Annotated in this window: 37 protein-coding genes and 1 pseudogene; 15 read left to right on the plus strand and 23 right to left on the minus strand. The window is 74.4% G+C overall.

The genetic code is table 11. The annotated features are described in order from the left end of the window. From ACFWA9_RS17365 to ACFWA9_RS17380, 4 genes and pseudogenes are all read right to left on the minus strand, one after another. Nucleotides 1-552 (minus strand): annotated as a pseudogene (locus tag ACFWA9_RS17365) (hypothetical protein); the annotation flags it as partial. Further along, nucleotides 549-4,769 carry a glycoside hydrolase family 38 C-terminal domain-containing protein gene (locus ACFWA9_RS17370; protein ID WP_380388018.1) on the minus strand — a complete coding sequence of 1,407 codons (4,221 nt, stop codon included), beginning with the start codon at nucleotides 4,767-4,769 and terminating at the stop codon, nucleotides 549-551. The pseudogene ACFWA9_RS17365 and the gene ACFWA9_RS17370, both read right to left, overlap by 4 nt. Before the next feature lie 103 nt (nucleotides 4,770-4,872). Beyond that, entirely contained in the window at nucleotides 4,873-7,320 is a 2,448-nt protein-coding gene (locus tag ACFWA9_RS17375; protein WP_380388020.1) for a discoidin domain-containing protein, read from the minus strand. Nucleotides 7,321-7,705: 385 nt separating this feature from the next. Further along, nucleotides 7,706-8,782 (minus strand): LacI family DNA-binding transcriptional regulator, encoded by a 1,077-nt coding sequence (locus ACFWA9_RS17380; protein ID WP_352295522.1) that lies wholly within the window; start codon nucleotides 8,780-8,782, stop codon nucleotides 7,706-7,708. Between the two features lie 132 nt (nucleotides 8,783-8,914). Here ACFWA9_RS17380 and ACFWA9_RS17385 point away from each other — a divergent pair, with 132 nt between their 5' ends. The 7 genes from ACFWA9_RS17385 to manA all read left to right on the plus strand — a co-directional run bounded on the left by ACFWA9_RS17385 (nucleotide 8,915) and on the right by manA (nucleotide 19,289). Continuing rightward, nucleotides 8,915-10,201 carry a sugar ABC transporter substrate-binding protein gene (locus ACFWA9_RS17385; protein WP_352295524.1) on the plus strand — a complete coding sequence of 429 codons (1,287 nt, stop codon included), beginning with the start codon at nucleotides 8,915-8,917 and terminating at the stop codon, nucleotides 10,199-10,201. A gap of 318 nt (nucleotides 10,202-10,519) precedes the next feature. After that, on the plus strand, nucleotides 10,520-11,392 hold the full coding sequence (locus tag ACFWA9_RS17390) for a sugar ABC transporter permease (protein ID WP_359803926.1): 873 nt from the start codon (nucleotides 10,520-10,522) through the stop codon (nucleotides 11,390-11,392). 4 nt (nucleotides 11,393-11,396) lie between these two features. Next, entirely contained in the window at nucleotides 11,397-12,338 is a 942-nt protein-coding gene (locus tag ACFWA9_RS17395) for a carbohydrate ABC transporter permease (RefSeq protein ID WP_380388022.1), read from the plus strand. Between the two features lie 67 nt (nucleotides 12,339-12,405). Further along, nucleotides 12,406-13,719 (plus strand): glycosyl hydrolase, encoded by a 1,314-nt coding sequence (locus ACFWA9_RS17400; RefSeq protein WP_380388024.1) that lies wholly within the window; start codon nucleotides 12,406-12,408, stop codon nucleotides 13,717-13,719. Between the two features lie 81 nt (nucleotides 13,720-13,800). Continuing rightward, the gene (locus ACFWA9_RS17405; RefSeq protein ID WP_380388026.1) at nucleotides 13,801-16,851 is read left to right on the plus strand and encodes an alpha-mannosidase; all 3,051 of its coding nucleotides are present in this window, start codon (nucleotides 13,801-13,803) and stop codon (nucleotides 16,849-16,851) included. A 140-nt stretch (nucleotides 16,852-16,991) separates the two neighbouring features. Beyond that, nucleotides 16,992-17,981, plus strand: coding sequence for an ROK family protein (locus ACFWA9_RS17410; RefSeq protein WP_380388028.1), 990 nt, complete (start codon nucleotides 16,992-16,994; stop codon nucleotides 17,979-17,981). A 51-nt stretch (nucleotides 17,982-18,032) separates the two neighbouring features. Further along, nucleotides 18,033-19,289, plus strand: a complete 1,257-nt coding sequence (manA, locus tag ACFWA9_RS17415; RefSeq protein WP_380388030.1) for a mannose-6-phosphate isomerase, class I — start codon at nucleotides 18,033-18,035, stop codon at nucleotides 19,287-19,289. 483 nt (nucleotides 19,290-19,772) lie between these two features. Here the strand turns inward: manA and ACFWA9_RS17420 are convergent, their stop codons facing one another. From ACFWA9_RS17420 to ACFWA9_RS17435, 4 genes are all read right to left on the minus strand, one after another. Then, the gene (locus ACFWA9_RS17420) at nucleotides 19,773-20,423 is read right to left on the minus strand and encodes an acyl-CoA thioesterase (protein ID WP_380388032.1); all 651 of its coding nucleotides are present in this window, start codon (nucleotides 20,421-20,423) and stop codon (nucleotides 19,773-19,775) included. Further along, nucleotides 20,309-20,632 carry a hypothetical protein gene (locus ACFWA9_RS17425; protein ID WP_329486396.1) on the minus strand — a complete coding sequence of 108 codons (324 nt, stop codon included), beginning with the start codon at nucleotides 20,630-20,632 and terminating at the stop codon, nucleotides 20,309-20,311. The genes ACFWA9_RS17420 and ACFWA9_RS17425 overlap by 115 nt, the downstream gene beginning before the upstream one ends. Before the next feature lie 231 nt (nucleotides 20,633-20,863). After that, complete coding sequence (locus tag ACFWA9_RS17430; protein WP_380388034.1) at nucleotides 20,864-21,820, minus strand: DUF6528 family protein; 957 nt, start codon at nucleotides 21,818-21,820, stop codon at nucleotides 20,864-20,866. 132 nt (nucleotides 21,821-21,952) lie between these two features. Continuing rightward, nucleotides 21,953-23,365 (minus strand): NAD(P)/FAD-dependent oxidoreductase, encoded by a 1,413-nt coding sequence (locus ACFWA9_RS17435; RefSeq protein ID WP_380388036.1) that lies wholly within the window; start codon nucleotides 23,363-23,365, stop codon nucleotides 21,953-21,955. Between the two features lie 177 nt (nucleotides 23,366-23,542). On the opposite strand from ACFWA9_RS17435, the gene ACFWA9_RS17440 reads away from it, so the two are divergent. Continuing rightward, nucleotides 23,543-23,719 (plus strand): hypothetical protein, encoded by a 177-nt coding sequence (locus ACFWA9_RS17440; RefSeq protein WP_380388038.1) that lies wholly within the window; start codon nucleotides 23,543-23,545, stop codon nucleotides 23,717-23,719. A gap of 57 nt (nucleotides 23,720-23,776) precedes the next feature. On the opposite strand, the gene ACFWA9_RS17445 is transcribed toward ACFWA9_RS17440, so the two are convergent. Beyond that, nucleotides 23,777-24,280 (minus strand): cysteine/serine endopeptidase inhibitor, encoded by a 504-nt coding sequence (locus ACFWA9_RS17445; RefSeq protein WP_329486399.1) that lies wholly within the window; start codon nucleotides 24,278-24,280, stop codon nucleotides 23,777-23,779. Nucleotides 24,281-24,572: 292 nt separating this feature from the next. Here ACFWA9_RS17445 and ACFWA9_RS17450 point away from each other — a divergent pair, with 292 nt between their 5' ends. After that, entirely contained in the window at nucleotides 24,573-24,830 is a 258-nt protein-coding gene (locus ACFWA9_RS17450) for a hypothetical protein (protein ID WP_380388040.1), read from the plus strand. 99 nt (nucleotides 24,831-24,929) lie between these two features. On the opposite strand, the gene ACFWA9_RS17455 is transcribed toward ACFWA9_RS17450, so the two are convergent. Then, a complete protein-coding gene (locus ACFWA9_RS17455) occupies nucleotides 24,930-25,760 on the minus strand; it encodes an SMP-30/gluconolactonase/LRE family protein (protein WP_380388042.1) in 831 nt (276 codons plus the stop codon). A gap of 281 nt (nucleotides 25,761-26,041) precedes the next feature. Between ACFWA9_RS17455 and ACFWA9_RS17460 the strand changes: the two genes are divergently transcribed. Continuing rightward, a complete protein-coding gene (locus ACFWA9_RS17460; RefSeq protein WP_380388044.1) occupies nucleotides 26,042-26,947 on the plus strand; it encodes a hypothetical protein in 906 nt (301 codons plus the stop codon). Here ACFWA9_RS17460 and ACFWA9_RS17465 read toward each other — a convergent pair. From ACFWA9_RS17465 to ACFWA9_RS17495, 7 genes are all read right to left on the minus strand, one after another. Continuing rightward, nucleotides 26,925-27,350 carry a hypothetical protein gene (locus tag ACFWA9_RS17465; protein ID WP_380388046.1) on the minus strand — a complete coding sequence of 142 codons (426 nt, stop codon included), beginning with the start codon at nucleotides 27,348-27,350 and terminating at the stop codon, nucleotides 26,925-26,927. The two genes, ACFWA9_RS17460 and ACFWA9_RS17465, sit on opposite strands and share 23 nt — an antisense overlap. A gap of 26 nt (nucleotides 27,351-27,376) precedes the next feature. After that, on the minus strand, nucleotides 27,377-27,826 hold the full coding sequence (locus tag ACFWA9_RS17470; RefSeq protein WP_380388048.1) for a hypothetical protein: 450 nt from the start codon (nucleotides 27,824-27,826) through the stop codon (nucleotides 27,377-27,379). Nucleotides 27,827-27,941: 115 nt separating this feature from the next. Beyond that, nucleotides 27,942-29,594 (minus strand): alpha/beta hydrolase, encoded by a 1,653-nt coding sequence (locus tag ACFWA9_RS17475; protein WP_380388050.1) that lies wholly within the window; start codon nucleotides 29,592-29,594, stop codon nucleotides 27,942-27,944. Continuing rightward, entirely contained in the window at nucleotides 29,591-29,902 is a 312-nt protein-coding gene (locus tag ACFWA9_RS17480; RefSeq protein ID WP_380388052.1) for a hypothetical protein, read from the minus strand. The genes ACFWA9_RS17475 and ACFWA9_RS17480 overlap by 4 nt, the downstream gene beginning before the upstream one ends. A gap of 197 nt (nucleotides 29,903-30,099) precedes the next feature. After that, complete coding sequence (locus ACFWA9_RS17485; RefSeq protein ID WP_352295558.1) at nucleotides 30,100-31,119, minus strand: DUF4073 domain-containing protein; 1,020 nt, start codon at nucleotides 31,117-31,119, stop codon at nucleotides 30,100-30,102. 193 nt (nucleotides 31,120-31,312) lie between these two features. Further along, entirely contained in the window at nucleotides 31,313-32,239 is a 927-nt protein-coding gene (gene bla, locus ACFWA9_RS17490; protein ID WP_380388054.1) for a class A beta-lactamase, read from the minus strand. 132 nt (nucleotides 32,240-32,371) lie between these two features. Then, nucleotides 32,372-32,899: a Uma2 family endonuclease gene (locus ACFWA9_RS17495; protein ID WP_380388056.1), complete on the minus strand. Its 528-nt coding sequence runs from the start codon at nucleotides 32,897-32,899 to the stop codon at nucleotides 32,372-32,374. A gap of 341 nt (nucleotides 32,900-33,240) precedes the next feature. On the opposite strand from ACFWA9_RS17495, the gene ACFWA9_RS17500 reads away from it, so the two are divergent. Further along, the gene (locus ACFWA9_RS17500; protein WP_329492031.1) at nucleotides 33,241-33,906 is read left to right on the plus strand and encodes a 4'-phosphopantetheinyl transferase superfamily protein; all 666 of its coding nucleotides are present in this window, start codon (nucleotides 33,241-33,243) and stop codon (nucleotides 33,904-33,906) included. Between the two features lie 116 nt (nucleotides 33,907-34,022). On the opposite strand, the gene ACFWA9_RS17505 is transcribed toward ACFWA9_RS17500, so the two are convergent. Further along, nucleotides 34,023-34,250, minus strand: a complete 228-nt coding sequence (locus ACFWA9_RS17505) for a hypothetical protein (RefSeq protein WP_329486410.1) — start codon at nucleotides 34,248-34,250, stop codon at nucleotides 34,023-34,025. A 394-nt stretch (nucleotides 34,251-34,644) separates the two neighbouring features. Further along, a complete protein-coding gene (locus ACFWA9_RS17510; protein WP_380388058.1) occupies nucleotides 34,645-35,622 on the minus strand; it encodes a polysaccharide deacetylase family protein in 978 nt (325 codons plus the stop codon). A gap of 274 nt (nucleotides 35,623-35,896) precedes the next feature. Here ACFWA9_RS17510 and ACFWA9_RS17515 point away from each other — a divergent pair, with 274 nt between their 5' ends. Next, nucleotides 35,897-36,814, plus strand: coding sequence for an SMP-30/gluconolactonase/LRE family protein (locus tag ACFWA9_RS17515; RefSeq protein WP_380388060.1), 918 nt, complete (start codon nucleotides 35,897-35,899; stop codon nucleotides 36,812-36,814). 125 nt (nucleotides 36,815-36,939) lie between these two features. On the opposite strand, the gene hemC is transcribed toward ACFWA9_RS17515, so the two are convergent. Continuing rightward, nucleotides 36,940-37,875 (minus strand): hydroxymethylbilane synthase, encoded by a 936-nt coding sequence (gene hemC / locus ACFWA9_RS17520; RefSeq protein ID WP_380388062.1) that lies wholly within the window; start codon nucleotides 37,873-37,875, stop codon nucleotides 36,940-36,942. Nucleotides 37,876-38,169: 294 nt separating this feature from the next. Here hemC and ACFWA9_RS17525 point away from each other — a divergent pair, with 294 nt between their 5' ends. Both ACFWA9_RS17525 and ACFWA9_RS17530 read left to right on the plus strand, forming a co-directional pair. Continuing rightward, entirely contained in the window at nucleotides 38,170-39,828 is a 1,659-nt protein-coding gene (locus ACFWA9_RS17525; RefSeq protein ID WP_380388064.1) for a CehA/McbA family metallohydrolase, read from the plus strand. Between the two features lie 282 nt (nucleotides 39,829-40,110). After that, nucleotides 40,111-40,614: a hypothetical protein gene (locus tag ACFWA9_RS17530; RefSeq protein WP_380388066.1), complete on the plus strand. Its 504-nt coding sequence runs from the start codon at nucleotides 40,111-40,113 to the stop codon at nucleotides 40,612-40,614. Nucleotides 40,615-40,750: 136 nt separating this feature from the next. On the opposite strand, the gene ACFWA9_RS17535 is transcribed toward ACFWA9_RS17530, so the two are convergent. Next, nucleotides 40,751-42,316, minus strand: coding sequence for a hypothetical protein (locus ACFWA9_RS17535; protein WP_380388067.1), 1,566 nt, complete (start codon nucleotides 42,314-42,316; stop codon nucleotides 40,751-40,753). Nucleotides 42,317-42,894: 578 nt separating this feature from the next. Between ACFWA9_RS17535 and ACFWA9_RS17540 the strand changes: the two genes are divergently transcribed. After that, nucleotides 42,895-43,164: a hypothetical protein gene (locus ACFWA9_RS17540; protein WP_380388069.1), complete on the plus strand. Its 270-nt coding sequence runs from the start codon at nucleotides 42,895-42,897 to the stop codon at nucleotides 43,162-43,164. 16 nt (nucleotides 43,165-43,180) lie between these two features. On the opposite strand, the gene ACFWA9_RS17545 is transcribed toward ACFWA9_RS17540, so the two are convergent. Both ACFWA9_RS17545 and ACFWA9_RS17550 read right to left on the minus strand, forming a co-directional pair. Continuing rightward, nucleotides 43,181-43,804, minus strand: coding sequence for a sigma-70 family RNA polymerase sigma factor (locus ACFWA9_RS17545; protein ID WP_380388071.1), 624 nt, complete (start codon nucleotides 43,802-43,804; stop codon nucleotides 43,181-43,183). A 392-nt stretch (nucleotides 43,805-44,196) separates the two neighbouring features. Then, a partial coding sequence (locus ACFWA9_RS17550) for an ATP-binding protein (protein WP_380388073.1) occupies nucleotides 44,197-46,365 on the minus strand: 2,169 nt, incomplete at its 5' end.

Here is a 46,365-nt window from a genome sequence, read left to right on the forward strand (position 1 = left end):
GAGCAGGGCCGCCGTCCACCCGCCCGCCGTGACCCAGGCGCCCGGCCCGGCGGCGCGCAGGGCCTCGGCGAGGGCGAGCGGGAGGGTCGCCGGGTCGGCCTCGCAGCCGCCGCCGTCGGGGAAGCCGAGCCGCCAGAGCGCGGGAGCGGGGCGGTCGGCGGTCATCGCCCGGTAGTGGGCCACCTCGTCCGCCCGGGGCCGGACGTCGGCCGTGACGGCCTCGAAGACCGCCCGGACGGCCGCGCTGCCCTCGTACGCGGCGGCCGTGATCGACCCGAGTTCGACGGCGGCCTGCTGGTCGAGGCGGGTGGGGGTGTCGGCGCCGAGCGGCAGCCCGCGCTCGGCACACACGGTGGAGCACAGCTCCTCCGTCAGCACCACCTGGGCGACCCAGCGGGCGAGTTGGCGGTCCTCGGAGCTGCCGGGCCGCGGCAGGGCGGCGGAGCGCGGGCCGGACCGCAGGGCGGCGAGGCGGCGGTCGAGTTCGGTGCGCGGCAGCGGGCGGCCGTCGAGCAGACCGAGGGCGCCGGCCACCGGGGCCCCGGCGGTCACGGCTCCACCACCAGGGCGACGGCCGGGGAGTACTGGCAGCGGCCGAACCACATCACCTTGGCCAGCGCCCAGGAGGCACCCGGCTCGTCGTCCTCGGGAGCCGCGAGCTCGAAGGCGGCGGTCTCGGTGGCGCCGGCGGCGAGGGTGAAGCCGCGGACGGGGGCGCCGACCGCCTCCCACGTCCCCCAGGGTGAGACCAGCTGGAGTTCGCCCCGGATCTCGCCGCGGGTCCGGTTGGCGAGCCGGACGGCGAGGGTGGCCCGCCCACCGGGGGTCAGCCGCAGCCGCTCATCCGCCACCGTCACGGTGAGACCGGTGTCGCGGCCCTCCAGGGACTCGGTGCCCTGGGCGGCGGTCCAGTCCTCGGGCGTCTCCCCGGGGGCGGGCAGCAGGCCGGGGAGCTCGCCGACGGCGAGGGTGACGACGTCCTCGATCCGCTGGTCCTCGTGCGTGATCCGGACGGCGGCGAAGTACAACCCGGGTTCGACCGCCGCCGGCGGGGTGAGCGTGACCGGGAAGCGCAGGTGTCCGCCCGGCTCCAGGCGGTAGGGGCGGGCGCCGAGGCTCGCCGTCCAGCCCTCGGGGGGCAGGACCAGCGCGGCGCCCTCCACCGCGGCGTCCCGCAGCTGGGAGGAGAGGGCGACGGAGAGCTCGACCGGCTCACCCGGCCCGGCCGTCCGCAGCAGGCCGGGCGAGACGCCGACCGACACCGGGAGGTAACCGAGCGGCGCCGGGCCCCGGTTGTGCAGCCAGTAGCGGGCGTGGACCGGCTGGGCGACCTCGGCGACCGCGCCGAGCACCGGGCCGGCCGGGTCGGCGGCCACGCTCGGCCGGGCCAGCACGGTGGCGATCTGCGAACCGGCGAGGTCCAGGGCCCCGTCGACGGAGTCCAGCGGCCGTTCCAGCAGGTCGGCGCGGTGCGGGTCGGTCAGCCCGAGGGCGCCGCCGAGGGTGGCGGTGCGGCCCAGGCCGGTGGACTCGACCAGCCGGACGGTGAGTCGGCCGCCGCCCGGGGCGGTGGCCGAGCCGTGCGCGATCGGGTTGCCGGTCGGCTTGAGGGTGCCCAGCAGCACCTCCCGGGCGGGTTCGACCCGCAGCCAGGAGAGGGTGGCGGGCAACGGCCCCTTCCGTGCGGGGACGATCCGGGCGTACAGCGGGTGGTTGAACTCCTGCCCCTGGGCGGGCAGCGCCTGGGCCCGCCAGTCCCCCGCGCCGCCGACCAGCGCGTAGCTGAACTCATGCGTCCAGTGCTGGAGTTGGAAGGACGCGCCGTCGGGCAGGGTGCGCCGGGGCGGGTCGATCCAGACGCCGGAGGGCCAGCCGGTGCAGGAGCGCATCAGCGAGAGGTGCAGCGCGCCGGTGGCGTCGACCGCGAAGCCGGGCAGGCCGAAGCTCAGCAGTCCGACGCTGTGGTCGGTGAGCCGCTCCGCCGGGTGGAGCGTTCCGGGGCAGACGGCGGTGATCCGGGCGTCGGCGAGGTCGTGGACCAGCGCGGCCGGGTCGGTCACCACCAGGGCGGGCAGCGCCCGCAGGTCGCGCAGGTCGGCGCCGGGCTGCCAGACCTCGGCCAGCGGAGTCAGCGCGGGCACCCAGACGGCGCCGTGCGTCCTGAGCACGGTGGCGTACTCCTCGCCCGCCCGCTCGATCAGCTCCCGGGCGGCGGCATTGCCTTCCGGTCCGCCGAGGACGATCCGGAAGTCCGGCAGGTTGGAGTCGACGTCCAGCCAGCCGTAGCGGGCCCAGTCGGCGCCGGAGGTGGTGGCGGTGACGCCGATCCGGGCGAGCGCGACCACCAGGTCGCGGGCGTCGGCGGCGGAGTCGAGGTCGGGAGTGATCACCTCGGCGACGCCGAGGGCGCGTTCGCCGAGCGGCGCGCCGGCCGGGTCGGTCAGGGCGACCCGGGCGGTGGAGCCCAGGCCGAACCAGGTGTTGGCCGGGTTGTCCAGGGTCCAGGGCGCCTCGGCGGAGTCCACGTCGGGCAGCGCGAAACCGCGACCGACCACCGCGTCGGCGACCTCGCTGACCGGCAGCGCGCCGGGCAGGTCGACCGGGAAGCGCAGCCGCAGCAGGCGGTCGGCGCCGGAGAAGTCGACCACCCTGGTCCGGCAGTCGACCCGGTCGACGCCCCGCCAGAGCGTCACGGTCTGCTCGTACCGGACGCCGTCCACGGTGCCGGCGATCACCAGCCGCTCACCGAGCGGGCCGGTCTCGCGGCGCACGCTCGCCGGCTGCCCGCCGGAGCCGAGGACGGGCCCCTTGGGGACGAGGTGCCACGGGCCCTCGCCGAAGTCGGGGTGCTGCGGGTACTCCTCGTACACCCGCAGCTCGTTGCCGATCCGGCCGTTCTGGATCAACTCCCTCTCGTGCGAAAGATCCTGAATGGACGTCAGTGCGCCGCCCCGGGCCGGGTCGGCGGTCACCCGGTAGCGGGCGTTGGCGACGGTGTGGCCCTCGGCGCGCGACCAGGCGGTGTCCTCCACCCCGTCGGCGGAGGGGACCAGCCGCCAGGTGCGCCAGCCCAGGGCGGGCACCCCGGCGGCCAGGAAGCGCAGGGTGCCGCGGTCCACGCTGCTGGGGACCACGGCGCCGGTGTCGTCCAGGACGAGGACGGCCCGGGAGCACCCCCGCGGCAGCCGGACGGCGACCAGGTCGGTGCGGTCGAAGGAGAGGGTGTTGGTGACGACGACGGCCGAACCGATGCCGGCGGTGTCGATCCGGCCGGTGAGCGCGTCCAGCGACCGGTCCCGGACGTCCGCCGCCAGGTCGTACGCCTCGCGCCAGCCGCCGAGCAGGTCGAGGTAGACCTGGTCGGACTCCGAGCCGGTGATCGCGTCGTGGTGGGCGCCGTAGGCGAGGTGGCGCCAGACCTTGTCCAGCGCGGCCCCCGGGTAGCGGCCGAGCCCCTGCACGGCGGCCAGGGTGGCGAGCTTCTCCGCGTCGACGGCGGCGACCTCGGCGGCCCGCTGGGCCTGCTTGGTGTCGATGTAGGAGACGTCCTTGCCGGTGTAGACCGGGTTCATGTCCCGGGTCTGCGGGCTGGGCCGGCGGCCGGTGGCGGCCAGCTCGGCGCGGACGGCGTCCAGGAAGTCGCGCGGGGTGGCGCAGACGAACCGCGGCCAGAGGTACTTGCGCGCCCAGGAGCGGTGGATCTCGGTGACCCACTTGTTCGGCGGGGTGTAGTCGGTGCCGACGGGCAGCAGCAGGTTCTTCGTCGCGCCGACCGGCTTGAGCTTGCGGTACAGCTCGTAGACGGCCTGCTCGGCGGTGGCGAGGTCGGCGGAGGAGTCCATCCACCAGCCGGCCGAGTAGTGGTGCGGCATGTAGTGGGTGAGCACGCCGTCGCCGGAGGGCGCGATCCACTCGAACTCGCTCGGGAACTGCATCACCCGGGCGTCGTCCTTGGCCTCGCGGAAGTTCTTCTGGATCGGGCCCCACTGGTGGAACGGGCCGCGGGCCCAGGCGCTGCCGGTGAGCCCGGCGGCCGCGAGGTGGCCGGGGAACTGCGGGTCGTGGCCGAACACGTCCAGCTGCCAGGCGGTCCGCGGGTCGCCGCCGAGGATGTCGCGCTGGTAGCCGATGCCGTAGACGATGTTGCGGATGGTGGTCTCGGCACCGGTGAGGTTGGTGTTGGGCTCGTTGTAGGTGCCGCCGACCAGTTCCACCTGACCGCGCTCCAGCAGCAGCCGCAGTGCCGCGCGGCGCTCCGGGTGCTGGTCGAAGTAGGGCTTCAGGTAGTCGACTTCGGCGAGTACGAACCGGTAGACCGGGTCACGCAGCGCGAGGTCCAGGTGCGCGTCGACGAGCGCGAAGCCGTTGCGCTCCCAGAGCGGCCGGGTGGTCGCGTCGGCGGAGAGCAGCTCCCAGGGCGAGGTGTAGGCGGCCTGGGTGTTCCACCAGACCGGGTCGTAGTGGAAGTGCGAGACCAGGTACATCGTCCAGCCGGGTTCGGCCGCCTCGACGACGGCCTCGGCGGTCGCGGTGACGCCGTCCGTCGCCGCGGTCACCAGGACCGGGATCCGGGCCCCGGGCTCGGCGCCGGTGATCTCCAGGGGGACTTCGACCAGCCCCGTGCCGGCCTCCTCGCCGCGTACGCCCGGGCCGGTGACGGTGATCCGGGCGGGCGGGCCGTCGAGGGTCACGCGCAGCAGCTGGCGCGGCGCGTCCTCGGGGCCGGTGAAGAGGTCCGTGCTCTCGACGGCGGTGATGGTGACCGGCACGGGGTGGGTCCTTTCGGAAGACGGAGCGGGTCGGGAGCCGGGACCGGGTCTGGCCCGACGGTTCCCGTCGCATCAGCGCGCGGCGGGAACCGTCGGAAGAGCCCTACGCGCCCCAGGCCTCGAACTCGTAGATCCGGGCGGCGGGGTCGGTGCCCTGGGTGGGCTTGGTCACCGAGAGCCGGACGTAGCGGGCCGTGGTGCTCACCGGGTGGGTGGTGGTCCCGGCGGTGTTGCCGGTGACGGTGGCGACGGTGGTCCACGCGTCGGCGGTGGAGTCGCGCACCTGGATGGTGAAGTCCCGGGTGTTGTACGCCGGGCTCTCACCCCCGGCCGAGGCGTGCTTCACCACGAACCTGCTCAGCGGCTTGGCCGAACCGAGGTCCACCTCCAGCCACTTGGCCGACGTGGTGGTGCACCACTTGTCGCCGTTGCCGCCGTTCACGGTGCCGTTGACGGCCTTGGCCGGGGTCTCGTTGCCGTTGCACTGGCCGGAGGCGGTGGCCGGGCGGTTCAGTGCCAGGTTGCCGCCGACCGGCGGGGCGCCCGTCCAGGAGACCGTGGTGGTGGCGGCGGCGGAGCGGCCGTACTCGGTGGAGACCGCCTCCACCTCGACGGTGGTGGCGCTCTCCGTCCCGGCCCGCTCCAGCTTGTTGACGAAGTAGGCGTCGGACGGCGTCGCGCCGAGGTAGCTGCGGCTGCCGTCGGCGTTGCGCCGGTACAGCTCGTAGTGGTGCACCGAGCCGCTCGCCGAGGCCGTCCAGGAGAGCCGCAGCGACTGGCTGGAGCCGGCCACCACGTCACTGGCGCCGAGCACGGTGAGGCCGCTCGGCGCGGCGGGCGCGTCCACCGCGCCGTCGTAGACCGCCAGCTGACCGACCCTCAGGTCGTAGGCCGGGTTGGAGCCTTCGACCTGGAGGCCGATCTGGGCGATGGTGCGGCCGGCGTAGGCGGAGAGGTCGAGGGTGTGCCGCTCCCACCCGGCACCGGAGTTCGCGCCGACGTCGACGGTGGTGAAGGTGCCCGGTGCGTCGGTGAAGGAGATCGCGGCCTTCAACCCGGTCGCCCCGGCGGCCGGGGTCTTGAGCACCAGCGAGAGCTTGCTGTCCGCCGCGACCGGCAGCCTGCTCTGGTAGAGGCGCACGGTGTTGGTGGCGTCCAGCTTGCCGCTGAGCCGCAGCGAGGAGCCGCCCTCGTAGGCGTCGGTGAAGTCGACGGACGGCGTCAGCTTGGTGCCGCTGGAACCGACCAGCCAGCGGTAGGTCGGCGGGACGTCCTGGAGCGAGAGGTTGTTCCAGCCGCCGGTGGCGACCCGGCCGCCACCGGCGTTGTAGAAGTCGCCCTGACCGGTGGAGAAGTTGGTGACGAAGGGCTTCGCGGTGATCGGCGAGGACTCGGCTATGTAGGTCGACAGGCCCTTCCAGTTCGACGACGTGGCGGTGTTCGACGGGTCGTTGTTGGCGCCGACCCAGTAGCGGGAGTCCTTGGCGTAGAAGTCGGCGCGGTCGGTGGCGGACTTCCACGTCCACTCGGGACGGTAGAGCCCGAGCGAGGTGGTGTGCGCCTTGCCGGCCGGGAAGAGCGCGTTCCAGTCGACGCCGGTGTTGTAACCGTTGGACTCGGTGTCGATCCCGGAGTAGAGGTCGTACTCGTCGCGGCCGAGGCCGCGGGCCAGCGAGCGGGACGAATCCAGCCCGCCGGAGCTCCAGTTGAAGTTCAGGAACATCGAGTCGGAGGTCCGCTTGGCGCCGTCCTGGAGGAAGGAGTCGTTGGCGGAGGTCAGCGCGTTCTGCCAGGACACCGAACCGGACTCGGTCATCGCGTCGTACCACATGTACTCGGTGCCGGTCTGCGCCTTGGTGTACTGCATGAGGTTGCGCACCTCGCCGGCCAGCGCCGAATCCCCGCCGCCGGTCTCCTGGTTGATGAACCAGCCGTCGAAGCCGTAGTACTGGGCGGCCTGGGTGAGCTTGTCCGCGACCGGGTAGCGGGAACCGGACTTCTGGACGAAGTCGCGGACCCACTGCAGCTGGCCGCCGTAGGCGGCGGGCGGGAAGAAGACGGTGCCGTAGACCTTGACGCCGTTGCGGTGCGCGGCGTCGATGACGGTCGGGTTGGGGGCGAGGATCAGGCCCTCACCGGCCGAGCCGCCCCAGAACACCAGCTTGTCGACGTACTGCCAGTAGCCGAAGGCGTAGTAGTTCGGGTCGGCCGAGCCCTGGGAGGGGTTGTTGGAGGTCGGGCCGAAGGAGACCAGCGAGGCCACCTTGCCCTCGCCGGCCCGGGCGTTGGGGTTGGCCTTGAGCGCCGGGTCGCTGGTGCGCGGCCGGAGCGGGACGCGGGACCGGTTGAAGCGGGCGTCCGGGTCGGTGGCCGGGTCCCAGTTCAGGATGGTGTTCGGGTACCAGTAGGAGGCGTAGGGCTGGGTGCCGGCGGCCGCGGCAGCGGCCGGGGTGGCCGGTGCCGGAGCGGGATCCGCGTGGGCGGTGGGCGCGGCGCCGAGGACGGCGGCACCGAGGGCGGCGCTCAGCAGGAGGGGGAGACGTCGTGACATGCGGTGGCTCCGATCGAGCGGAGGAGGGTGGGGGCGGAGCCGCCCGCGAGGGGCGGTCCGGATGCATGTGCGAGGTACGTGCGGTGGTACGGGTGGGCGTGGTGGCGCGGGTGCGGTGGCGCCGAGCGCGGGAAATCGCCGCCCGGCCGGCCCCGGCCCACTCGGTGCCGGACGGCCGAGAGGCCGACGGTGCGAGGCACAGCGGAACGGGGAACGGCGGTACGAGGAAGGCGGAACGGCCGAGCACCGGCTCCCGCCCAGGGGGCCCACGGGGCAGCACGGGCACGACGCCCCCGCCGCCCCGGCCGCGACGGCCCGGGGCCGGGAGCCGCCCGACTCCCCGCCCACCGTGGCGCGCCGAGCGGACCGGCTCGGCGCTGCGAGGCTAAACCGGTTCAGACCGACTGTCAACGGCCCCGGCAACAGCCACCCCTGAGGGTGATTCGGGGCCCGGCGGTGAGGTGGACTCACGGACCGTGAGGCGCGGCGTGGGCATCTGCAGGTCCCGGCCGGGGCCGGTCCCGTCGATCACCGCGAGCAGGCTGCTCGCGACCTGCTCGCCGAGCGCGAAGGTGTCCCGGCTGAGCGCCGTCAGCGGCGGGTGGACGATCCGGGCGAGCACCGAGTCGTCGAAGGAGACGATCGACAGCTCCCCGGGCACCGCCACGCCCATCTCGCCGGCCACCCCCAGGCCGGCCACCGCCATGACGTCGCTGTCGTAGACGATCGCGGTGGGCCGCCGGGGCCGGGAGAGCAGGGCCCGGGTGGCGGCCGCGCCCTCGGCGTCGCTGAAGTCGGTCGGCACCGAGACCGCCTCCTCCAGGTCCAGCCGCCGGGAGGCGTCGCGCAGGGCGCGGATCCGGCGCTGGGTGTGCTGGAAGTGCGGCAGGCCGGCCAGGTGGGCGATCCGGCGGTGCCCGATCGCGGCCAGGTAGTCGACGATCGAGAGCATCGCCTCCCGGTCGTCGGCCCAGATCCGCAGCGGCCCGCCGCCCTTGCCGGGGCCGCCCAGCACCACGGCGGGCAGGGCGAGTTCCTCCAGCGCCTCCAGCCGCGGGTCGCGCACCTGGAGGTCGACCACGATGAAGCCGTCGACCCGGTGCTCGGAGGCCCAGCGCCGGTAGACGCCGATCTCGGCGGCGGTGTCCTCGACCACCATCAGGTGCAGCGCGACCGCGTGGGCGGAGAGCACCGCCTGGAGGCCGGAGAGCAGTTGGCTGAAGAACGGCTCGACCCCGATGGTGCGGGCGGGGCGGGCGATCACCAGCCCGACCGCGTCGGCCCGGGCGCCGCCCAGGGCGCGGGCGGCGCTGTGCGGCCGCCAGTTCATCTCCTCGGCGACCCGGAGGATCCGGGCCCTGGTCGCCTCGCTCACCCCGGGGCGCCCGTTGAGCGCGAAGGACACCGCGCCCTTCGAGACCCCGGCCTGGCGCGCGATGTCGGCGATGGTCGGTCTGCCCACAGAATCCGACTCCTCTCTTGACATCCAAGTTTAGGCGGGAGCATAGTCCCTGCAACAGCTAGACCGGTTTAGTAAGTCAGGTTCTGTACGTCAGCACAATCCCCCACCCACCCCCTGGACCGGGAGACCCTCATGCGAAGAATCTGGGCGGCACTGACGATGGCGGCGGTCACCACCGCCACGCTCACCGGCTGCGGACTCGGCTCCGACACCAAGAGCGACGACACCGCGGCGAGTGCGGCCGCCACCGGTGACGTCAAGGGCAAGGTCTCGCTCCAGACCTGGGCACTCAAGCCGAAGTTCACCGATTACATGCAGAGCGTGATCGACGGCTTCAAGCAGAAGTACCCGGGCGTCGAGGTCGACTGGCTCGACCAGCCCGGCGACGGCTACTCGGACAAGGTGCTCAGCCAGGCCGCGGCCGGCGGCCTGCCCGACGTGGTCAACCTCCCGCCGGACTTCGCCCTCCCGCTGGCCAGGCAGAACCAGCTGCTGGACATCGCCAAGGCCGACCCGAAGCTCGCCGACGAGTACGTCGCGGGCGGCGTCGACGCCTACCGCTTCCGCGGCATGGACGGCACCTACGGCTACCCCTGGTACCTCAACACCGATGTGAACTACTGGAATTCGGAGCTGTTGACGAAGAACGGCCTGGATCCCAAGGCCCTTCCCGGCACCCTCGACGAACTGATCGCCCAGGCGCGGGTGTTCAAGGAGAAGTCGGACGGCTCGACCTACCTGATGAGCCGCAAGCCCGGCCTCGGCGACCTGGTCAACGCCGGCGTCAAGGTGATGTCGGACGACGGCAAGTCCTTCACCTTCAACACCCCCGAGGCCGCCGCGCTGCTCGACAAGTACCGCGCGGCGTTCAAGGAGGGCCTGCTGCCCAAGGACGTCCTGACCGACACCTACGCCGGCAACTCCAAGCTCTTCAACGCCGGCACCGCGGGCTGGACCACCGGTGGCGCCAACTTCATCACCAGCGTCGCGACCGACAACCCGACCCTCGCCCCGAAGATCGTCTCCTCCCCCGCGACGGGCACGCCGCCGCTCTACGTCCAGGGCCTGTCCGTCCCGAGGAACAGCAAGAACCCGGCCGCCGCGGTGGCCCTCGCCCGCTGGGTCACCAGCGCCGAGAACCAGGCCAAGTTCGCCCACCTGACCAGCATCTTCCCGTCCACCAAGGCGTCCGCCGGCGACCCGTTCTTCAGCAAGAGCGACGGCACCAACGCCGGTGACGCCAAGGTCGTCGCGTTCACCTCGCTGGCCAAGGCGAAGATCCTCCAGCCGGTCGAGGTCGACGACGCGATGGGCACCGTCATCAAGCAGCAGATCGCCCTGGCGATCAGCGGCGACGCGACCTCGAAGCAGGCCCTGGACACCGCCGTCGAGCGCTGCAACCAGCTGCTCAAGGGCTGATCCGACCCCGGACGAGCCCCCCGGCCGTACCCCGTACCGGTGGCGCGGCGGCGTCCTCCCCCAGGAGCCGCCGCCCGCCGGGGCTGCCCGCACCGGTCGCACCGACCGCACCGACCGGCCACCCCCGACCGCCCGCACCGCCCGCACCGGCCGCACCACCCGCACCGGCCGCCGGCACCACCCTCGGCCCGCCGGGACCCGGCCGCGACACCCCGGCCGCAGCCCCCGCCGCGGCTCCCCGGCCCGGCGGCCACCGGCCCCGGCCCGCACCGCACCACCCCCGGGGACCCACCCTCCCCGCCCCAGGAAGGCATCGGTATGACCCACCGGCGTTGGTTCACCCCCTGGCTGCTCGCCGGGCCCGCGATCATCTGGCTGGTCGTCTTCAACCTCTGGCCGACGATCAACACGGTGATCCTCTCGTTCACCAACGCCAAGCCCCTGGGCGGCGGCCGGTTCACCGGCCTCGCCAACTACGAACGCATCTTCAGCGACGAGCAGTTGGCCGACGCCCTGCTCAACAGCATCGTCTACCTGCTGATCTGCCTCCCGCTGCTGACCGTCCTGCCGCTGCTGCTCGCCCTGCTGGTGCAGCGCAAGCTGCCCGGCATCACCTTCTTCCGCACCGCCTTCTACACCCCGGTGATCGCCTCCGCCGTCGTGGTGGCGCTGATCTGGGGCTGGGTGCTCGACGACCGCGGGCTGGTCAACGGCCTGCTGCAGCAGACCGGGCTGGCCGACTCCCCGGTCGCGTTCCTGACCGACCGCTGGCTGCTGCTGCTCAGCTCGATCGCGCTGACCACCTGGAAGGGCCTCGGCTACTACATGGTGATCTACCTGTCGGCGCTGGCCAACGTCGGCCGCGAGCTGCACGAGGCCGCCGCGGTCGACGGCGCGAGCGCCTTCCGCCGGTTCTGGCACGTCACCCTGCCCGGGGTGCGCCCCACCATGATGCTGATCTCGGTCCTGATCTCGGTCTCCTCGCTGCGCGTCTTCTCCGAGCTGTACGTGCTCTCCAACGGCACCGGCGGCCCCGGCGGCCGGGACATGTCGGTGGTGATGCTGATCCAGATGTACAGCCGTGGCTTCACCGGCCACCTGGGCTACGCCTCGGCGCTCAGCCTGCTGCTGTTCGTCATCACCCTCGGCCCGATGCTGCTCCTGACGCGCCTGAACCGGAAGGCGGACTGACCCCGTGACCCGACCCGCCACCCCCACCGGGCCCGCCCAGGCACCCGCCACGGCGCCGGTCCCCGCCCCCCGCGAGCCCGCGGACCGCCCCGCCGCCGCCCGGCGCGCCCGGAGCTTCAACTCCCCCTCCCCCGCCCAGACCGCGCTGCGCTACCTGCTCCTGCTGGTCGTCCTGCTGCTGGTGATCGGCCCGTTCCTCTGGCAGCTCTCCACCTCGCTCAAGGGGCCGGGCGAGGACGTCTACACCAAGCACCCGAGCTTCTTCCCGCAGGACCTCACCTTCGCCAACTACGGCAAGGTCGCCGACACCATCCCGGTCTGGACGTACGCGGCCAACTCGCTGGTCGTGGCCGCGATCGCGATCTTCGGCAACGTGGTCGGCACCACCCTGGCCGGCTACGCCCTGGCCAAACTGCGCTTCCGCGGCGCCCGCCTGGTCTTCGGCCTCTTCCTCGCCACGCTGGTCCTGCCCGGCGAGGTCACCATCGTCTCCCAGTACGTGACGGTCCGCAGCCTCGGCCTGGCCGACTCGCTGACCGGCGTCGCCCTGCCCGGCGCGATCGCCATGCTCAACGTGCTGCTGATGCGGACGGCCTTCGCGGCCGTCCCGCCCGAACTCGACCAGGCCGCCCTGGTGGACGGCGCCTCCGTCTGGCAGCGCCTGTGGCACATCGGCCTGCCGAACGTGCGCGGCATGCTCAGCGTGATCGTCATCTTCACCTTCATCGGCGCCTGGGACGACTTCCTCTGGCCCCTGATCGTGCTCAACGACCCGCAGAAGTACACGCTCACCGTCGGACTCCAGTACCTCAACGGCACGTTCAGCGCCAACCCCCGGCTGATCGCGGCCGGCACCATGATCGCCTTCCTGCCGATCGTCGTGGTGTTCGGCGTCTGCCAGCGCTTCTTCTTCAGGGGCGTCGAGGAGGGGGCCGTCAAGGGGTAGCCGCGCCATCCGCCCGACCCGTCGCCGTACCCGCGACGGCCGCACCCACCGAGGAAGCCCACCGCGCATGACCGCCGCTCAGGACCGCCCGCAGGACCGCGCCCAGGACCGGGCCGGGGACCGCACCCAGGCCCCCGCCGCCCCGCGCTTCGGCGTCAACTACACGCCCAGCGCAGGCTGGTTCCACCACTGGCTCGACTTCGACCTCGACGCCGTCCGCGCCGACCTCGACTCGATCGCCGCGCTCGGCCTGGACCACGTCCGGGTCTTCCCGCTCTGGCCCGTCTTCCAGCCGAACCGGACGCTGATCCGCCCGCGCGCCGTCGAGCAGCTGACCGAGCTGGTGGACGCGGCCGGCGAGCGCGGCCTGGACGTCGCGGTGGACGGCCTCCAGGGCCACCTGTCGAGCTTCGACTTCCAGCCCTCGTGGACGCAGACCTGGCACCGCCGCAACCTCTTCACCGACCCGGACGTGATCGACGGCCAGGCCGCCTACCTGCGCACCCTGGCCGCGGCCCTGCACGAGCGGCCCAACTTCCTCGGCATGACGGTCGGCAACGAGGTCAACCAGTTCTCCGGCGACCCGCACCCCGACCCGGACCGGGCCACCCCCGGGCAGGTCGACGCCTGGCTGCGCCGGATGCTCGCCGCCTGCGAGCAGGGCGCGCCCGGCCGGCTCCACCTGCACGCCTCCTACGACGCCGCCTGGTACTTGGACGAGCACCCGTTCACCCCCTGGCACTCGGCCCGGCTCGGCGCCGCCACCGCCGTGCACTCCTGGGTGTTCAACGGCACCGCCCAGCGCTACGGGGCGCACTCCACCGCCACCGCCCAGCACGCCGCCTACCTGGTCGAGCTCTCCAAGGCCTGGGCGGACGACCCGCACCGCCCGGTCTGGCTGCAGGAGGTCGGCGCGCCGGCCCCGCACATCACCGCCGAGGACGCCGCCCGGTTCACCGGCGACACGGTGGCGGCCGTGCTGGACTGCCCGGACCTCTGGGGCGTCACCTGGTGGTGCTCGCACGACGTCGACCGCTCGCTGGCCGACTTCCCCGAGCTGGAGTACAGCCTCGGCCTGCTCACCACCGACCGCCGGGTCAAGCCGGCCGGCGCCCGGCTCGCCGCCGCCGTCGCGGACCTGCGCGCCGACCGGCGGCCGCCCCGGCCGCGCACCACCGCCGTGGTGGTCGCCACCGGCGACGACGTCACCTCGCCCAAGCGCTCGGTCTGCGGCCCGGGCGGCACCGTCTTCGAGGCGTTCATGCGCCTCGCCGAGGCCGGCGCCCGGCCGACCGCGGTGCTCGCCGAGCGCGCCGAGGACCGCGCCCACCTGGCCGCCCGGGGCATCACCGAGGTCGTCCACCCGGACGACGTACGCTGACGAACCACCGCCCGGACCTCGCGAACGCCGCACCCCGACTCCCCGTCACCACCCCTCAGTCACGCAACGGAGCCTGCTGACATGCACGATGACCGCAGCCTGGTCGAGTCCCGCCTCAAGCGCGTCCTGGAGGAGCGCATCCGACCGGCGCTCTACCCGGAGTCCGTCCCGCTGGAGGTCACGGTCTGGACCGCGCCTGGCGAGCCCGTCCCGGTCGCCGAGGGCCTCGCCGCGCCGCGCACCCCGATCGCCGTCGGCGACGCCTGGGGCGCCCCGTGGAGCACCAGCTGGATCACCGTCGCGGGCACCGTGCCCGAGGCGTGGGCCGGGCGGACCGTCGAGGCGCTGATCGACCTCGGCTTCGACGCCAACATGCCCGGCTTCCAGTGCGAGGGCCTGGTCTACCGCCCGGACGGCAGCCCGGTGAAGGGCCTCAACCCGCAGAACCAGTGGGTGCGGATCGCCGCCCCCGCGGCCGGCGGCGAGCAGGTGCTGCTGCACGTCGAGGCCGCCGCCAACCCGGTGATCCTCGACTACCACCCCTTCCTGCCGACCGAGCTCGGCGACAAGGACACCGCCGGCGACCGGCCGCAGTACAAGCTGGCCAGGATGGACCTCGCGGTCTTCGACGAGACGGTCTGGCAGCTCGTCATGGACCTGGAGGTGCTGGGCGAGCTGATGGAGGAGCTGCCGGTCGACGGCGCCCGCCGCTGGGACGTGCTGCGCGCCGTCGAGCGGTCGCTGGACGCGATCGACCTCCAGGACGTCAACGGCACCGCGGCCGCCGCCCGGGAGCAGCTGGCCGGCGTGCTGGCCTCGCCGGCCGTGCCCTCCGCGCACCGGATCAGCGCGGTCGGCCACGCGCACATCGACTCGGCCTGGCTCTGGCCGCTGCGCGAGACCGTCCGCAAGGTCGCCCGCACCACCGCCAACATGACGGCGCTGCTGGAGGACGAGCCGGACTTCGTCTACACCATGTCGCAGGCGCAGCAGTACGCCTGGATCAAGGAGCACCGGCCCGAGGTCTACGCGCGGGTCAAGAAGGCCGTCGCCGAGGGCCGGTTCGTGCCGGCCGGCGGCATGTGGGTGGAGTCCGACACCAACATGCCCGGTTCGGAGGCGATGGCGCGGCAGTTCGTCCACGGCAAGCGGTTCTTCCTGGAGGAGTTCGGGGTCGAGAACCAGGAGGCGTGGCTGCCGGACACCTTCGGCTTCACCGGCGGGCTGCCGCAGATCATCCGCAACGCGGGCTCCAAGTGGCTGCTGACCCAGAAGATCTCGTGGAGCCAGGTCAACAAGTTCCCGCACCACACCTTCCTCTGGGAGGGCATCGACGGGACGCGGATCTTCACCCACTTCCCGCCCGTGGACACCTACAACTGCTCCATGAAGGGCAAGGAGATCGCGCACGCCGCGCGGAACTTCAAGGACAAGGGCGTGGCCCGGCACTCGATCGCCCCGACCGGCTGGGGCGACGGCGGCGGCGGCACCACCCGCGAGATGATCGCCAAGGCGGCCCGGCTGCGGGACCTGGAGGGTTCGGCCACGGTCCGCTGGGAGCGGCCGGCCGAGTTCTTCGAGAAGGCCGAGGCCGAGTACCCGAACCCGCCGGTCTGGGTCGGCGAGCTGTACCTGGAGCTGCACCGGGCCACCCTGACCAGCCAGGCCAAGACCAAGCAGGGCAACCGCCGCAGCGAGAACCTGCTGCGCGAGGCCGAGCTGTGGTGCGCCACCGCCGCGCTGCGCACCGGGCTGGCGTACCCGTACGAGGAGCTGGACCGGATCTGGAAGACGGTGCTGCTGCACCAGTTCCACGACATCCTGCCCGGCTCGTCGATCGCCTGGGTCCACCGGGAGGCCGAGGCGACGTACGCGGCGCTCGGCGAGGAGCTGGAGGCGCTGATCGAGCGGGCCCAGCAGGCCCTGGCCGGGGATCGGGCGGGCGGGCACGAGCTGGTGTTCAACGGCGCCCCGCACACCCGCTCGGCGGCGCCCGCCGGCGGCGCCGCGCCGGCCTCGGCGGCACCCGCGGACGGCTGCGCGGTCACCGCGCGGGCGGGCGGCGGGTTCGTGCTGGAGAACGGCCTGCTGTCCGTCACGGTGGACGGCGAGGGCCTGGTTGTCTCGGCGGTGGACCTCGCCACCGGGCGCGAGACGGTGGCCCCCGGCGAACGCGCCAACCTGCTCCAGCTGCACCCGGACTTCCCGAACATGTGGGACGCCTGGGACGTGGACCAGTTCTACCGCAACTCCGTCACCGACCTGACCGGGGTGGACGCGCTCACCGTGTCGCTCGCCGCACCGGACGCGGTCGCCGTCCGGGTGGCCCGCTCCTTCGGCTCCTCCACGGTGGTCCAGACGCTGACCCTGCGCGCGGGCGCCCGGCGGCTGGACATCGACACCGAGGTGGACTGGCACGAGACGGAGAAGTTCCTCAAGGCGGCCTTCCCGCTGGACGTGCACACCGAGCGGTACGCCGCCGAGACCCAGTTCGGCCACCTCTACCGGCCCACCCACACCAACACCAGCTGGGAGGCGGCCAAGTTCGAGGCCTGCAACCACCGCTTCGTCCACCTGGACGAGCCGGGCTGGGGCGTCGCGCTGGTCACCGCCTCCACCTACGGCCACGACGTCACCCGCACGGTCCGCGCGGCGGACGGCGGCACCACGACCACGGTGCGGTTCTCGCTGCTGCGCGCCCCGCGCTTCCCCGACCCGCAGACCGACCAGGGCTTGCACCGGTTCCGGCACGCCCTGGTGCCGGGCGCCGGGATCGCCGACGCCGTCCGCGAGGGCTACCTGATCAGCCTGCCCGAGCGGCGGGTGACCGGCACCGCCGACGCCGTCCGGCCGCTGGTGGAGCTGGACGAGGACGCCCTGGTGGTCAGCGCCGTCAAGCTGGCCGACGACGGCAGCGGGGACGTGGTCGTCCGCGTCTACGAGGCCAACGGCGGCCGCGCCCGGGGCCGGCTCACGACCTCGTTCCCGCTGGCCGGGGCGGTGCCCTGCGACCTGCTGGAGCGGCCGTGGGACGGCACCCGCGGCTCGGTGACGGTGAGCGGCGACGGCGTCGAGCTGGCCCTGCGGCCGTTCGAGCTGGTCACGCTGCGCCTGACGGCCGCCACCGGCTGACGCCCCGGTCCGGCCCGGCGGGTGCCCGCCCGACGCCGTCCGTCCGGGCGTCCCCCGGGCCCGCCCGGGCCGGACCTACCCTGCCCCTGTGCCCCCGCCTGCCCGGGCGGGGGCCCCGTCCCCGGTTCTGGAGCCCTGCGATGACCGCCGCCCCGCCCGTCCGCCCGCTGTTCGCCGCCCTCGACATCGGCGGGACGAAGATCGCCGGAGCGCTCGTCGACGAACGCGGGGAGCTCTCCCACCGGCTCCAACTGCCCACTCCCGCTGCGCAGTCCGGCGCGGCCGTGCTGGCCGTGGTGCACCAGGTGCTCGACCGGCTCGCCACCGCGCCCGGCTGGGCCGCGGTGACCGCCGTCGGCATCGGCAGCGCCGGGCCGGTGGACCTGCGGCACGGCACCGTCAGCCCGGTCAACATCCCCGGCTGGCGGGCGTTCCCGCTGGTCGCCGAAGTCGCCGCGCACCCCGCCGTGGCCGGGGCGGCCGTCCCGGTGGCGCTGGCCGGGGACGGCGTCGCGATGGCGGCCGCCGAGCAGTGGCGCGGCGCCGCGCGCGACGCCGCCAACGCGCTCTGCCTGGTGGTCTCCACCGGCGTCGGCGCCGGGCTGGTCCTGGACGGCGCGGTGCGGCCCGGCCCCAGCGGCAACGCGGGCCACCTCGGTCACATCAGCGTCGATCTGGACGGCGACCCCTGCCCCTGCGGCTCGCGCGGCTGCCTGGAGGGGATCGCCTCCGGTCCGGCGATCGCCCGGCGGGCCGTGGCCCGGGGCTGGCGCCCGTCGGACGGGGGCGAGGACCGCTCGGCGCGCGCCGTCGCCGCCGACGCGCTGGCCGGCGATCCGGTCGCGCTCGCCTCCTTCGACCGGGCCGCCCAGGCACTGGCCGCCGGGATCGCCGCCACCGCCGCCCTGGTCGACCTCGACCGGGTGGTGATCGGTGGCGGGGTCGCCGCCGCCGGCGCCCCGCTGTTCGACCCGCTCGCCCGCCACCTCGACCGGTACGCGGCGCTGCCCTACGTCCGGGGCCTCGACGTCCGCCGCGCCGAACTCGGCACCGACGCGGGCCTGATCGGCGCGGCGGCGCTCTGCCGTCCGGCGCCGGCGGGGCGTCAGGCACCCCCGGGCCCGCTGTAGCCGCCCCGTCGGCCCCCTCAGGCCCGTCGGCCCCCTCAGGAGAGGCCCCGCATGCCCACACCCGCCCGTCCCCCGTTCGCCCCGCTCCTTAACCCCGTCCGCGGCTACGCATGGGGGTCCATCACCGCCATCCCCGCGCTCACCGGCACCCCGCCCACCGGCGAACCGCAGGCCGAGCTCTGGATGGGTGCCCACCCGTCCGCGCCCTCGCTGCGGGACGACGGCGCGGGCGCGGACCCCCGCCCGCTGGACCGGCTGATCGCCGAGGACCCGGACGGCGAGCTCGGGCCGGACACCGTGAAGCGGTTCGGGCCGCGGCTCCCCTTCCTGTTCAAGGTGCTGGCCGCCGACCGGGCGCTCTCGCTCCAGGTGCACCCGACCCGGGCGCAGGCCGAGGCCGGCTTCGCCGCCGAGGAGGCCCGCGGCATCCCCCGGGACGCCCCGCGGCGGATCTTCCGGGACCGCGGTCACAAGCCCGAACTGATCTGCGCCCTGGGCGACTTCGAGGCACTCTGCGGGTTCCGACCGGCGCCCGCCACGGCCGGGCTGCTGGACGCACTGGCCGTCCCGCTGCTCACCCCGTGGGCCACCGCGCTGCGCCACCGGCCGGCCGAGGAGGTGCTGCCCGCGATGCTGCGGCACGTCCTGGAGGACGTCCGCCCCGGGCCGGCCGAGCTCGCCACCGTCGGCGCCGCACTGCGGCGGGTCGCCGCCGGCGGCGGACCGTACGCCGCCGCCTGCGCCGCCTACGCGCGGGCGGCCCGGGACTACCCCGGTGACCCGGGCCTGGTCGCCGCGCTGCTGCTGAACCACGTCCGGCTCGGCGCGGGCCAGGCCCTGGCGCTGGACGCCGGGGTGCCGCACGCCTATCTGCACGGTCTGGGCGTCGAGTTGATGGCCAACTCGGACAACGTGCTGCGCTGCGGCCTCACCGCCAAGCACATCGACGTGGACGGGCTGCTGGCGGTGACCTCGTTCCGGACCGGTGAGCCCCCCGTGCTCACCGCCTCCCCTGCCGCCGGGCTCCCTGCGGACGGCTCACCGGCCCGTGGGGGGATCGAGGAGATCTTCCCGTCGCCGGCCGAGGAGTTCCGGCTCTCCCGGCTGCGGCCCACCGCCGCCCCCACCGGGATCGACCTGGCCGCGCCGCAGATCCTGCTCTGTACGGCCGGGCGGGCCCGGCTGCGGAGCGCCGCGGGCCACACCCTCGACCTGCGGCCGGGCGGATCGGCCTACCTGCGGCCGACCGGCGAACCGGTCCTCCTGACGGGCGCCGGCGCGGAGCTGTTCCGCGCCACGACCGGCTGAGCGGCGCGGGCGACCCACCGGACGACCCACGGGACGACCCACGACGGGACGACCCACCGGGTGAGCACCGGACGACCCACCGGGTGAGCACCGGGCGGCTCCCACGGCCGCTTCCGGCCGCCGCCTCGTCAAGGTGTGGGGAGCGCGGCAGCCGGTCGGCGTCCCGGTCGGGTGCTCCGCAGTCGGCGGCGCCATTGCCGCCGCTGCCAACCCCACCGCCGCCGTCCTCGCCGCGGCCGCCCCCGTACCCGCCGCCCTCGCGTCGGCCACGACGATCGCGGCCCGGCCGGGCGCCCGGCGGTGTCCGCGGGCCCGGCCCTCGTGGCCTCGCCCATCGGTCCCGCCCGCGCTGCGGGTCATGCTCGTCCTACGGCCCCGCGGGCCCTGTCCCGGACGCGTCCGTGGTCCCGGACGCCCCGGATGTGCTGGATGTGCTGGATGTGCTGGATGCCGGCAGCGTCATCGGTGCCGGCATCGCCGCCGTCAGCGCGCCGAGGCGCGACAGCGTCGGCGGGCGCGGAGCGCCGAGCCGGGCAGCGGGCTGCGGGCTGCCGACACCGGCACCCGCTGTGACGGCGCCGAGGCCGGCGCCTCGACCGCCTCGCCCGGGACGAACGCCGAGAGAAATCGGCGCTCGGACTGGCTGAGTTTACGGGAACGGCCCGATTCGCGGTCCCGGGCGACCACCACGGTGCGCGCCCGCATATAGGTGAGCGGATCGCGGCAGACATTCACCACCACATGCGCGGAACTCCGGCCCAGCCGCTCCACGGTCAGCCGTACCAGCAATGGCTCCGGCTGGTGGTGCAACTGTTCCAGGTAATCGATCTCGTGCCGTGCGATCAGGAATCCGGACGGAAAGAGGGATTCCCGGACGGCGACCTTGTGGTGGCAGAAGAGGTCGTAAATCCCCTCCTGGACGTAGGAGACCAGCCGGGCGTTGTTGATGTGCCCGTTCTCGTCCACGTCGCTCCACCGGGTGGGGCAGGTCAGGACGTGCGCGTTGGAGTGCGGCGCGCTCACGGCTTCTTCAGCCCGGCATCGCCCTGGCCGCCCGCTCCGGCGGGCAGCAGCGCCCGCCGCAACCGGGCGTAGTAAACGGCGTGTTCGGACGCCATCCGGGCCGCCGTCCACCCCTCCTCGGCGGCCTCGGCGGCAGCCTGGACGACCAGGCTGTCCAGCACCCCGTCGACGGCCCGGCAGAGGTCGGCGACCGCCGCCAGGCGCTCGGGGACGTCGGAGCCGCCGGCCCCGCCCCGGGCCGGGAAGGCCGCGAGGGAGTCCACGGCGAGCCGCAGCTCGTCCACGGCGACCGGCCGGATTTCCGAAATGCTATTACCCATGAGTTTCTCCCGAATTAGCTGAGGCATTCGTCGGATGCGTTCGAACGGACCGGTGCGGCACACACGCAAGCGAGGTACCCCCCGGTGCACTGGACGCTATCCCAGGCTGGGCACCGCATACGAGGTTTGGGCGGCCGCAGGGGAAACTGCCCACCATTGGAGTAGTTTGCCGGGGCATAAAATCTGCCGCATCAGCCGAATGCCACCCCGGGCCGTCACCCTGAGCGACCGTCACCCACTCCAACTGGCCCACCAGCGCGCCTTGTACAACCGCGTACCGCGCAGGGTCCGGGCACCGTCCGGACCGTGGAGTGCCAGGACGGAGGTGCACCAGGAGCAGGCCCCCGCATGGTCGGGGGCGGCGGTGAGCAGCCGCCCGGTGCCGGGTTCGTCGCCGACGCTCTTGATGTCACGCTCCGCGGCCTCGTCGGCGAACCGCACCCGGGTGAAGCGCCCGCCGGCCGGGTCGAACTGCCACAGGTGCTCGGCGGTGCTCACCCAGAACCGGCCCGGCGCGGCGAGCACCGGCGCGAGGTCGTGCCCGCCCGGCTCCGGCAGCGGGATGCTCCGGGCGGCCGTGAGCACCGGCGCGGCCGGTGTGCCGCCCACCCGGAGCGCGGTGAGTTCGTCGTCCCCCACCGCCCAGAGCAGCCGGGTGCGGCCGTCCCACTGGACGCCGTGCGCGCCCTTGAGCGGGTACACCGCGTGGACGGTGCTGCGCGGCCCCCGCGAAGCGGCGTAGAGCCGGACCCACCCGCCCGTGCTGGCCGCGACGGCGACGTTGCCGTCCGGCAGCAGCTCCACGCTGTGCGGGTTGGCGCCGCCGGTGTCGGCGGCCCAGTAGGTGCCGCCGGTCGCGGTGTCGACCACCGCCACCAGCCCGCCGCTGGCGGTGGTCAGCAGGTAGCGGCGCCCCCCGCGCACCCGGCTCTTCGCCTCGTCCGGCATCGACCAGCTGTGCGCCGGGGTGAGATCGGCGAGGTCCGCCGCGCGGTCCGCGCTCCAGGACCACACCACCGGCAGCCGGCCGGGCCCCCGATAGGCCATCAGCTCCTCGGCGCTCTGCAGCAGGAGCACGCTGCGCGATCCCTGGTCCACCACCACGACCGCCCAGCCCGGCCGCACCGGCAGGGCCGAGGCCGTCGGCGCACCGAGCCCCAGTGACACGGCCAGCCCCACCAGTCCCACTCGCCACCTGCGCACCCGCACCGTCCCTCCGCCGTCTCGACCCCGGGACCACCGTGCGTCGTGGCGACCGCCGCTGCCACCGCGGCACGCCCGAACGGCCGCCGGGAGCACGGCCGCTCGGTCGCCCCTCGGTCAGTGCCGTCCGGAGATGGCGTCCGCCAGCCGGGCGAGCGGTGAGCCGGTGGCCCGGCCGGTGGACTCCTGGCGGTCGGCGGCGTGGTACGCGGCGTAGAGGGCGTGCACACCGAGCCAGCGCAGCGGCTCCGGCTCCCAGCGGCGCACCCGGTGGCCGACCCAGGGCAGCCGGGTGAGCTCGGTGTCACGGCCGAGGACGAGGTCGCGCAGGGTGCGGCCGGCCAGGTTGGCGGTGGTGACCCCGCTGCCCACGTACCCACCGGCCCAGCCGAGCCCGGAGGCGCGGTCGAGGTCCACGGTGGCGCACCAGTCGCGGGGGACGCCGAGCACCCCGGCCCAGGCGTGGTCGATCCGGGCACCGGCGGCGGCCGGGAAGAAGCTGTCGAGGATCTCGCGCAGCTGTCGGACGGTGGCCGGCTGGGTGGTCCCGTCCGCGTCGGTGCGCGAGCCGTACCGGTAGGGGACGCCGCGCCCGCCGAGCGCGATCCGGTCGTCCGCGGTGCGCTGCGCGTACATGTAGGCATGGGCGAAGTCGCCGAGGACTTCGCGGCCGGTCCAGCCGGTCCGGGCCCAGAAGGACTCCGGCAGCGGTTCGGTGGCGATCATCGCGGAGTTCATCGGCAGCCAGGTCCGCCGCTCGCCCCGGAGCCCGGCGGTGAACCCCTCGGTGGCGCGCAGCACGTGGTCGGCGGTGACCGTGCCGTGCGGGGTGACGGCGCGGGCCCGGCGGCCGGCGCCGCCCGGCTCGACGGCGGTGACCGGCGTCCGTTCGTGGACGCGGACGCCCAGACCCGCCACCACCTCGGCGAGCCCGCGGGCCAGCTTGGCGGGCTGGACGCGCGCGCCGTAGGGCGTCCAGGTGCCGCCGAGGGTGCCGGCGATCCGGATGCGCTCACCGGTCTCGGCCGCGGTCAGCAGCTGGACGCGGTCCGCGCCGAAGGAGCGCTCGGCCGCCGCGAAGGCCTGCAACCGGGCCAGCTGGGCCGGGGTCCGGGCGACCTCCAGGACGCCGCCCCGGACGAGGTCCGCCTCGATGCGCTCGGCGGCGACGGTGTCGGCCACCTCGCCGACCGCCTCGTCCATCACCCGCTGCATCGCGGCGGCCGGCCCGGCCCCGTACCGGCGGGCGAAGGCCGACCGGCCGGCGAACCCGTTGTAGAGCCACCCGCCGTTGCGCCCCGAGGCGCCGTAGCCGCAGAACCGGCGCTCCAGCACGGTGATCCGCAGTCCGGGGTCGGCCTTCTTGAGGTAGTAGGCGGTCCAGAGCCCGGTGTACCCGCCACCGACGATGCACACGTCCACGTCGGCGTCGCCCGGCAGCGCGGGCCGGGGCTCGGGCAGTCCGGTCTGCGCGTACCAGAAGGAGACGCGGCCGTTGACGGCCGGGGATTCGTCGCCGGTGCGGTCCACGGGAACCTGCCTTCGCTCGGTGGTCTCCCCGGACGCTATGCCGCGGCGGTGCGCCGCGACCACCGACACGGTGGCAGGATCCGCGCACGCCGCCCTGCACTGTGTCAGAGCCGCCGACGCCGGCCCGGTTGACAACTCTGGTTACCTGACAGCATTTCGGTAACGATAGTTACCACCATGTCGACACCCGAGATCACCACCCCGGAGCGGGCGGCGCTCGCACGGATCCTCCAGGACGCCCTCGGCCCGCCCGCCCCGGCCGCGCACACCGGGCGCCACCGGTGCGCAGTGGACGCCGTCGAGGTGGCCCTGGCCGTGCTCGACAGCCGCAGCCGGAGCGTCACCGCGAAGTGACGGCCGCCCGCCCCCGGACCGGCCGGCAGGGCGCCGACCGGTCCGGCCCGCGGCGGGTCAGCGCGAAGCGCCCGCTCCCGCGCCGATCGTCGAGCCCTCGATGGGCGCCGACAGCGGGATCGTCTCCCCGGCGAAACCGGCCTTGACGAACTGCCAGGTGAGCCCGTTGATCACGCCCTGGCCCAGTGGCGCGAACCTGGCGAAGGCCGGCTGGCTCAGGTCGAGGTGCGTGGAGTCGCAGGACGGACACTTGTCCCGGACCGGCACGGTGACCGTCTTGCCCTGATAGGTCACCTTGACCGAGATGCCCTTGCACAGCGGGTCGTTGTTCGGATTCGCCGAAGTCCACCAGGTGTGCGAGACCGCCACCAGCATCTGGTTGGACGCGTTGATCTGGGTGCCGCAGGCGCCGTAGCCGGCGTCGTTGTAGTAGGTCGCCTTGCCGGTCATCGGCTTGTTGATCGGGATCGCGGCACTGGCCGAACCTGCGGTCAGGGCGATCAGTGCGGCGGCGGCGAGCGGAGCGCCGGCCAGGATCCTGAGGTTCTTGACGACTCGCATGGTTCCCTCCGATTGTCGGTGCGGACGGCATGACCGAGTACGGGCGGGCCGGCGGACCTGCGGAAGCTCCCGAGCAGGCCGAATCGGCTTGCGGTGCAGTGGAGTTCGGGCACGTCCGACCCACCCAGGGAAGGACCGTATGCCGGACGCCGAGGGGAGGTCCATACCTTTGATGTGTTGTCATGAACACAAAGCAGGAAGCTTTACGAAAGCGGCCGAAGGCGGGACGATACGTGACCGCAGAGCGGACGACGCGTTGTCAGTTCACGCGTCCCACTCCCCGGAGGCCCCCTTGCGCATCCCGTCCCGCACGCCGTCCCGCACCCCGCTCCGCCCCGCGTTCCGCGTTCCGCTCCGCAGCGCCACCCTCGGCGCCGCCCTGCTGGGCGCGGCCGTCCTGACCGGCGCCACCGCGACCCCGGCGGCGGCCGTGCCCCGGGAGGTGAACCAGGGCTACGTCATCCCGGTCGGCGGCATCACCGACCTCGGCGCGCTGCCCGTCCTCGGCAGCCTCGGGATGGACTTCGCCCGCCTGCTCGGGCAGTCCTGAGCCACCCGCTCAGCACCGGGCGGCCGGCCCCGGCACCGGCCGCCCGACACTCCCGCACTCCCGCACACCCGCACACCCGCACTCCCCGCCCCGGCACCCTCAGGCCCGGCCGCGCACCCCCGGGACGGCCAGCTCGAACAGCCGCCCGGAGAGCGGGTGTTCCCCGCTCCGGGCGGTGGTGATGAACAGCGTGTCCAGCCCCGGCCCACCGAAGGCACAGCTGGTCGTCCGCGGCGCCGGGACCTCCACGGTGTCCAGCAGCCGGCCCTCCGGCGAGAGGCAGTGCACCGCCCCGCCGTCCCAGAACGCCACCCAGAGGTTCCCGGCCTCGTCCAGGGTCATGCCGTCGGGCATCCCCGGCAGGTGGGAGACGTCCAGCGAACGGATCCGGCGGCCGACCGGGCCGTGCTCGGGGTACTCGTAGAACTCGATCCGCCGGGTCGGGGTGTCGATGTGCCAGAGCCGGTCCGGCTCGGGCCAGGCCAGGCCGTTGGGGATGGCCAGGCCGTCCAGGATCGGCCGCACCGAGCCGTCGGACTCCAGCCGGTACAGCGGCCCCGGCTGCTGCGGCCCGGTGCGCTGCATGGTGCCCGCGACCGGCCGGCCGTACGGGTCCCGCTTCCCGTCGTTCATCCGGCGGTCCGGCCGGTCGGCCTCGACGGCGGCGAGCAGCTCTGTCCGGCCGGTCGCGGTGTCCAGCGACTCGAACCCGCGCTCGGTCGCGAGGACCGGGCTGCCCTCCGCCGCCGGCATCAACGTGCCCGGGGTGACGTCCAGTTCGAGCACCGTGAGCCGGCCGCTCGGACGGTGGAGGGTGAGGACCTCGCGGTCCGGGATGCCGATCCAGTGGATCGACTGCGCGGCCGCATCCCAGACCGGGCCTTCACCGAGGGTGAGGCAGGGGGTGTCGGCGACGGGTTCGGCACGCATGGGCATCTCCTCGGTCTGGACGGCGGGCTCGACGCGACGGGCTCCCGGAAGCATCGCACCCGCCGACCGGATCGGCAGGTGCCGGGGTGCGGCGGATTCACCGGACGAGCCGCACACCGCGGTCGAACAGCGTGACGATCCGATTCCGGACAGTGACGATCGGGATCGGGTCAGCCCCCGGCGATCACCTCCCCGGCGCCGCCGCGCACCGCCACCCTGGTCTCGGCACTCTCGCGTGCCGCACCTACAGGGGAGGGCAGTTGAGGGGCACCGCCGGCCGAGTGGACCTACTCCGCACCGAGGTCGAGAACGGCTTCACCGAACTGCGCGGCACCGGTGACGCCCTGCGCACCGAACTGCTCAACGCCATCGTCGACGGCCTACGCGACCACCGCGACGGGATCGTCACCGCGCTCACCAGGGAGCGGCAGTCCGCCGAACAGGCCGACCGCGACACCCGGCGATTGCAGCGCCGGCTCACCGAGGCGCGCGAGGAACTGCACCGCCTCCAGCTCCGGGCCGCCGAGGCCGCCCGGCCCCGGCCCGAACCCGTCGACCCGCCGGATCCCACCTACCTCCCCGTGAAGGAGACGCCCGTGCCCGAGACCGCCCACGCCGAGGAGAGCAGCAGCCCGTCCCCCGGCATCACCGCCGAACAGGCGCAGCAGCTCATCGACCTGCTCGCCCGGCTCACCCCCGCCGAGGCGGCCGCGCCTGCGCCGGACCGGCCCGCCGCCGACGCGCCGCCCGTCGACGCGGGCGGCGTCGCCGACCTCATCCCCGCCACCCTCGCCTGGCCCGCCCACGTGGCCACCCTGCTGAAGGCCGCCGCCGTCAACACCGTGGCGATCGCCTGCAACCCGCACACCTGGGAGTTCCTCGGCACGCGGGTCGAGGGCGCCGAACACTTCGACCAGCAGGAGGCCGCCCACCGCCCCCGCGCCGCCTTCCAGGAGGACGAGGCCGACACCATCCTCTCCGGACGCAGCGTCATCGCCCTCCTCAACGCCCTGCGCACCACCGTCCACGCGGGCACCGGCCAGGACGTCGAGACCTGGGCCCTCGCCGTCACCTGCTACGAGCGCATCGCCGAAGTCATCAACTCCACCCGCCCGGCCCGCGACGACCACGAGTCCACCCGCCCCCGCATCGTCCTGGACGACCTCACCGCGAAGACCACCACCTGACCCCGCCCCCACCGGACGGCGGCACCAGGCACGGCGTGGTGACACCGAGCGCCATTCGCCTGCCACTGGTGCTGTCGACAGCGGCGACATACCGACTTTCGGGGTGGCGAGCGGAGAGAGTGGCGTACGGCTTCGCTTCCGTTGCCTCCCGGAACACGGTGATCGCCAGACCCTCCTGGGTCAGCATGTCCCGGGCGCGGCGGACCACCTCGTTGTGCCGGGCCCCGGGCACATCGCTGTGAACGGCGTACAGCAGGGTGAAGCGGTCATCGGGCGCCTGCTCACCGTTCTCGCCGACGCACCGGTGAAAGTCCGCCGCCTCCGGCTCGCCATTGATCTGAACACCGGCCGTCCGTGCCAGGTGCGCCATGCGCTGGCGCGCCGCCATCAACACCCCTGCCACGACAACCCTGCTCCGCGACCGCCACCTCACGAGGAGGCAGTCGGCGGCATCAGGCACGGCGTGGTGACGCTGAGCGCCATTCGGGCGTCCCCGGTGCTGAACACCGTCGCGACGTACCGGCTCTCGGGGTGGCGGGCCGTAACGGTGGAGTTCGCCGGCGCGGTCGACGTCTCGCGATAGCCGGAGACCGTCAGCCCCTCGATCTTCAGCAAGTCCCTGACGCTGCGGACGACCTCGTTGTGCCGCGCCGCGGGCACATCGCTGTGGACGAAGTAGGCCAAGGTGAACCGGTCGTCCGGTGCCGATTCGCCGTTCCGTCCGGTGCAGGGCGTGAACCGGGTCTCCTCCGGCTCGCCATTGACCTGTATACCGGCCGTCTGTGCCAGGTGCGCCATGAGCTGGCGCGCCCAGTCCAGCGCCTCCTGGCGGGACTTGACGGGCAGTGGATCGTTCTTCCCGGTACCGGGACTGGACATGCAAGCTCCAAGGGTCGCCGCCATCAGCACCCCTGCCACAAGGCATTTCAGTCGAATTCCGGCAGCGGGCCGGCGGGTGGACGGGCAGGTCATGAGTGCTCTCTCCGGAATCGACTCAGTGCCAGACGGGGATGATCCCTCCGATGTTGATCTCCTTGGGTTCGACCTCGGGCGGTACGCCAGCAATGATCTTTCCTTGGTTGTAGAGGCTCGCCGAGTTCTCGTCCCAGTAACCGCCATGGCCCGAGGTGTCGGTGTACAGGTTGTGGCCGCCGAACCCGATGTTGTGTGGTCCCGGCCCCAGGGTCATCCCGCTGTAGAGGCGCGTCGGATCGTCCTCCGCCTCCGAGATCCAGACATGGTCGGGATCAATGTGCAACTGCTCGGCCTGGTCGACTCCCATGCCCGGACTGCCGAGGGTGACGATGTCGTCGGCGTGCAGACCGTCACCACCGGCGGCAGCCACGCCGACCGCATAACTCCCGTAGCTGTGTGCCACGTAGGTCAGATGTGTCTTCGGCTCGCCGTGCGCGACGCGCAGTCCGTCCGAGAACCGCCGCATGTCATCGGCTCCGTCGGTACCGCGCCGCGGATTGACCGCCTCCGGGATGCTCTCCGGCGTGTCGTACCCGAGGTAGGAGATCACCGAGACCGTCTCGTCAGCGCTGTTGGCGGCACCCTTCGCATAGGTCTGCAACTGACGAATGCGGTCGATCTGCCCCGGGACGCCGTTGAGGTCGGTGTTCGTCCCCGGGACGAACACCGCCGTGTGCGTGGCCTTGTCCGGATCGCCGGTCGCGACGATCGCCCGCCCGTCACCCTCGTAGGCCTCGGGATCGATGCCCAGGAGGAACAGCTGATGCATCTCGTCGGCCCCATCCGCGCTCGCGTCGAGCTTCTTCTTGACCTCCGTCAGCGCGGCCTTGCGTTTGTCGTAGGCCGACTGGTCGAGTCCCAGCGAGGCGGGGGTGCCGGCCCGCAGCGCATCGAGCTTCTGGTCCAGCACGAGCCGGTTGGCCTCGTCCCGGGCCACCGCCGGCAGTCCGTCCAGACTCCCGATCCTGGCCGCGTTCAGGGCCAGGTAGCTTTCCTGCTGGTCAGGCGTGAGGCCCTTCCACCATTCGGCGTTCGCCTTGGGGTCCTTGCCGTCCGGGATGTAGGCGTCGGTCAGACCGAGGTCCTTGACCACGTCCGCGACATCGGTGCGGGTCTCGGCCATCGCACCGTTCGCCCGCTGGGCGGTGAGGATGTCCGCGCCGAGTCGGCCCAATGCGGTGTTGCCCTGGTCACTCGCTCGCTGCGCCTCCTTCACCGCGGCATCGATCCGCGCCTGGAGTTCGCCCTTGAGGCCGGCAAGGGTGCGACGGGCAGCCTGCGCGTCCGGGTCGTTCCGCTCCTCGGGGGCTTCCGACGGGAGGCCGAGCGCGCCGTCGGACGACACCGTGAGGCCGGCGTCCTGCGCGCGGTGCACGGCATTGGAGAGGTTGGTTTGCGCCTGGTACATCCGGTCGGCGACCGTGTTCAGCGTGAGCGCGACCGACTCGGCCTCGACCCGGATGATGTCCAACTGCTGCTCGGTGCGCGACATGAACGGGAACGCCGCTTCGGCGTCGGCCCCCTTCCAGTGCTGCCGCAGTGGTCCGTCGACCTGGTGACGATGGCGGGCCCCCGTGCTCTCCATCGCGTGGGCCAGAGCCTTCCAGCCCTTGGCGGCATCACGCAGTCCGTGTGGGTCGAACCTCACCAACAACTCGTAGGAGCCGCTCACTTCGCCCCCTGGGCCGCGCTCCACGCGCCGGCGACCGCCTGCTCGTTGTGCAGGTGGGCCGCGGCGTTGGCGTGCAGGTTGGCAGCGGTGTCGGTGAGCCGTTGCCGGAGTGTGCCGAGCGGGCCCGCCCAGCCGCTCCCGAGTAGACCGAGCCCGCTCGCCACCGACCATCCGGCGAGTTGGCCCGATGCCGTGGTGGCCGCGGTCAGTGCGGTCCGGCTCGGCTCGGTGAGTTCCTCTGCCAGGACAGCCGCCACGTTCGCGGAAGTGTCCAGCTCGCTCGGACTGATGGCAACGTCGTCTGCCATGTGTCTCCCCCCGGAGTCAACGTCAGATGAGTGTGGGCCGCCGATTGATGGGCGAGCCACGCGTGCGCTACGTGTCGGTAAGAATACTCATTCGATACGCTCGTACACGCCTCATTCGGCCGATCCGCTGGATTCCCACACCGGAGTGGGAAGTCGGACCGGCCGGCTTCCCATTCCTCCGGTGGTCCGTGGCGGGGCTACATGGGGGTGGCGAGGGGGACGGTGATCTGCTTCAGCCAGGTGTGGGTGGCGAAGTCGCGGGCCTTGAGGACGACGCGGTCGTTGTGGACCTCCACCTGGAGGCCCTGGTTGAAGGTGCCGGGCACGGCCGACTCGCCGCCCTGGCCGTTGTCGGTGTAACCGGTCTGCACGGCGCCGGTGTTGACCACCGAGAAGCCGTCGAGGTTGGCGGTGCCCGGGACGACGCGGCGGACGTACCAGTCGGAGAGGCCGAGGTCCCAATGGGTGTGGCCGCAGAAGACGAAGACGTCGCGGTGGCGGCCGAGCAGGCCGAGCAGGCGGTCCGCCTGGAGGTAGTCGTGCAGGTAGAGGTTGTTCCGGCTGCCCGAGACGGTGTTCGGCAGCGGGTGATGGGTGATCACCATGACCGGCCGGCGGCGCTGCGCCCAGTGGGTGAGCCGCTGTTCGAGCCAGGTGAACTGGGTGTCGCTGAGCCACACCTCGTCCCAGAGCTTCGGGTCGTGGAAGTGCATGTAGCGCTCGGTCCCCAGGGTCAGCACCGGGATGCCGCCGAAGACGTGCTCGGAGAAGACGGTGCTGCGGCCGGCGAAGGTGTAGAAGCTGCGGAACAGCGAGTCCTCGGTGGTGCCGTTGGGCCAGGCGGCCTGGTCCAGGGTGGCCGGGTCGCGCCACTTGGGCACGTAGAACTCGTGGTTGCCGATCGCCCAGGCGACCGTCGCCGGGTGGCTCGTCCTGGCGAACTCGGCCCGGACGGCGGCGTATTCGGCGTCGTAGCCGCGCGGGGTGATGTCGCCGGCGACAGCGAGGCCGGAGGAGGCGGGGTTGGTGGACCTCATGTCGCGCAGCGCCACTCCGAGGTCGCCGAGGTCGCCCTGGATGTCGCTGATGACGTTGAAGGTGGTGACGGGGCCACCGGCGGAGGGCCGCGCGGCGGCCGGGGTCGCGGTGACCGCGGTGGCGGTCACCGCGGTCACGGCTCCGGCGGCGGCGGTGCTGAGCAGGGTCCTGCGGTCCACGGGTACGTCCTTCCGGGGGAGGGCGGCGCCGTGCCGGACGGACCGGCCCGGCGCCGCCGGTGGGGATCAGACCCGTTATCTCTAAGTGATCACGCTGAACGGACCGGTGGAGACGGTGTGTATACCGCGTGAACGGCTCCCCAAGCGCCGCACCCCGGCGTGGGTCCGGACCCGGGCCCGGACCCACGGGGTGTCAGCTCAGGGCTGCCGCCAGGAGAGCGGCCGCCTTGGCGACCAGCGGCTCGTCCGCCGCCGCGTCGGCGTCGCGCTGGGTGGACAGGACGGCCAGGACGACGGGCGTGCGGTCCGGCATCCAGGCGATGCCGACGTCGTTGGTGGTGCCGTACTCGCCGGTGCCGGTCTTGTCCGCGAGGGTCCACTCCTTGGGGAGTCCGGCGCGGAAGCGGGCGGCGCTGGTGGTGTTGGCGAGCAGCCAGTCGGTCAACTGCCGCCGGTCCCGCGGCGCCAGCGCGTCCCCGAGGACCAGCTTCTGGTTGGTCCGGCCGATGGCGGCCGGGGTGGTGGTGTCCGTCGTGCGCTCCGGTTCGGCGGAGTTCAGCGCGGGCTCCCACCGGTCGAGCCGGGTCACCCGGTCGCCGATGGACCGGCAGAAGCGGGTGATCGCCGTCGGACCGCCGAGCTCACGGAGCAGCAGGTTGTCGGCGGCGTTGTCGCTGTAGTCGATGGCCGCCGCGCACAGCTCGGCCACGGTCATGCCGTTGGCGAGGTGCTCGGGCGTGCCCGTGATCGGGGCGTAGCCCGAGTCCTTGACGTCCTGCTGGGTGTACCGGATCCGCCGGGCGAGGTACTCGCCACCCCGGTCGAGGTCCCGCAGGACGGCCGCGGCGGTGATCGTCTTGTGCACGGAACAGATCGGGAAGCGCTCGTCGGCGCGGTACGTCACGGTGCGGCCTGTGACGGTGTTGCGCCCGAACACCCCCAGCCGGGCGCCGTGCTCCCGTTCCAGGTCGGCCAGGGCCCGGCCCACCGCGTCCCCACTCGCCGGAGCGAGGCCCGCCGCATGGGCCGACCCGCCTGCCGACACACCGGCGGCGAGTACCGCCCCGGCACCGAAGGCCAGCACCGCGCGACGCCCGGGGCGCCCTGCGAAGGTCTCCACGATCGCATTCTCCTCTTGTTCGGCAACGATCCTTCGGAACTCAGGACGCCCCGGCAGCCCCACCGGTTCACCCGCTTCCCAACGGATCGTCCGACGAACGGCCCCGGCCCGCCCTCACGGGGCCCGCCGGGCTCAGAAGCCGGTCGTGTCCAGTACCAGCCCCAACGGCGCGGGCAGGTGCAGCGAGGTACCGAACGGATGGGGCCCTTCCACCCGGGTGTAGCCGAGCCGGCCCGGCTGCGAGAACAGCGTGCAGGTGCGTTCCTGACGGTCGACCAGGAGGTAGACCGGGGCCCCGAACTGCGAGTAACGACGCCGCTTGGCGGTCCGGTCGGTCTCACCGTTCGACGGCGACGTCACTTCGACGACCAGCACGGTCTGATCCGGCAGGAGCGCGCCCTCCGTCTTCGCCAGTTCGGCGGGTACGACCGCGAGGTCCGGTACGTAGAAGTTCTGCGTCCCGGGCAGGTCGAGGTTCCCGGAACCGGCGCGGAGGCCGAGTTCGCGCATCCGGGGCCCGATCTGCTCGCGGATCAGGTCGACGGCGGTCTCGTGGGCCCAGGACGGTGACACAGGGGTGATGACTCCCTCGACGATCTCGACGCGCTCACCCGCGATGTGCTGGATCGCGTACTTCAGGGCCTGCTCCGGATTCGGCACCCGGCTATAGTCACCCGGACCGGCATGCGCGGTGCTCACGTGCTGCTCTCCTGTTCGGATCTCAATCCCCTACGGAACAGTGACAGTTAGTCGCTTCCTCGGTGGCCAGGCCGACACGGCCGAAGCGCTGAGCGAGCCCCGGCCCGCAGAGGCACAGGAGGAGCCGAGGCACTCAGTAACGTTACTAGGAGACACCGCCCGGCGTCGGCGGCGCTCCCGGGACCAGACGGCCCCCAGGGCCCGGAGGCGGTGTTCGACCGTGGTCGGGCGGCCCTCCTCCCGGGCGGGTCGGCCGGGTTAAGCTCACCGTCGTACGCATGCCACACATTCAGGGGGGACCTGTGATCGGCGAACTGCTTCCCGCGGCGGTCGTGGTGGAGACGGCCTACGACGACCCGCCGCAGGCGCGGCTGGAGCCGGCGGAGGAGGCGGTAGTCGCCCGGGCCGTCGAGACCCGGCGGCGGGAGTTCACCACCGTCCGGTACTGCGCCCGCCTCGCGCTCGGGCGGCTCGGCGTCCCGTACCGGCCGCTGGTACCCGGCCTGCGTGGCGCGCCGAGCTGGCCCGACGGGGTGGTCGGGAGCCTCACGCACTGCGCCGGTTTCCGGGGTGCGGCCGTCGCCCGGGCGGGCGAGGTCGTCTCGATCGGTATCGACGCCGAGCCGGCCGAGGCGCTGCCGGAGGGGGTGCTGGACGCCATCGCGCTGCCCGGCGAGCAGGAGCGGAACGGCAAGCTGCTCGCGGACCACCCGGGGCTGCCGTGGGACCGGCTGCTGTTCAGCGCCAAGGAGGCCGTCTACAAGGCGTGGTTCCCGCTGACCGGCGTCTTCCTGGAGTTCTCGGAGGCCGACATCACGCTGCGTCCGGACGGCACCTTCCACGCCGTCCTGCTGGTTCCGGGCCCGGTGGTGGACGGACACCGCCTCGGGGGCTTCGACGGGCGGTGGGTCGTCCGGGACGGGCTGCTCGCCACCGCGATCACCGTCCTGCCGGGGGCACGCGGCTGACGGGGGCACGCGGGTCGTACGTGGCGGCCCGGGCCGTCGGGGCCTGGGCCGGTTCCGGGACTACTCGGACGGGTGGGGCCGGAACGGCCGCCTGACCTGCCGGCGGCCGGCCCGGCTCAGAGTTTGAACAGCTTGTCGTAGGGCTGCACGACTCGCACCTGGTGCGAGCCGAAGTCGACCAGGACCGCGCCCTGGCCGGCGGTCTCGGTGCTGATGATGCGGCCCAGACCGTACTGGTCGTGGGTCACGCGGTCACCGGCCTCGAACTGCTTGAGGGGCGGTGGGACCTCGCTTCGGAAGGGGCTGGTGGGCAGGTGGCGTCTCGGCGCAGGTGATTTCGTCATCCCTGGAAGTATGCGCCCAGTTCGCGGTCCCCGGCCGCACCGGGGCGCCGAATTCCGGGATCCGCCCGGGCCGCCGACCGTCCGGCGCCGGCCCGCCGCGGGGGTGGCCGAGCGAGCGCGGCGGCCCGCCGGGGCACCCCGTTCCGGCGCCGTTCCCCCCGCGTTCCGGCCCCGTTCCTGCGCTGTTCCCGGTTGCCCCCGGCCGCCGGCCGGCTCCGCACCGGGCACCGCCGGCGGTGGCCGCCACGCCCCGTGAGGCCTCCCGTACGGGGTGGGAGAGTTCGGACGGTCGCTTGACAAAGCCGGATCCGGCCGCGGCAGCACGGGACTGGGCGCCCGGGCGAGTCGCCTCCGATGGCTGGGAACGCGGGCGCGTCCCGGACCGGGGCGCGGCTCAGGCCAGGGCGTCGCAGAGGCGGACGAAGGTGCGCCCCTGCGCCAGCAGCGCCGGCAGGGCCGCCGCGAAGCCCGGCGCCGTCCCGCCGCCCGGGTGGTTCATATGGGCGATCACGATCGCCCCGGGCGGCGCGGCCGCCACCTCGCTGCGGACCTGGGCGGCGCTGAAGGTGGCGCCGCCGTCGCCGTTGACGGTGAAGCCGGCCGCGCGTTCGCCCAGCCCGGTGACGATCCGGGTGGCGACGTCGTCGTAGTGGGCGGTGCCGGAGCGGAAGAACCGCGGCGGCCGGCCGAGCAGGGCGGTCAGCTTCGCCGCGTTGCCCGCGATCTCGTCGTACGCCTCGCCCACGTCCCGGGTGCCCGCGATCCCGTACGCGGAGCGGCCGGCGACCGAGAGCGGCCGGTGCGCCGTCCCGTGGTTGGCGATCTCGAACAGCGGGTCACCGGCCAGGGCCTCGAACTCGGCGGGGTTGGCGTCGATCCAGCGGGCGTTGAGGAAGAGCGTCGCGGGGACGTGGTTGGCCCGGAGGAGGTCGATCAGGTCCGCGTCGTAGCCGGAGCCGCCGGGGCCTCCGCAGGCGTCGAAGGTGAGCGCGGTGGTCCGTGCCCCGTCCGGCAGCCCGGTGATCACCCCGGACACCTCCAGGCCCCACTCCTCGGGCACGGCGTCCCCGTAGCGGGCCACCACCTCGGCGCGCCCGACGGCGAGCGCGGGCACCGGCGGCTCCGGCCCGGCGGGCAGCCCGGCGGCGGGGGCCGGGGCTTCGGCGGGGGACGAGGCGGTGGCCGGGGCACTGGGCGAGACAGTGGGCGAGGTGATGGCCGGTGCGGCCGTCGTGGCGGAGGCGGTGGCCGCCGCCACGGGCTGCGCCGTGGGCTGCGTCCCCGGTCCGGCCACCGCCCCGGCGAGGGGCCGGCAACCCGCCAGCGCGCCGCCCGCCGCCAGCACCAGGACCGTCCGACGACTCAGCCCCATGCGCCCATTCCTCCACACTCCGTCATAAAGTCAGACGAACCGCCTGTCTGTTTCTATGAATACCGATCGGCTGACACCCGCAACTCCACGCCCAGGTCGGCCCGCCGCTCCCCCGGCCGCGTGCGAACCCCCGGCGGCGGGTCCGGAGGCGGGTCCGGACGCGGGTGTGGACCCGGCTCCGGAGCAGGAAGTCGGCCGGTCCGACGTCCTACTCCGGACAGCCCAGCAGCGCCCGGCCGACGGTCCGGCCGGGCCCGCCGACCGAGGAGCCCCCGTGCCCGAACCCCACCCCACCGACCCCCCGCCCGGCGATCCACACCCCACCGGCCCACACGGCGCCGGCCCGCACCGCGCCGGCGCCGTCCGGACCGTCCTGTCCGGGCTCGCCCTCGGGGAGTCGCCCCGCTGGCACGACGGCCGGCTCTGGGTCTGCGACTGGGGCGCCCAGGAGCTGATCACGGTCGGGCCCGACGGCCGGGCCGCCGTCGCCGCCACGGTGCCCTCGTTCCCGTTCTGCATCGACTGGCTGCCCGGGCCGGACGGCCGCCTGCTGGTCGTCGCCGGCAGTGACGGGCGCCTGCTGCGCCAGGAGGCGGACGGCGCCCTGGCCCCCTGCGCGGACCTGCGCCCGCTCTCCGACCGGCCGTGGAACGAGGTGGCCGTGGACGGGCGCGGCAACGCCTACGTCAACGGCATCGGGTTCGACCTGATGGGCGGCGAGGCGCCCGCGCCGGGCCTGATCGCCCTGGTGGCCCCGGACGGCGAGGTCCGCCGGGTGGCCGACGGCCTGGCGTTCCCCAACGGCATGGCCGTCACCCCCGACGGCTCGACGCTCCTCGTCGCCGAGTCCTACGCCGCCCGGCTGACCGCCTTCACCATCGGGCCCGGCGGCGACCTGACCGACCGCCGGGTCTGGGCCGAGGTGCCGGGCTCGGCACCGGACGGGATCTGCCTGGACGCCGAGGGCGCGGTCTGGTTCGCCGACGTCCCCGGCCGCTGCTGCGTCCGGGTCCGCGAGGGCGGCGAGGTGCTCCGGCGGATCGAGCTCGACCGCGGCTGCTTCTCCTGCGCCCTCGGCGGCCCGGACGGCCGGACCCTCTTCCTGACCGCCGCCGAGTGGCCGCCCCCGCCGGGCGCCCGCACGGGCCGGCTCCTGGCCGTCGACGTGGACGTCCCGGCCCACCGTCGGTGAGCCGTCCCCGCCCGGGCCGCCGTGACGCGGCCCCGACGGCGGTGCCCGGTCCACCGGGCGCGCGTCCGGCGTGCGCGCGTCCGGCGTGCGCGCGTCCGGCGTGCGCGCGTCCGGCGGCTCGCCGGTCAGGCCGGGACGGCGGGCCGGATTCCGTCGAGGATGGCCCGCGCGCCCCGATCCACCAGCTCTCCGGCCAGGTCCGCACCCAGCCGCTCGGGCTCGCTCGCGGGCCCGGTGACCGATCCGGTGACCTGGCGCCGCCCGTCGAGCGAGGTGACCTGGGCGAACAGGTGCAGCGTCCCGTCGGGCCGGGTCGTGGCGCAGGCGCCCACCGGCACGCTGCACCCGCCGTGCAGCTGCGCCAGCAGGGACCGCTCCGCGCGGACCTCACGGTCGACGGCGCGGTCCCCGACGGTCGACAGCACGTCCCGGACCGCCCGGTCGTCCACCCGGACCTGGATGCCCAGCGCGCCCTGGCCCGGGCTCGGGGGGAAGAGGTCGAGGGGCAGCGGTTCGCCGATCGCGTCCTGCCGGCCGAGCCGGTTCAGACCGGCGACGGCGAGGACCACGGCGTCCAGCCTCATGGACCGCAGCTTCTCCAGCCGGGTCGGCACGTTGCCCCGGATCGGCACCGGGACGATGTCGGGGCGCACGGCGAGGAGCTGGGCGATGCGACGGGCCGCGCCCGTGCCCACCCGGGCCCCGTGCGGGAGCCCGGCCAGCGTCGATCCGCACAGCGCGTCGCGGACGTCCTCCCGGCCCGGCGGGGGCAGCAGCATCAGGCCCTCGGGATTCGCGGTCGGCAGGTCCTTCAGCGAGTGGACCACCACGTCCACGTCCCCGCGCAGGAGGGCGGCCTCCTGCTCGGTGCTGAACGCCGACCCGCCGCTGACGGCCGAGACGTTCGCCAGCAGCGACGTGCGGTCCCGGTCGCCGCCTTCGAGGATCACCCGCTGGGTGAAGGCGATCTCCGGGAACCGGCCGCGCAGCGGGGCCAGGAAGTCGCGCACCTGCGTCCGGGCCAGGGCGCTTGCACGGGAGCCGACCAGGTACGTGGGCACGGGAACCAACTCCTACGGTTGACTGCCTGTCAGTTCCATCGTAGGCGGGGCAACCCGCTGCCTTTACAGACAGCGCGTCGGCAACGGGCCGCACCCGGCGGGCCGGTCGCCCCGGCGGGCCCGCCGCCCCGGCATATCGGCGTGCCCGCCGGCCGGCCTCCCGGGCACCTTCACCGGGCCGACCCGCTGCGGCCCGGCCCGGCTCACCGGCGGTTCACCGGCGGGGGTAGGGGGCCGGGCGTGCCGGCCGGGTGTCCGCCCGCCGCCGGTGTCCGCCCCAGACCGGAGGCTCCGATGACCGACCGCGACGCCGACACCCCCACCGAGCCCGCCCGATCCGGCTCGCCCCGGGCCGGCTCACCACAGACCGACCCGGTCTCGGCCGGGGCACGGACCGAGCGTCCCGGGCCCGACCGGCGCGGCCTGCTCCGCACCGGGCTGGCCACCGGCGCCGTCACCGCCCTCGGCCTGGCCGCCGCCGCACCCGCCGGGGCAGCCGACGCGCTGCCCGACCGGACGATCACCCTGGCCGGCCATCTCCCCACCGGCGCCCCCGACTTCGTCCTCCTGCCGTTCGACGTCCCGGACGGCGTCCGGGAGATCGCCGTCTCCTACGGCTACGACCGGCCGACCGTCCCCGCCGGGACACCCGGCAACTCCTGCGACATCGGCCTCTTCGACGAGGGCGGCACCGCACTCGGCGGGCGCGGCTTCCGCGGCTGGTCGGGCGGGTTCCGCACCGAGTTCACCGTCGCCCGCGACCGGGCGACGCCCGGCTACCTGCCCGGTCCGATCCGCCCCGGCCGCTGGAACATCGTGCTCGGCCCCTACCAGGTGGCACCCCAGGGGCTCGACTACCGCGTCCAGGTGACGCTGCGGTTCGGCCCGCCCGGGCCGGAGTTCACCCCGTCCTACCCGCTGGAGCGGGCCCGTGGCCGGGGCCGCGCCTGGTACCGGGGCGACTCCCACCTGCACACCGTGCACTCCGACGGGCGCCGGCTCCCGGCGGAGGTGGCGGCGGGTGCCCGGGAGGCCGGGCTGGACTTCATCGTCTCCACCGACCACAACACCACCTCCGCGCACGGCGTCTGGGGGCCGCTGGCCGGGCCGGACCTGCTGATCGTGCTCGGCGAGGAGGTCACCACCCGCAACGGCCACTGGCTGGCGCTGGGCCTGGAGCCGGGCCGGTTCGTCGACTGGCGCTACCGGGCGCGCGACGGGGAGTTCCCGCGCTTCGCCCGGCAGGTCCGCCGCCAGGGCGGCCTGGTGGTGCCCGCGCACCCGTACTGCCCGTACGTCGCCTGCCAGTGGAAGTTCGGCTACCAGGACGCGGACGCGGTCGAGGTCTGGAACGGACCGTGGACGTACGACGACGAGTCGGCGGTGGACACCTGGGACGCACAGCTCGCGGTCGCGCTGCGCGAGGGGCGGCCCTGGCTGCCGGCCGTCGGCAACAGCGACGCGCACAGCGCCCCGCAGGTCATCGGCTCCCCGCACACCGTCGTCCGGGCCGAGGACCTCACCCGGGCGGCGATCCTCGACGGGCTCCGGGCCGGCCGCAGCTGGCTGGCCGAATCGGCCGCCGTCGGGCTCGACCTCACCGCCACCGGGCAGGGCCGCCAGGCGGGCATCGGCGAACAGCTGACCGTTCCGGCGGACGCGCCGGTGGACGTCCGGCTCGCGGTCTCCGGCGTGCCGGGCGGCACCGTCCGCCTCCTGACCGACGAGGGCCAGTTGCACCAGGAGTCGCTGCCCGCCGACGGCTCCGGCACGGTGGTCTGGCGCACCACCGCCTCGCTCGCCGCGTACGTCCGGGCGGAGGTGCGCCGGCCGAGGGCGGACGGGACGCCCGGCCGGGGCAACGCGATGGGGCCGGACCTCCCGTGGGGGCCGATGGCGGCGCTGACCAACCCGATCGTGCTGCGGACGCCGAAGCGGTCCGGGGACCGTTAGCGTCGGCCCGGCGATTCCCGGGACGATCGGTGGGAGGAGTCGTGGAGGTGCGGTGGGGGCGGCGGTCCGAGGACCGACGGGGGGAGGACTCGGAGCACCGGCGTGGACTAGGTTGATCTCCGACAGCAGTCGGTCGTGGGGACGAGGCGGCCGGCTGTCCGTAGCCGGGTCCGGCCGCCGTGCCAGGGTCCGGCCGCCGGTTCGTCTCCGGTCGGCCCGGTGCGCCGGCCGCCCCCCTCCCCCGGTTACCCCGTCCCCCGGCCCGCGAAGGGATCAGCAGCTGTGAACCGTACGACCGTAGGTGGGCCGAAGCTCGGGGGCGGTCGGGGCGCCGGCGGCGTCGTCGTCCTCGCCGACCCGGCCGGGGCCGGGAGCGGCGCGGTCGCACCCCTGCTGGCCAACTCCCTGCACCCGAGCGTGCTCCTGCGGGCGGACGACTTCCGGCGGGCGATCCGGCAGGGGTTCGTCCCGTCGCACCTGCCGCAGGCGCACCGGCAGAACGAGACGGCCCTGGCGGCCGCGATCCAGGCCGCCTTCGCCTTCGCCACCGGCGGCTACCAGGTGGTGCTGGAGGCCACGGTCGCGCCGCCGGCGCTGGACGTGCTGCGCCGGGAGAGCCGGACCACCGGGGCGCCCCTGCACTACGTGGTCCTGCGGCCCTCCGGCGGCCCCGGGAAGTCGGACCCGCCGGACCGGCACGACGTCGACGTCGCGGCGGAGCCCAAGGCGACGGCCGGGACGGTGCTCGCCGGCCTGGGCCGGGGGGCCTTCCTGCTCGGCTGGTGAACCCGACGGAGGCCGCCCCCGGGCGCCCCGGATGGCGCGGCCCGACCTGACCTGACGCGGCCCTCGGCACCCCGATCCACCGGGTGCCGGGGGCCGCGCGTCGTCACCTGCCGTCGGTGGGAGCAGGCCCGCACGATCAGCCGGCAGCCGGCTCCGGGTCACGGCGGCGGGTGGAGACCAGCCCGAGCGCACCGCCGAGGAAGAGCAGGGCCCCGGTGGTGGTGAGCAGGATGTCGGTGCCGTCCGCACCGGTGGAGGCGAGCGAGCCGCCGCCCGGCGCGGCGGGCGCGGGGGCACCGCCGGCGGCCTGGGTCGGCGGGGGCGACCCCTCGGTGGCCGCGGTGGCCGGGCCGGACGCACTGGTGGCCGTACCCGTCGGGGTCACGGGCGGCTTCGAGGTGGTGGTGGTCGCACCCGGGGTGGTGGGAGCGGTCGAGGCCGGCGTCGTGGGTGCGCCCGTCGGCGCCGGTGTGACCGGGGCCGGACTCGGCGGGACGCAGGCCGTACGGGCGGGCGTCGGGGTGCCGTCGGACGGGCGGGCGGACGGCGAGGCCGACGGGCCGTCCGCCGGCGGGACCGCGTCGGCCGGGCGGGCGACGGTCGGGGTCGGCAGCGGCCAGGTGGTCCGGCCGGGGCCCGGGGGCAGCGTGGTGACGGCCGACGGGCTCGGGCAGGGGCCGTCCCCGCCGGGCACCGAGTCCACGTGGTAGCCGGCCACGATCCGGGTGAAGTCGTACGCGGTCTGCTGGACGCCGCTGCACGTCGCGGTGGTGAAGGTGCCGCTCGCGCACGGGCGGTCGCGGTTGACCGCCCAGAAGCCGAACCGGGCCAGGTGGTGGGTGGCGGCGAAGTCGCGGACGGAGCGGAAGTCGGCCGGGGTGAGCTGCTCGCCCTGCTGGTCGGTGCGGCCGTTCATGGAGGAGAGGCCGGAGTGGCGCCAGGCCTTGTCGTCGTCCCAGCCGTAGGCGGCGGCGACGGCCCGCTGGAGGCCGCTGACGGCGGTGACGGTCGCGGCGGCCATGGTGCCGTCATGGCTCGTGAAGTCGAACGGCATGGCCGTCCAACCGTCCACCACCAGAGCGGCCTTGGCGGCGGTCCTGATCAGGTCGGCGCCGTCGGCGTCCGGGCCGGTCGGGTCGACCGGGAAGCTGACGTAGACGAGCAGTCCGGGGTTCTTGGCCTTCAGCGTCTTCAGCGCGTCGACCACCCGCTGCCGCACGGCGGGGGTGCTCAGCTCGGTCGACTCCAGGTCGATGTCCACGGCCTGGAGGCCGTACGCGTCGACCACCTTCTGGTAGGCGGCGGCCAGTTCGCCGGCGGTGGCGCAGCGTTCGCCGAGCTTGGCACCGTCCCAGCCGCCGAAGGAGGCGAGGATCTCGCCGCCGGCGGCCCGGATCCGCTTGATCACCTTCTCGTCGGCGCCGCCCGTGAGGGCGCGGCTGCCGTCCCACTTCGGGTCGCAGCCACCGCCGGAGAGGACGAAGGAGAGGGCGAACTGCCGCAGCCCGGTGGCCTTCATAACGGCGACCGGGTCGGGGGCGTCGCCCCAACCGAGGTACTCGGAAACGGCGTTGAGGCCGACCGGGTCGGGGGCTTCGGCGGCGGGAGCCTGGTGCTGCATGAGGATGAGCGCGGCGCCGGCGACGAGGGCGGTGGAGGCCGCCGCCATCCGTCGTCGTCGGGTGAGCCGGTGTTTGGGCATCGGGACTCTCCTGGGCTGGGAGCGGACGGGCGGGCCGGCCCGGCGTCCGCCACGCGGCGCGCCCCGGCGGTAGCCCTCCCACAAGGGCACCGCCGGGGCGCCAGGGACCCGGATCCCGCCGGGGCGCGGGAGCCGGGAGTTCCATGGCCGGAGCCGGACGCTGAACCTGGGCCGGTGGGCCCGGGACACGCCGCGCGCCGTACACGGGGCGCGGCTCTCAGCAGTAGCTACGGACGGGCCACGCCTCCCGGTTCACGCTCTCCACACCGGATTGACCGTCAGAGACGCTGCACCGGGCCGGAGTTGACACCCACCGGAGGGCGGGTGAACCGGCGCCCGCACGGGGGGACGAGCGCCGGTGGCGATACCGCCACCCTGGAGAACGGCCCGGACCCCCGGAGTGGTTCACCACCGCGGAGAACTTCCTGAGCGCCGAGCCCCGGGCCTGGGCCTGGGCCTGGGCCGGGGGCCCGACCCGTGAGCACGTCCACGTACTGGACGGCGCCCGACGGCCGGTTCCGCACCCTCACCCCCGCCGCCGAGGTGCGCCCCCCGGCCCCGACGACCAGAGTGAGGTGGTGAGCATCCTGGTACTCCTCGAACCCGAACTCGTCCGCACCTCGACGGCGAGCGGCGGCACCGACTACGTCGAGGTCGTGCGCGCCGTCCACGCGGCCCGGGCCGCCCCGGCGCCGACCGGGCGGCCCGAGGAACTGACCCTCTGCGGCATGGGAACCGACCGGATGCGCCGCGACCCGTACCGGGCGCCCGACCCCGACGCGCCGTGGTACCCGCCGAAGTGGAGCGGCCAGGTGTGCCCGTACTGCGACCGCGTGGTCCGCACCTGAGTGCGGGCCGGGGCGGTCACCCCGCGGCGACCATGCCGCGGGCTTCGAGGATCGGGCGCAGCGCGCGGACCGCGTAGAAGCTGCGGGACTTGACGGTGCCGACCGGGACGCCGAGGACGACGGCCGCCTCGGCCATCGAGCGGCCGTGCATGTGCAGCTCGACCAGGACGTCGCGGTGGTGCGGCTGCAGCTCGGCGAGCGCGATCGCCATGTCCTGGGCGGCGAGCACCTCGTCGTAGGGGTCGTGGGTGCCGGCGTGCTCCTCGGGAGCGTCGTCGGCGACCTCCTGGGCGCGGGCGGCCTGCATCCGGAAGTGGTCGATGGCGATCCGGCGGGCCACCGTGAACAGCCACGGACGGCTGTACTCGGGGCCCCGGCGGATGGCGGCCGGGTTCTGCCAGGCGCGCAGCAGGGTCTCCTGCACGATGTCCTCGGCCTTGCCCCGGTCGCCGCTGGTGACGCGCAGCATCGCGCGCAGCAGGTAGCCGCCGTGCAGGCGGTACAGCTCGGCCAGGGTCTGCTGGTCGAGGGTGGGCCGGTCCGCACGGCTGACGGGAGCGTCCGGGGCGCCCCCGGCCTTCCCGGCCTCCCCGGCTGCCCGATGGGTGTCCTCGGCGTGAACGGTAGCGTCGATGGCCACGGCGGTTGAGTCCCTCGCAACGGTTGGTCGATATGTCGGGACGAGCCGGTGCGGCTGTCCCTCCCCCCTTGCTGGGACACATTTCCAGCCACGGCCAAGACCGGACCAACGCTGCGCCAACGAACCTCACGCCAGGGCGTTGGCGGCGGGAGGGGCGTCCGCCGCTCCCCGTACCGCGACCGCCGGGCGGCCGATGTCACGCCCCGTCGACGGAAGCACCCGGCCGGCCGGGCCCGCGGCCGCTTCCACTCCCTACCCACGGCCGGACCCGGCCGCGCGGTTCACCGGTGGCCGATCACCGGTGGCCGATCACCGCCGGGCGGTGGGCGGCCCGGGCCGCCCGGGCCGCCGCCCCGGGCCGCCCGGCACGGCCGGGGCGGAGCGGCGCCGCGTCAGCCGGTGCGCCGGTGGTTCCCGCGGGCGCCCTCGGCGGTGAGGTCGGTCAGTGCCGTGGTCAGCAGCTCGCGGGCCTCGTCCGCACGGTCCAGCTCGATCAGGGCGGTGCCCAGCTCGGTGAGGGTCTGGGTCATGCTGTCGGGCTGCCCGGCCCCCTCGAAGTGGCCGAGGGCCTGGCGGTAGGCGGCCTCCGCCTCGGACCACTCCAGCAGTGCGGAGTGGTCGAGGCCGACCTCGTGGGCGGCGAACCCGGCCAACAGGTGGACGATGTGCGGAGAGGAGCCGTCCAGCCACCCGAGGATCTCGGCGAGGAGCAGCCGGTGGCTCTCCAGCGCCTCCCGGGGCCGGCCGGACTCCCGCAGGCAGGAGCCGACGCAGCGCAGCGCCACGATCCGCCCCACCTCGGCGGACCGGCCCTCCAGCGAGGTGAACACCTCGGCGGCCTGGCGGTAGGAGTCCATCGCCTCCTCCGGCCGGTGCAGCCGGCGCAGGGCGGTGGCGCAGTAGGCGAGGGCCCAGGCCTCCTGCTGGGCGTCGCCGATCCGGCGGGCCAGGTCCAGGGCCTCCGAGGCGACCGCGAGCCCCGACCGGTAGCGGTGCAGGCAGGTGATGTGGGACCAGGCCAGGTAGTTCAGGTGGACGGCCTCGGCGAGCCGGTCGCCGACGGCGCGGGCGGAGTCCGCCGAGAGCCGGAAGACCTCGGCCCAGACGTCCCAGTGCAGCAGGCTGTCGGAGAACCAGTGCATGGCCTCGGCGGTGTCCACCACCTGCCGGTGCCGGCCGGTGGCGTTCGCGTGCTGCAGGGCGGCCAGCCACTCGGGGTGCTCCTCCTCCAGCCAGCGCCGGGCGTCGGCGAGGGTGACCGGGGCGGTGGCCGGATCCGGGTCGGCCGATTCGGCGCCGGCGTGCTCGGCGCCCTCCACGTCGAACCGCAGACCGGCGGCGGCGGCCCGGCGCAGCAACCGGTCGCCGGCCTGCTCGCGGGCGGCCTCCAGGGCCTGCGGGCCGTCGTCGGCGGCGAGCCGCTCGCCCGCGTAGAGGCGGACCAGGTCGTGCAGGCGGTAGCGCTCGGGGGTCGCGGCGGGCTGCAGCAGTCCGGCGTCGGCGAGTTCCTCCAGCCGGCGGTCGGTCTGCTGGACGGGAAGGCCCGCGTAGGCGGCGACGGTGGCGGCGGTGAAGTCCTTTCCCGCGGACAGCGAGCAGCGGCGCAGGACCAGCGCGGTGGCGGCGGGGAGCTTGCGGTAGGAGAGCGCGAAGGCCGCGCGCACCCGCAGGTCACCGGCCTCCAGCACGTCCAACCGGTACTCCTCGGCCGCGAGTTGGCGGACCAGGTGGCTGACGGGCTGCTGCGGGCGGGCCACCAGCCGCTGTCCGGCGATCCGCAGGGCGAGCGGCAGGTGGCCGCAGAGCCGGGCGAGTTCGGCGGCGGCGTCGGGTTCGGCCGCGAGCCGCTCGGGGCCGGCGATCCGGGCCAGCAGGGCGGCCGACTCGCCGGGGGCGAGGACGTCCAGCGGCAGGCGGTGCACCGACTCCAGGCCGGGCAGCACGTGCCGGCTGGTGATGATCGTCAGGGCCGGGCCGGAGCCCGGCAGGAGCAGGCGGACCTGTGCCTCGTCGGCGGCGTTGTCCAGGATCAGGACGAGGCGCCGCTCCCGGACCAGGGTGCGGAACAGGCTGGCGCGCTCCTCGGTGTCGGCGGGCACCGAGCGGTCGGCGACGCCGAGGGCCCGGAGGATCTGGCCGAGGGCGTCGCGCGGTGCGAGCGGCGTCGGAGCCATCCCCCGCAGGTCGAGGGAGAGCTGGCCGTCGGGGAACTGCGGGGCCAGGGTGTGGGCGGCGTGCAGGGCGAAGGCGGTCTTGCCCAGGCCGGGCTGACCGTAGGCGAGCACGATCCGGGGGTGTGCCGGATCGGCGTCCCGGACCAGCCGGTGCAGCCGGGCCAGGGCGTCCTCCCGGGCGGTGAAGTCGGCGATGTCCCGAGGCAGCGCGAGTGCGGAGAACACCGCCTCGGCCGGGCTGTCGCTCCCGGCATCGGCCGCGTTCGCGGCCGCGTTCGCGGGCACGGTCGCGGGGGCGGGCACGGTCGCGGGCGCGTCCACGGCGGCGGGCGCCTCGGGGGCGGCGGTCGCGGGCGCGGCGGTCGCGGGTGCGGCGGTCCCGGGGGC

The organism is Kitasatospora sp. NPDC059973 (assembly GCF_042737525.1).
In the GTDB taxonomy this organism is placed as follows: domain Bacteria; phylum Actinomycetota; class Actinomycetes; order Streptomycetales; family Streptomycetaceae; genus Kitasatospora.

What these genes read in the sequence shown, in the direction of transcription:
- ACFWA9_RS17480 (WP_380388052.1), bottom strand. Translation starts at nt 29,902, where the DNA reads ATGGCAGACGACGTTGCCATCAGTCCGAGCGAGCTGGACACTTCCGCG.
- ACFWA9_RS17510 (WP_380388058.1), bottom strand. Translation starts at nt 35,622, where the DNA reads ATGGGGCTGAGTCGTCGGACGGTCCTGGTGCTGGCGGCGGGCGGCGCG.
- manA (WP_380388030.1), top strand. Translation starts at nt 18,033, where the DNA reads ATGCCCACACCCGCCCGTCCCCCGTTCGCCCCGCTCCTTAACCCCGTC.
- ACFWA9_RS17405 (WP_380388026.1), top strand. Translation starts at nt 13,801, where the DNA reads ATGCACGATGACCGCAGCCTGGTCGAGTCCCGCCTCAAGCGCGTCCTG.
- ACFWA9_RS17470 (WP_380388048.1), bottom strand. Translation starts at nt 27,826, where the DNA reads ATGTCCAGTCCCGGTACCGGGAAGAACGATCCACTGCCCGTCAAGTCC.
- ACFWA9_RS17385 (WP_352295524.1), top strand. Translation starts at nt 8,915, where the DNA reads ATGCGAAGAATCTGGGCGGCACTGACGATGGCGGCGGTCACCACCGCC.
- ACFWA9_RS17440 (WP_380388038.1), top strand. Translation starts at nt 23,543, where the DNA reads ATGTCGACACCCGAGATCACCACCCCGGAGCGGGCGGCGCTCGCACGG.
- ACFWA9_RS17425 (WP_329486396.1), bottom strand. Translation starts at nt 20,632, where the DNA reads ATGGGTAATAGCATTTCGGAAATCCGGCCGGTCGCCGTGGACGAGCTG.
- ACFWA9_RS17390 (WP_359803926.1), top strand. Translation starts at nt 10,520, where the DNA reads ATGACCCACCGGCGTTGGTTCACCCCCTGGCTGCTCGCCGGGCCCGCG.
- ACFWA9_RS17505 (WP_329486410.1), bottom strand. Translation starts at nt 34,250, where the DNA reads ATGACGAAATCACCTGCGCCGAGACGCCACCTGCCCACCAGCCCCTTC.
- ACFWA9_RS17525 (WP_380388064.1), top strand. Translation starts at nt 38,170, where the DNA reads ATGACCGACCGCGACGCCGACACCCCCACCGAGCCCGCCCGATCCGGC.
- ACFWA9_RS17455 (WP_380388042.1), bottom strand. Translation starts at nt 25,760, where the DNA reads ATGCGTGCCGAACCCGTCGCCGACACCCCCTGCCTCACCCTCGGTGAA.
- ACFWA9_RS17375 (WP_380388020.1), bottom strand. Translation starts at nt 7,320, where the DNA reads ATGTCACGACGTCTCCCCCTCCTGCTGAGCGCCGCCCTCGGTGCCGCC.
- ACFWA9_RS17445 (WP_329486399.1), bottom strand. Translation starts at nt 24,280, where the DNA reads ATGCGAGTCGTCAAGAACCTCAGGATCCTGGCCGGCGCTCCGCTCGCC.
- ACFWA9_RS17535 (WP_380388067.1), bottom strand. Translation starts at nt 42,316, where the DNA reads ATGCCCAAACACCGGCTCACCCGACGACGACGGATGGCGGCGGCCTCC.
- ACFWA9_RS17410 (WP_380388028.1), top strand. Translation starts at nt 16,992, where the DNA reads ATGACCGCCGCCCCGCCCGTCCGCCCGCTGTTCGCCGCCCTCGACATC.
- ACFWA9_RS17400 (WP_380388024.1), top strand. Translation starts at nt 12,406, where the DNA reads ATGACCGCCGCTCAGGACCGCCCGCAGGACCGCGCCCAGGACCGGGCC.